This window comes from Methylobacterium endophyticum (genome assembly GCF_050591105.1).
GTDB lineage: Bacteria > Pseudomonadota > Alphaproteobacteria > Rhizobiales > Beijerinckiaceae > Methylobacterium.
This window is the reverse complement of the sequence record NZ_JBNHES010000011.1, coordinates 113497-162146: the sequence shown is the minus strand read 5'-3', so window position 1 is coordinate 162146 and position 48650 is coordinate 113497. Positions and strand designations below refer to the sequence as shown.

At 72.1% G+C, this 48650-nt stretch carries 38 protein-coding genes, 1 tRNA gene and 1 rRNA gene (1 of these 40 running past the window's edge); 15 read left to right on the top strand and 25 right to left on the bottom strand.

Annotation, left to right across the window (positions count from 1 at the left end; genetic code table 11):
* From rrf to cobF, 3 genes are all read left to right on the top strand, one after another.
* Positions 1 to 92: ribosomal RNA gene (gene rrf, locus ACP56T_RS13955) — 5S ribosomal RNA — on the top strand; the annotation flags it as partial.
* A gap of 145 nt (positions 93 to 237) precedes the next feature.
* A tRNA-Met gene (locus ACP56T_RS13950) sits at positions 238 to 314 on the top strand.
* 97 nt (positions 315 to 411) lie between these two features.
* Positions 412 to 1179 (top strand): precorrin-6A synthase (deacetylating), encoded by a 768-nt coding sequence (gene cobF / locus ACP56T_RS13945; protein WP_430912728.1) that lies wholly within the window; start codon positions 412 to 414, stop codon positions 1177 to 1179.
* 118 nt (positions 1180 to 1297) lie between these two features.
* Here cobF and ACP56T_RS13940 read toward each other — a convergent pair whose 3' ends face one another.
* Positions 1298 to 3388 (bottom strand): autotransporter domain-containing protein, encoded by a 2091-nt coding sequence (locus ACP56T_RS13940; RefSeq protein ID WP_430912727.1) that lies wholly within the window; start codon positions 3386 to 3388, stop codon positions 1298 to 1300.
* Between the two features lie 717 nt (positions 3389 to 4105).
* Between ACP56T_RS13940 and ACP56T_RS13935 the strand changes: the two genes are divergently transcribed.
* The 3 genes from ACP56T_RS13935 to ACP56T_RS13925 are packed head-to-tail and all read left to right on the top strand — an operon-like array spanning position 4106 to position 7933.
* Positions 4106 to 4615, top strand: coding sequence for a (2Fe-2S)-binding protein (locus tag ACP56T_RS13935; protein ID WP_430912726.1), 510 nt, complete (start codon positions 4106 to 4108; stop codon positions 4613 to 4615).
* Positions 4612 to 5673 carry an FAD binding domain-containing protein gene (locus tag ACP56T_RS13930; RefSeq protein ID WP_430912725.1) on the top strand — a complete coding sequence of 354 codons (1062 nt, stop codon included), beginning with the start codon at positions 4612 to 4614 and terminating at the stop codon, positions 5671 to 5673. The genes ACP56T_RS13935 and ACP56T_RS13930 overlap by 4 nt, the downstream gene beginning before the upstream one ends.
* The gene (locus ACP56T_RS13925; protein ID WP_430912724.1) at positions 5666 to 7933 is read left to right on the top strand and encodes a xanthine dehydrogenase family protein molybdopterin-binding subunit; all 2268 of its coding nucleotides are present in this window, start codon (positions 5666 to 5668) and stop codon (positions 7931 to 7933) included. The genes ACP56T_RS13930 and ACP56T_RS13925 overlap by 8 nt, the downstream gene beginning before the upstream one ends.
* 93 nt (positions 7934 to 8026) lie before the next feature.
* Here ACP56T_RS13925 and otnI read toward each other — a convergent pair whose 3' ends face one another.
* Positions 8027 to 8806 carry a 2-oxo-tetronate isomerase gene (gene otnI, locus ACP56T_RS13920; protein ID WP_430912723.1) on the bottom strand — a complete coding sequence of 260 codons (780 nt, stop codon included), beginning with the start codon at positions 8804 to 8806 and terminating at the stop codon, positions 8027 to 8029.
* Between the two features lie 185 nt (positions 8807 to 8991).
* Complete coding sequence (locus ACP56T_RS13915; protein ID WP_430912722.1) at positions 8992 to 9366, bottom strand: DUF6481 family protein; 375 nt, start codon at positions 9364 to 9366, stop codon at positions 8992 to 8994.
* Between the two features lie 726 nt (positions 9367 to 10092).
* Here ACP56T_RS13915 and ACP56T_RS13910 point away from each other — a divergent pair.
* Positions 10093 to 12015, top strand: coding sequence for an autotransporter assembly complex protein TamA (locus ACP56T_RS13910; protein ID WP_430912732.1), 1923 nt, complete (start codon positions 10093 to 10095; stop codon positions 12013 to 12015).
* A complete protein-coding gene (locus ACP56T_RS13905; RefSeq protein WP_430912721.1) occupies positions 12015 to 16478 on the top strand; it encodes a translocation/assembly module TamB domain-containing protein in 4464 nt (1487 codons plus the stop codon). Before ACP56T_RS13910 ends, ACP56T_RS13905 begins: the two co-directional genes overlap by 1 nt.
* A 105-nt stretch (positions 16479 to 16583) precedes the next feature.
* Here ACP56T_RS13905 and ACP56T_RS13900 read toward each other — a convergent pair whose 3' ends face one another.
* Together ACP56T_RS13900 and ACP56T_RS13895 are read right to left on the bottom strand one after the other, a co-directional pair.
* Positions 16584 to 16997, bottom strand: a complete 414-nt coding sequence (locus tag ACP56T_RS13900) for an EF-hand domain-containing protein (RefSeq protein WP_430912720.1) — start codon at positions 16995 to 16997, stop codon at positions 16584 to 16586.
* Positions 16998 to 17193: 196 nt separating this feature from the next.
* On the bottom strand, positions 17194 to 17445 hold the full coding sequence (locus tag ACP56T_RS13895; RefSeq protein ID WP_430912719.1) for a hypothetical protein: 252 nt from the start codon (positions 17443 to 17445) through the stop codon (positions 17194 to 17196).
* Between the two features lie 211 nt (positions 17446 to 17656).
* Between ACP56T_RS13895 and ACP56T_RS13890 the strand changes: the two genes are divergently transcribed.
* The 3 genes from ACP56T_RS13890 (at position 17657) to ACP56T_RS13880 (ending at position 19041) form a co-directional block, all read left to right on the top strand.
* Entirely contained in the window at positions 17657 to 18172 is a 516-nt protein-coding gene (locus tag ACP56T_RS13890; protein ID WP_430912718.1) for a peptide deformylase, read from the top strand.
* 34 nt (positions 18173 to 18206) lie between these two features.
* Positions 18207 to 18635: a hypothetical protein gene (locus tag ACP56T_RS13885; RefSeq protein ID WP_430912717.1), complete on the top strand. Its 429-nt coding sequence runs from the start codon at positions 18207 to 18209 to the stop codon at positions 18633 to 18635.
* 124 nt (positions 18636 to 18759) lie between these two features.
* On the top strand, positions 18760 to 19041 hold the full coding sequence (locus ACP56T_RS13880) for a hypothetical protein (RefSeq protein WP_430912716.1): 282 nt from the start codon (positions 18760 to 18762) through the stop codon (positions 19039 to 19041).
* A 25-nt stretch (positions 19042 to 19066) separates the two neighbouring features.
* Here ACP56T_RS13880 and ACP56T_RS13875 read toward each other — a convergent pair whose 3' ends face one another.
* The 13 genes from ACP56T_RS13875 to ACP56T_RS13815 all read right to left on the bottom strand — a co-directional run bounded on the left by ACP56T_RS13875 (position 19067) and on the right by ACP56T_RS13815 (position 35684).
* Positions 19067 to 19546: a DsrE family protein gene (locus ACP56T_RS13875; protein ID WP_430912715.1), complete on the bottom strand. Its 480-nt coding sequence runs from the start codon at positions 19544 to 19546 to the stop codon at positions 19067 to 19069.
* Between the two features lie 53 nt (positions 19547 to 19599).
* Positions 19600 to 20664, bottom strand: a complete 1065-nt coding sequence (locus ACP56T_RS13870; RefSeq protein ID WP_430912714.1) for a glycosyltransferase family 2 protein — start codon at positions 20662 to 20664, stop codon at positions 19600 to 19602.
* Positions 20661 to 22169 carry an O-antigen ligase family protein gene (locus tag ACP56T_RS13865; protein ID WP_430912713.1) on the bottom strand — a complete coding sequence of 503 codons (1509 nt, stop codon included), beginning with the start codon at positions 22167 to 22169 and terminating at the stop codon, positions 20661 to 20663. The genes ACP56T_RS13870 and ACP56T_RS13865 overlap by 4 nt, the downstream gene beginning before the upstream one ends.
* Positions 22166 to 24280, bottom strand: coding sequence for an alpha-L-arabinofuranosidase (locus ACP56T_RS13860; protein ID WP_430912712.1), 2115 nt, complete (start codon positions 24278 to 24280; stop codon positions 22166 to 22168). The genes ACP56T_RS13865 and ACP56T_RS13860 overlap by 4 nt, the downstream gene beginning before the upstream one ends.
* On the bottom strand, positions 24277 to 25728 hold the full coding sequence (locus ACP56T_RS13855; protein WP_430912711.1) for a lipopolysaccharide biosynthesis protein: 1452 nt from the start codon (positions 25726 to 25728) through the stop codon (positions 24277 to 24279). The genes ACP56T_RS13860 and ACP56T_RS13855 overlap by 4 nt, the downstream gene beginning before the upstream one ends.
* Entirely contained in the window at positions 25725 to 27935 is a 2211-nt protein-coding gene (locus ACP56T_RS13850; protein WP_430912710.1) for a GumC family protein, read from the bottom strand. Before ACP56T_RS13850 ends, ACP56T_RS13855 begins: the two co-directional genes overlap by 4 nt.
* Positions 27932 to 28927 carry a GDP-mannose 4,6-dehydratase gene (locus ACP56T_RS13845; RefSeq protein ID WP_430912709.1) on the bottom strand — a complete coding sequence of 332 codons (996 nt, stop codon included), beginning with the start codon at positions 28925 to 28927 and terminating at the stop codon, positions 27932 to 27934. The genes ACP56T_RS13850 and ACP56T_RS13845 overlap by 4 nt, the downstream gene beginning before the upstream one ends.
* Positions 28927 to 29664 carry a nucleotidyltransferase family protein gene (locus tag ACP56T_RS13840; protein ID WP_430912708.1) on the bottom strand — a complete coding sequence of 246 codons (738 nt, stop codon included), beginning with the start codon at positions 29662 to 29664 and terminating at the stop codon, positions 28927 to 28929. Before ACP56T_RS13840 ends, ACP56T_RS13845 begins: the two co-directional genes overlap by 1 nt.
* Before the next feature lie 225 nt (positions 29665 to 29889).
* The gene (locus ACP56T_RS13835; protein WP_430912707.1) at positions 29890 to 30909 is read right to left on the bottom strand and encodes a UDP-glucuronic acid decarboxylase family protein; all 1020 of its coding nucleotides are present in this window, start codon (positions 30907 to 30909) and stop codon (positions 29890 to 29892) included.
* Between the two features lie 131 nt (positions 30910 to 31040).
* Positions 31041 to 31850: a sugar transferase gene (locus ACP56T_RS13830; protein ID WP_430912706.1), complete on the bottom strand. Its 810-nt coding sequence runs from the start codon at positions 31848 to 31850 to the stop codon at positions 31041 to 31043.
* Positions 31851 to 32272: 422 nt separating this feature from the next.
* Positions 32273 to 33433: a DegT/DnrJ/EryC1/StrS family aminotransferase gene (locus ACP56T_RS13825; protein ID WP_430912705.1), complete on the bottom strand. Its 1161-nt coding sequence runs from the start codon at positions 33431 to 33433 to the stop codon at positions 32273 to 32275.
* A complete protein-coding gene (locus ACP56T_RS13820; RefSeq protein WP_430912704.1) occupies positions 33430 to 34617 on the bottom strand; it encodes a glycosyltransferase family 4 protein in 1188 nt (395 codons plus the stop codon). The genes ACP56T_RS13825 and ACP56T_RS13820 overlap by 4 nt, the downstream gene beginning before the upstream one ends.
* 32 nt (positions 34618 to 34649) lie before the next feature.
* Entirely contained in the window at positions 34650 to 35684 is a 1035-nt protein-coding gene (locus ACP56T_RS13815; protein WP_430912703.1) for a glycosyltransferase family 2 protein, read from the bottom strand.
* Positions 35685 to 36216: 532 nt separating this feature from the next.
* On the opposite strand from ACP56T_RS13815, the gene ACP56T_RS13810 reads away from it, so the two are divergent.
* Positions 36217 to 37632: a TolC family outer membrane protein gene (locus tag ACP56T_RS13810; protein ID WP_430912702.1), complete on the top strand. Its 1416-nt coding sequence runs from the start codon at positions 36217 to 36219 to the stop codon at positions 37630 to 37632.
* Positions 37633 to 37643: 11 nt separating this feature from the next.
* Here ACP56T_RS13810 and ACP56T_RS13805 read toward each other — a convergent pair whose 3' ends face one another.
* From ACP56T_RS13805 to ACP56T_RS13775, 7 genes are all read right to left on the bottom strand, one after another.
* Positions 37644 to 37808 carry a hypothetical protein gene (locus ACP56T_RS13805; RefSeq protein WP_430912701.1) on the bottom strand — a complete coding sequence of 55 codons (165 nt, stop codon included), beginning with the start codon at positions 37806 to 37808 and terminating at the stop codon, positions 37644 to 37646.
* Between the two features lie 283 nt (positions 37809 to 38091).
* A complete protein-coding gene (locus ACP56T_RS13800) occupies positions 38092 to 39750 on the bottom strand; it encodes an OFA family MFS transporter (RefSeq protein WP_430912700.1) in 1659 nt (552 codons plus the stop codon).
* 149 nt (positions 39751 to 39899) lie between these two features.
* Positions 39900 to 41315 (bottom strand): GTPase HflX, encoded by a 1416-nt coding sequence (gene hflX / locus ACP56T_RS13795; RefSeq protein WP_430912699.1) that lies wholly within the window; start codon positions 41313 to 41315, stop codon positions 39900 to 39902.
* Between the two features lie 101 nt (positions 41316 to 41416).
* The gene (gene hfq, locus ACP56T_RS13790; RefSeq protein ID WP_003600267.1) at positions 41417 to 41671 is read right to left on the bottom strand and encodes an RNA chaperone Hfq; all 255 of its coding nucleotides are present in this window, start codon (positions 41669 to 41671) and stop codon (positions 41417 to 41419) included.
* Between the two features lie 182 nt (positions 41672 to 41853).
* Complete coding sequence (ntrX, locus tag ACP56T_RS13785) at positions 41854 to 43224, bottom strand: nitrogen assimilation response regulator NtrX (protein ID WP_430912698.1); 1371 nt, start codon at positions 43222 to 43224, stop codon at positions 41854 to 41856.
* Positions 43221 to 45539: a sensor histidine kinase gene (locus tag ACP56T_RS13780; RefSeq protein WP_430912697.1), complete on the bottom strand. Its 2319-nt coding sequence runs from the start codon at positions 45537 to 45539 to the stop codon at positions 43221 to 43223. The genes ntrX and ACP56T_RS13780 overlap by 4 nt, the downstream gene beginning before the upstream one ends.
* A gap of 106 nt (positions 45540 to 45645) precedes the next feature.
* Positions 45646 to 45981, bottom strand: coding sequence for a hypothetical protein (locus ACP56T_RS13775; protein ID WP_430912696.1), 336 nt, complete (start codon positions 45979 to 45981; stop codon positions 45646 to 45648).
* Positions 45982 to 46016: 35 nt separating this feature from the next.
* Here ACP56T_RS13775 and ACP56T_RS13770 point away from each other — a divergent pair, with 35 nt between their 5' ends.
* The 3 genes from ACP56T_RS13770 to ACP56T_RS13760 form a co-directional block, all read left to right on the top strand.
* Complete coding sequence (locus ACP56T_RS13770; protein WP_430912695.1) at positions 46017 to 46931, top strand: DNA-3-methyladenine glycosylase family protein; 915 nt, start codon at positions 46017 to 46019, stop codon at positions 46929 to 46931.
* Between the two features lie 77 nt (positions 46932 to 47008).
* Positions 47009 to 48106 carry a bifunctional DNA-binding transcriptional regulator/O6-methylguanine-DNA methyltransferase Ada gene (gene ada / locus ACP56T_RS13765; RefSeq protein ID WP_430912694.1) on the top strand — a complete coding sequence of 366 codons (1098 nt, stop codon included), beginning with the start codon at positions 47009 to 47011 and terminating at the stop codon, positions 48104 to 48106.
* A protein-coding gene (locus ACP56T_RS13760; RefSeq protein ID WP_430912693.1) for a 2OG-Fe(II) oxygenase crosses the window boundary here: on the top strand, positions 48103 to 48650 show its 5' portion. It continues 163 nt past the right edge of the window; the window shows 548 of its 711 coding nt (coding positions 1-548); the start codon lies at positions 48103 to 48105; the stop codon falls past the right edge of the window. Before ada ends, ACP56T_RS13760 begins: the two co-directional genes overlap by 4 nt.

Below are 48650 nucleotides of genomic sequence, written 5' to 3'. Positions count from 1 at the left end.
AGAACCCGATCCCATCTCGAACTCGGCCGTTAAACACACCAGCGCCCATGGTACTGTGTCTCAAGACACGGGAGAGTCGGTCGCCGCCAGACCCGCACAACGCAAATCCAAAAACACACTCCCTCGCACACGACACCGATCGGACCGGATGCCAAAGCCGGACGCCCGCACTGGACAAGACACCGTCCAAGCGCAGCATGTCCCACAAAGGCAACAAAACCCGGACCAAACCCTTGCCGCGGGGTGGAGCAGCCCGGTAGCTCGTCAGGCTCATAACCTGAAGGTCACAGGTTCAAATCCTGTCCCCGCAACCAAAATCAAGCCCGCGAAACAAAGGATAACTCCCGCGTTCCGCGGGCTTCGTCATGTCCGGGCCAGATCTTACTCTCCCAGCTTTGTGAGAGCAGTCTCATGCGACATGTCTCCGTCATCGGGATCGGTACGGGGAACCCGGACCACCTTACCCTCGAAGCGATCAAGGCGCTCCAGACGGTGGAGGTCGTGTTCGTGGCCGACAAGGGCGCGGAGAAGGGCGGCTTGGTCCGGGCACGGCGCGAGGTTTGCGAACGGGCCTTCGGAGAGCGGCCTTATCGGTTCGTCGAACTTCCCGATCCGCCCCGAGAGCGCAACCCCGCCGATTATGCCGCGACGGTCGATGCCTGGCATGCGGCGCGGGCCGAACTCTACGAATCCGCGATCGCGCGCGAGATCGGGGAGGGGGGGCGAGGCGCCTTCCTGGCCTGGGGCGATCCCTCCCTCTACGACAGCACCCTGCGCATCCTCGACCGGATCGTCGCCCGCGGCCGCGTCGCGTTCCGGTACGAGGTGATACCCGGCATCAGCAGCGTGCAGGTGCTCGCCGCCCGTCACCGGACGGCGTTGAACCGGATCGGCGGCCCCGTCCTTCTGACCACCGGGCGGGCGCTCGCGGACGGCCTGCCCCCGGATGCCGACAGCACGGTGGTGATGCTCGACGGCGCGCCGCGCTTCGATCATCTCGACCCCGAGCTGACGATCTTCTGGGGGGCGTATCTCGGAAGCCAGGACGAGATCACACTGTCGGGACGCCTCGGGAGCGTCGGCCCGGAGATCCTGCGGGTGAGGGCGGAAGCCCGTGCCCGCCATGGCTGGATCATGGACGTCTACCTGCTGCGCCGGCCGGACGGCACGCCAGACTAAATCCGGAGCAGATATTCGCCGCATACGTGCCCCTCATAGAGAAGGGCGCCCAACGAAAAACCGCGCCGCAGGCTTGGCCTGGGCGCGGTTTCTTCGTTCCGACTGACTGGTGTCGGGATCAGTACTTGGCGATGACGGGCGCGACGGGCGCCGGAGCGTCGATATTGAAGCGGTAATTGACCCCGACGCGCACGATGTCGCCGCTGTGCCTCGACGCCTGAGCCACGGTGGTGCTCGGGGCGTTGAAAGCGAGCGTCAGCGGATAGTTCAGGCGCTTGTTCTCGAGTTCGTAGTGCATGTACTCGGCCTTGGCCGACCAGTTCCGGGTGATCTGGTACTCGAAGCCGCCGCCGATGGTCCAGCCGAAGGCATCGGTGCTGACGGCGGCCGAGTTGAAGTTGTTGGCGAACACCGCGAACAGGGGCTGGCCGCCGGTGTTGTCCTTCAGGCGCTCCGTCACGTCGGCGAAGGCCGCGCCGCCCTTCACGTAGAACAGGCTGCGCTCGTAGGCGTAACCGGCGCGCGCAGTCGCCATGCTGAGCATGTCGACCTGGGTCTCGCAGTTGTAGAAGTAGAGATCGCCGAGACGCGGATTGCAGCCGCGGGCACCCTTGGCGTTCACGAAGCCGATGTCGCCGGCGACGCCCACGACATAGTTGCCGAACTGGTAGTCGGCGCCGAGCTGGCCGCCGGCATAGATGCCGGCCGAATGCGGGTCGGTCCGGCCCACGGTGGGCGCCAGGAGCTGGAGGCCGCCGAAATTGCCGCTGAGAGCCGTCAGCTGGCGCGTATGGCCCCAGGTCGCGCCGACCGAGCCGCCGATGCTGAAGCCGGACCAGGTCACGGGGCCTTCGATGGCGGGCACCAGGGAGGAGGGGGCCGCGCCCTTGCTGATGAGCGGCGTGGCGGCCGCGACGGTCTCGGGGTTGAACTGGTAGCGCAGGCCGCCGCTGATGCCGTAGCCCTCGACATGGTCGCCGACGCGGTAGTCGCCGCGCACGTAGCCGAGCCAGCCGGTGTTCAGGATCTGGCCGGCGACGCCGACCGCGAACTGGCCGTAGGTGCCGATGCGGTTGCCGCGCAGGGCGGTCTTGGTGTCGAAGTTCTGGCTGAGGAAGTTGCCCGTCACGGGGTCGCCGCTCGCGGTGAAGAACCCGCCGAGATCGGACGAGACCAGCGAGCGCACCTTGCCGCCGAACTCGTGGAAGACGTTCGCCGTCACGAAGGGCTGGAGGACGTAGTCGCCCACGGCGATGTTCTTGCCGGCGCGGACGCCGATGCGGCCGAGAATGCTCTCGAAATTGCTGATCTTCACGGTGCTCGGCACGCCGAACAGCGGGTTGTTCAACTGGAAGACCGTACCCGACAGACGGAGCGGATCGACCTTGGCGGACGAGTAGACGCCGCCCACGGAGGGCTCGATGAAGTAGTTGTCGGCGAGCGGGAACTGGTTGCCGATGTTGCCGGTGAAGCTCAGGCTCTGCGCGTCGAGGCGCTGCCGGAAGATGGCGTTGGTCGGGTCGTTGATCTGGCCCTCGATGAAGTCCCAGCGGACCTGACCGTCGGCATAGGCGCCGCCCTTGGTAACGGCCGCGTAGACGCCCACGAAGGGGATCTGGAACTCGCCGCCGAAGGTGCCGCCGCCGCGCGAGCGCAGGGTGCTCTCGGTGTAGCCGGCGGTGATGCCCATGTGGACATTGGCGCCGTTGACGTTCAGGCGCGAGATGTCCGCGCCGATCTGCATGCCGCCGTAATCCTGCGTCGTCTGCGTGCGGCAGGTGCCGTTGCCGGGCAGGATGACGCCGTTCGGATTACCGAAGGCGTAGCCGCCGGTCGTGTTGGTGTCCACGGTGCCGCCGATGCCGCGCACCCAGACGCCGCCGCCCTGCTGGCCGGGGAAGGGGTTCGACGGCGCGCCGATGAAGCCGCTCGTCTGGGTCAGGAAGGCGGTGTTCGTGGTGTTCAGCACCGAGGTCAGCGCCTGCACCGCCGCGACCGATCCGGAGGCGGCGGCGCTGAAGTCGCCGATGATGCCGCCGCCATTGGCCTGGTTCGCCTGAGTGGGCGTGCACTGCGCCTGCGCGGCGGACGCCATCAGCGGAAGGGCGACGGCGGTGCCGGCCAGCAGGAACGCCTTGCGGGCCGAGCCGCGCAGGGTCCCGCGAGAGCCTGCCCCGTCCCGGCGTGCAGCGTGTTTCAGTGCCGTCATCGGTCTTGCCCGTCGCTGTGGTCGGCGTATCCCGGCAAAGGCTGCGGGTAACGCGGCAGAATCAATCTGCCCCAATTCTGGCCCGTTTCCGGCAGACTCGATAGCGCGCGAATGCTGCACTTCGCCGATCACGGGAGCGTGTGGCCGCCCGGCCACAACCGGATGGGCAGTAACGTTTGATTAACGTGGGTATTCCTGCACTGCGTCTTGGTCGACGAAAACACTACAGAATGTGGCCGCCGGAAGGCTGCCGGCGCGGCTGGAACCGAGGCTGCCGGATCGGGGTGGAAAGCCCCCTCCTCCAGGGTGAAAGGCCAGATAGGTTCCATAATATATCTTATGCGAATGATGTCTCGGGGCTTGTGAGGGGGGCTCGCGCGAGGTGTGCGCGGGCTGAGGTCTGCGCGGGCTTCGGCCCGGCTCTCGTGTCTCGATCCGCCGTGAGACGGATTGGCCGTGTTTTCGGCCGGGAAGCCCGCTCGGAACCGGGATGCCGTTCGCGTTGGCCCGTACCGTCCGGCGCGCCTGCATGGCGGACGCTCGTGCCGGCGCGGCGAACGGGCAGGGTCCTTCGGACGCCCCTGCCCCGGCCCGTCCGCTGGTCGATGGGGGACCGGATCGCGCACGCGGCGACGTCGCGCACCCGCCGCAGGTCTGGTCGCGCGGGAGCAGCGGTCTATCTGGAACGGCTCCAGATACGCCATTCCCGGAGCCGGCATGACCTTTCCCGTCACGCTCACCGTCAACGGCGAGCCTCGTCGCCTCGATCTCGAGGACGCCCGCGTCACCCTCCTCGACGCCCTGCGCGAACGCATGGGGCTCACCGGCACGAAGAAGGGCTGTGACCGGGGCCAGTGCGGCGCCTGCACGGTGCTGGTCGACGGGCGGCGGATCAATTCCTGCCTCACGCTCGCCGTCAGCCTCGACGGGGCCAGCGTCACCACCATCGAGGGGCTGGCGAAGGGGGACGCCCTGCACCCGGTCCAGGCCGCCTTCATCGCCCATGACGGCTTCCAGTGCGGGTTCTGCACCCCCGGCCAGATCATGAGCGCCGTGGCCTTCCTCGACGAGGTGAAGGGCTGCGGCACCCTCGATCCCGACCGGGTGCGGGAGGGCATGAGCGGTAATCTCTGCCGCTGCGGCGCCTATCAGGGCATTCTCGACGCGGTGATCGCGGCGCATGAAGCGGCCCATGAAGGCGTTCTCCAGAGGGAGGACGCCGCGTGAACCGCTTCGCCTATACCCGCCCCGCGACGCTCGCCGAGGCGCTGGCGGCCGGCGCCGAGCCCGGCGCCGCCTATCTCGCCGCCGGCACCAACCTGCTCGACCTGATGAAGGGCGGCCTCGCCACCCCCGAGCGCGTGATCGACATCACCCGCCTGCCGGGCCTCGACCGGATCGAGCATCTGCCCGATGGTTCGACCCGCATCGGCGCGCTGGTGCGCAACGCCGACCTCGCCCGCGACGCCCGGTTCGCGAAAACCTATCCGGCGGTTGCCGAGGCGCTGCTCTCGGGGGCCTCGGCGCAGCTGCGCAACGCGGCGACCACGGGTGGCAACGTCCTCCAGCGGACCCGCTGCCCGTATTTCTACGACGCGGCCGCCGCCTGCAACCGGCGCGATCCCGGTGCCGGTTGCGACGCCGTCGGCGGGGCGACGCGGCTGCACGCCGTGCTCGGCTGGAGCGAGGGCTGCATCGCCACCCACCCCTCCGATTTCTGCGTGCCGCTGGCCGCCCTCGACGCGATGGTCGAGATCGAGGGGGCGGCCGGGCGCCGCGAGGTGGCGCTGGCTGCCTTCCACCGCCTGCCGGGCGAGACCCCCGAGCACGAGAGCGAGCTCGCTCCGGGCGAGCTGATCGCGGCCGTCCGCCTGCCCCCGGAGGCCGCCGGGTTCGCCGCGCATGCGCGCTACCTGAAGGTGCGCGACCGCACCTCCTACGCCTTCGCCACCGTCTCGGCGGCCGTGGGGCTCAGCCTCGACGGCGGCTTGATCGGGCAGGGGCGCATCGCGCTCGGCGGCGTCGCGGCGAAACCCTGGCGGGCGTCGGAGGCCGAGGCGCTGCTCGCCGGGCAGGCGCCGGACCCGGAGCTGTTCCGCCGCGCGGCAGAGGCCGCGCTCGCGGGGGCCGAGCCCTCGGGGGAGGCGAACGCCTTCAAGATCGATCTGGCGCGGCGGGTCGTCGGGCGCGCCCTGGCGCTGGCGCTCGCCGGCACCCCGGAGCGTCCGACCGCCCTCCCCGCCTCTGTCTTCTCACTCTCTCACGGAGCCGCAGCCCATGTCTGAGCCCGCGCGCAGCCGCCAAGGATCGAGCCGCCACGGATCGAGCCACGAAGGAGCGAGCATCGGCCGCCCCCTCACCCGCCGGGAGGGCCTCCTGAAGGTCACGGGCGGCGCCCGTTACGCCGCCGACAACCGCCCCGAGGGCCTGCTCCACGCGGTGCTCGCCGTCAGCACGATCGCGCGCGGGCGGGTGACGCATCTCGACGTCGCCGCCGCCAAGGCCCATCCGGGCGTGGTCGAGGTGATGACGCCGGACAACGCCCCGAAGCTCGCCCAGGACCCCGACAAGAAGGACAACCCCTTCGCCTTCAGGATGGAGCTGCTCCAGGACGACCGCGTCCGCTACGCCAATCAGGCGGTGGCCGTGGTGATCGCGCAGACCCTGGAGGCCGCGACAGAGGGCGCCCGCCTGCTGGCGCCGCGCTACGAGGCGGAGGCCGCGCAGGTCGATCTCGGCGGCCAGGAGCCCTTCGTGCCCAAGTCGATCGGGATCGGCGAGCCGCCGGATGCCGGGCGCGGGGACGTGGAGGCGGGGCTCGCCTCGGCGGCGAAGCGGATCGAGGCGACCTACGCCACGCCGGCGCAGTACCACAACGCCATGGAGCCCCACGCCATCGTCGCCCGCTGGGACGGCGAGCGCCTGATCCTCGACATGCCGAGCCAGGGCATGGCCGCCGCGCAGGGGCGCCTCGCCGGTCTGTTCGGGATCAAGCCCGCCGACATCCTCATCCGCACGCCCTTCCTCGGGGGCGGCTTCGGCTCGAAGGGTGTGGTCTCCGGGCCGCAGGTGCTCGGCATCATGGCCGCGCGGCTCGTCGGGCGGCCGGTGAAGCTGGTGCTGCGCCGCGAGCAGATGTTCGGCCCGGTGGGCCATCGCGGCCCCACCCGCCAGACGCTCCGCCTCGGCACCGGCGAGGACAGCCGGCTGACCGCCATCGATCACCGCACGGTGACGGCGTCGAGCCGCTTCGACGATTTCTTCGAGCCGGCCAGCGGCGTCTCGCACACCCTCTATGCCAGTCCCGCCATCGCGACGAGCCATCGGGGCGAGCGCCTCGACACCGGCACGCCGCTGTTCATGCGCGCGCCCGGCGAGGCATCGGGCAGTCTCGCCATCGAGAGCGCCATGGACGAGATGGCGCTGGCCTGCGGGGTCGATCCCCTCGCCTTCCGCCTCGCCAACTACGCCGCCGCCGAGCCGATCTCGGACAAGCCCTTCTCCTCGAAGGCCCTGCGCGAATGCTACGCGAAGGGGGCCGAGCGTTTCGGCTGGGAGAAGCGTCCCCAGGAGCCCCGGCGGATGCGCGACGAGGACGGGCTGCTCGTCGGCTGGGGCCTCGGCACCGCGACCTTCCCGGCCCTGATGTTCCAGGGCGAGGCGCGCGCCGAGATCCGGGCCGATGGCGGCGCGAGCATGGAGATCGGGGCGCAGGACATGGGCCAGGGCGCCTGGACGGCCCTGGCGCAGATCGCCGCCGACGGGCTCGGGGTCGATGTCGAGGCGCTCGATTTCCGCATGGGTGAGTCGACCTTGCCCAATGCCGGCATCGCCGGGGGCTCCGCCCATACGGCCACCGCCGGCAGCGCCGTCCACAAGGCCGCGGAGGCGGTCATCAGGGAGTTGGCGGCCCTGGCGCTCTCCGACGAGCGCTCGCCGCTCTTCGGGGCCGGCAATGCCGGCGTCGTCGCCCGTGGCGGCCGCCTGCTGCGCCGCGACGACGAGAGCCGGGGCGAATCCTTCGCCGACATCCTCGCCCGCGCCGGGCGCGCCTCCGTCGAGGGACGCGGCAAGGCCGGCCCGGACCCGGCCGCGCAGAAGGCCTATGCCATGCACGCCCACGGCGCCGTCTTCGCCGAGGTGAAGGTCGATCCCGATCTCGGCCAGATCCGGGTGACGCGGCTCGTCGGCGCCTTCGCCGCCGGCCGGGTCATCAACCCGCGCCTCGTCGAGAGCCAGTATTACGGCGGCATGGTCTGGGGCGTGTCCTTCGCGCTCCACGAGCACGCCCTCATGGACCCGCGCTCCGGCCGCTTCCTCAACAACAGCCTCGCCGAGTACCATGTGCCCGTGAACGCCGACATTCCGCGCATGGAGGCGATCCTCGTCGAGGAGCACGATCCGCATGTGAACGCGCTCGGGGTGAAGGGCGTCGGCGAGATCGGCATCACCGGGACCGCCGCGGCTGTCGCCAACGCGGTCTGGCACGCCACCGGCGTGCGCGTGCGGGAGATGCCGATCACCCTCGACCGTCTCCTGGCCTGAGGCCCCCCCGGCGGCCGGGTCCCTCTTCGGGCGGCGCAGGGTCGGGCCGCCGGTCGTCCTTTGCCGTGTCGGCCGATCGCGGGCCGCCCGTCCTCAGGCGGCCCGGTAGGGCGCGAACCAGCCGAGACCCTCGCGGGTCCCGGCTTTCGGGATGTACTCGCACCCGACGAATCCGCCGTAGCCGAGGGCGTCGAGGGTCCGGAAGAGATGGGCCTCGTCGAGCTCGCCGCTGCCGGGCTCTCCCCGGTCCGGCACCGCCGCGACCTGGACATGCCCGACGAGCGGCAGCATCCGGCGCAAGCGGACGGTGACGTCCCCGTGCAGGATCTGCATGTGGAAGATGTCGAACTGGAGCGCGAGGTTGGAAAAGCCCTCCCCGCGCAGCTCCGCCACCAGATCCGCGGCGGCGTCGCCGTCGTTCAGGACATAGCCCGGCATGCTGCGCCGGTTGATCGGCTCGATCATGAGGGCAATGCCGTGCTCGGCGAGGCGCGGGCAGGCATGGCGCAGGAACGCGCGATAGGCGGCCTTCGCATCAGCGCCGTCGGCGATGCCGGCCATGACGTGGATGCGGCGCGCGCCGGTGGCGAGCGCGTAGGCGAGGGCCGTCTCGATGCTCCGCTCGGCCTCCTCGCGCCGGCCCGGCAGGGCGGCGAGCCCCCTGTCCCCGGCGGCGAAGTCGCCCGGCGGCGCGTTGAACAGGGCGAGGTCGAGCCCTGCCCGCTCCAGCGCCCGCGCGACGGCCTCCGGCGGGTGATCGTAGGGAAACAGCATCTCGACGGCGCGGAAGCCCGCCTCCGCCGCCGCCGCGAAACGGTCGAGGAAAGGCAGCTCGGTGAAGAGCAGCGTCAGGTTCGCGGCGAAGCGCGGCATGCGGTCGGTCCTCGGTCGCTCGTCTGGTGGACGCTCGGTCTTGTTTCATCGGATGTCCGGGCGGAGGGCCGGAGTCAGCGTCTCCTGAACATGCTCTGGAAACGCGAAAGGCCGCCCGGCAAGCGGACGGCCCTTCGTATCGTCTTTTGAGAGGAAAGCCGCTCTCAGGAGCGGCGTCCGAAAATCTAGCGCTTGGCCTTGGCCTTGCGGGCGGCGTAGCGGGCGTCGCGGGCCGCCTTCTTGGCGACCAGCTCGGCGTTCTTCCGCTCGAGGGCGGCGGCGGCCTCCGCTTCCTCGCGGGCGATCTGCGCGGCGAGCTCGGCCTCCTCGCGGGCGCGCTTCTCCTCCGCCGCGGCCTTCTCGGCGGCGATGCGGGCGGCCTCACGCTCGCGGATGCGCTCCTCGCGGGCGCGGGAGACCTCCAGGCGAGCCTTCGCCTTGGCGATCATCTCCGGGTCGTCGGCCGGCGGGCGAGCCTTGAACTTGGCCAGCAGGGCCGCCTTGGCGTTGGCGGAGTTCTGGCGGCGGTCGTCGAAATTCCTGTAGTCGAATGCGCTCATCTGGCCTTTCTCATGCCGTAGCTGTCGTTCGCTGTGGGGTCGGGCCGCGTCGTCGCCGATGCGGTCGCGGGGCTGATCGTCCGGCCGCCGGAGCGGACGGGCTGCTCGCTGGAGCGAGGGATCGAAGAGCCTAAAACCGTCACTGCCTCGGGGCGAGAACGCACCCGAAGGGACTGGCTCCACGATAGGCCTTGGACTGGCTAAGGAACGGTAATCGTCTCCCAACCTCGTCGCGGGGAGCAAGCGGGCCCCGCTCGTCAGCCGCATCGCGCCGGAAGCGGAAGCGGACATCCTCTCCGACGCGCCTGGCCGGGCGGAACGCGACGGCGAGGACATGGAGACGCGCGGCCCGAGACGGACCGAAGCGATGACGCTCACCTAATCCTTCCGCACTGCGAAGACAAGGTCCGCGTGTCCGTGCGGACCACTGATTCGACGTGCAGATCGTCCGTCGTCGCAAAGGTGCAACGCCCGCCGGATTTGCCCTGCCCGGTCCCGGAGGCTAGGCTTGGCCGGTCAGCCGTGCCGGGGCTAGGGCGTGCGGGAGCCCGCGCCGCCGAGCCCCTCGGCCCGAAGCGGCGTCTCGACGGGGGATCGATCATGACGCGCGCGCATCGGCTCTTTTCACCATCTTGTCCTATTCCCCTTCGTCTCGACTGAGACGGAGAGCGTTCACGCGTGGCGTTTTCGATGACGAAAGGCGCGCGGGCCGGGGGCGCCGCGCTGATGGCGGTCCTGACGGCTTCGATGCCGGGGCCGGCGGCGGCGTTCGACCTGTTCGGGCTGTTCGGCGGCGAGGAGGCTCCCCTGGAGCCGAGCGCGACCGCCCTGCCCTATGCCGTCAAGATCCAGGGCACGGACGACGACGGCCTGTTGAGGATCCTTGAGGACAGCTCGACCCTGTACCGCCTGCGCCGCGAGCCCCCGCCCGACGGCGACGGGCTGGTGCGCCGGGCGGAGGCCGACATTCGCCGGCTTCCCGACGCGCTGTCCGGCTACGGCTACTATGCCGGCCGCGTGACGGTGCGCATCGACGAGGCCACGGTCTCGGGCGAGCCTTCCGTCGCGGGGGCGGTGCGTGCGGCCGAGCGCGAGCGCGGCCGGGCTCTGGTGCCGGTCAGGATCGCGGTGGATCCCGGCCCGCTCTACACCCTGCGCCGGATCGGCGTCCGCGATGCCCGTGGCCGTCCGTTCGACGAGGAGGTGCTGCCGCCTCGCCTCACCCGCGTGGACGACGACCTGCCCGCGCGCTCGGCCACCGTGCTCGCCCGCGAGGCCGCCATCGTCGACGCCCTGCGCGCGCACGGGCACCCCTTCGCCAAGGTGATCTCGCGCGATCCCGTGGTGGACGACGCCGCCCACGTCATGGACGTGACCTTCACCGTCGAGCCGGGGCCGCTGGCCGGGATCGGCGAGGTGAGCGTCCGGGGCACGGAGGCGCTCGACCCGGCGGTGGTGCGCTCGTTCATCTACGCTGAGCCGGGCGACCCATATTCGCCCAAGGCGATCACCGACATGCGCCGGGCGGTGGCGAAGGTGGAGGGGCTGGGCTCGATCCGCATCCGCGAGGGCGAGGCGCTCGATGCGAACGGCAACCTGCCGATCTTCGTCGAGGTGACGGAGCGCGAGCGCAACCTGATCGGCGTCTCCGCCCGCTACTCCACCGTCGACGGGCCGGGTGTCCGCGCCTACTACGCCAACCGCAACCTCTTCGGCGGGGCTGAGACGCTCCGCGTCGACGCCGACCTCTCCTATCTCGGCAACGACCTCTACGCGCAGCAGCGCAAGCTCGCCGGGATCAAGTCGGACGGGTTCGGGGGCCGGCTCTCGGCGACCTTCGTGAAGCCGGCCTTGTGGGGCACCCGCAACGATCTCGTCGCCAACGTCTTCGCCGGGCGCGAGGCGCAGCAATCCTACGTGGTCGATTCCGCCGGCGGCACGGTCGGCATCCGCCATCGTTTCTCGGATACGTTCTTCGCACAGGTCGGGGTCGAGGGGCAGGCGGGCCGCTCGCAGGACGCGCTGGGCAAGGTCGATTACCGGCTCGTCGGCCTGCCGGTGTCGCTGTCCTACGATTCCACCGACAGCCTGCTCGACCCGACGCAGGGCGTGCGGCTGACCGCCTCGGCCACGCCCTATGCCGGCTTCCTCGGCTCGGATCCGTCGATCTTCGTCGCCAAGGCCACGGGCTCGACCTATTACGCGCTCGACGACGAGGCCCGCTACGTGCTCGCCGGCCGCCTCGGCTTCGGCTCGATCTCGGGGGCGAGCCTGGAGGACATCCCGGCCAATATCCGCTTCTTCGCGGGTGGCGGCGGCTCGGTGCGCGGCTTCCCCTATCGCACCCTCGGGCCGCGCGGCCCCTTCAACCTGCCGGTCGGCGGCCGCTCCCTGCTCGAAGCCTCGCTGGAGGCGCGCGTGAAGATCACGGACACCATCGGCCTGGTGCCGTTCTTCGACGCGGGCACGGCCTTCGCCGGCTCGCTGCCGGACGCCGACGAGCGTATCCGCAAGGCGGTGGGCCTGGGGCTTCGCTACTACACCGCCATCGGCCCGATCCGCGTCGATGTCGCCTTCCCGCTCGACCACATCAAGGGCAACCACGAGCGTCCGGTGGCCCTCTACATCAGCCTGGGACAGGCCTTCTGATGTCTTTTGGGACCTGGTTCAGCCGCGTTCTCCCCCTCCCCCCTCTGCGGGGGAGGGTGCCCGCGAGAGCGGGTGGGAGAGGGGACCGCGACCTTTCCGGAAAGCGCGCTCCCCTCTCCCGACCCCTGCTGACGCAGGGGCCACCCTCTCCCGCAAGGGGGAGAGGGCTCGCCGCGGTGCTCGGCCTCTGCGCGCTCGTCGGCACCGGTCTGGCCGGCGCCACCCTCACCCGCGCCGCCGACGAGGGCGAGAAGACGGTGCTCGGCGGCCTCCTCTCCAAGGCGCTCTCGACGCCGAGCTCGCGCGTCGCCATCGGCGCGGTGGACGGGGCCCTCTCCTCCGACGCCACCATCCGCGACGTGGCGATCAGCGACCGCGACGGCGTCTGGCTGAAGCTCGACAGGGCCCGCATCGTCTGGCGCCGTCTGGCGCTGCTGTCGGGCCGGCTCGAGGTCGACAGCCTGGAGGTCGGGCGCATCGAGGTGCTGCGCCGTCCGCTTCCCTCCCAGGCTCCCCCTGCCGCCGAACCCGACGGCACGCTGCTGCCGGACCTGCCGGTGAAGGTCGAGATCAAGGGCTTCTCCCTCGGCGAGCTCTCCCTCGGGGAGACCGTCGCCGGGCAGCCGGCGCGGCTCTCGGCGAAGGGGCGGGCGAAGCTCGGCGCTCCCTCCGAGGGGCTCGATCTCGACGCCGCCGTCACCCGCCTCGACGCGAAGGGGGCCTTCGCCGCCCGCCTGCTCTTCGTGCCGAAGGGCGAGCGGCTGGAACTGAAGGTGACGCTCGCCGAGCCCGCCGGCGGCCTCCTCTCGAAGGGGCTGAACTTTCCCGGCACGCCGCCGATCGCTCTCGACCTCGACGGCACCGGCACCCTCGACGCCTGGAACGCCCGGCTCGACCTCGATGCCGGCGAGAGCATCGGCGCCAAGGGCGGTGCCCGGATCTCACGCGTCGGCGCGGAAAGGCGCCTGACCCTCGACCTCGCCGCGCGCGTCGAGGGGCTGCTGCCCGGCCCGGCGGCGGCGGTCTTCTCCGGCACGACGAAGCTCGACGGGGCGCTCGGATTCGCGGATGCCGGCGGCTTTCGCATCGACAGGCTGGAACTCGCCTCCCGCACCGCCCGGCTCGACATCCGGGGCGCGGTGAACGCGGCGCGGCTCGCCGACCTGACCGTCACCGCGCGCTCGCTGCCCTCGGACGGTGGCGTCACGCGGGCCGGGGAGGCGGAACTCGCCAGCCTCGCCTTCGACGGCAGCCTGAAGGGGGCGCTGTCCCGCCCCCGCGTCGAGGGCGCCCTGAAGGCGGCCGGTCTCAGGACCCGCGACAGCGCCCTCGACCGGATCGAGGCGAGCCTGGCCGCCGAGCCGGCCGATGCCGACCGCTTCCTGCTGCGCGCCGACGCGCGCATGGACGGGCTTCGGCTCGCCGACAAGGCGCTGGCCGCCGCCATCGGCGAGACCGCCGCTCTGCGCTTCCGCGCGACCCTCGGCGCCGACGCGGTGCTCGACGTCGAGACCTTCCGGCTCGATGCGCCCACCGCGCAGGCCGCCTACAAGGGCAGGGTCGGCCAGAACCTGCTCAGTGGCCGGCTGGAGGCGAGCGCCGGCGACCTCGCCGCCTTCTCCGGGCTCGCCGGGCGCAGGCTCGCGGGCGGCGTCACCGCCACCGCCGACCTCTCCGGCGATCCGGCCCGGCGCGCCGTGACGGCGGCGGTCGATGCCCGCGCCAGCGGCCTCTCCCTCGGGGAGCCGATCGCGAACCGGCTGCTCGGGCCCTCCCCGCGCTTCGTCGGGCGGCTCTCCCAGGTCTATGACGGCTATGCCTTCGACGGCGCCCGTCTCGACGGCGAGCGCCTGAGCGCGCGGCTCGACGGGCAGGCCACGGCCCGGCTCGCCGATGCCCGCTTCGCCCTCGACCTGTCCGATCTCGCCGCCCTCGATTCCCGCCTCGCGGGCCGGGCCGGGCTCGACGGACGGCTCACCGGAACGCTGGTCCGTCCCGACGTGACCCTTCGCCTGTCCGCCCCCGAGGCGAAGGCCCTGGGCCGGCCGGTGCGGGGCCTCGCCCTCGATCTCGCCGCCCGCGACCTCACGGGCGCCCTCGACGGCAGCGCGCGTCTTGCCGGCGAGATCGGCGGAAAGACGCTCGCCGGCGATGTCCGGCTGTCGCGGCCCGGCGGGCGCGACTGGTCGCTCGAGCGAATCGCCGCCTCCCTCGGCTCGGCCCGCCTCGACGGCAAGGCCGCGGTCGCGGAGGCAACCCATCTGGCGGAGGGCTCGCTCGCCGTCTCGGCGGCGGATCTCGACGACCTCTCGGCCCTCGCCCTGACGCCGCTTGCCGGCAGCCTCGACGCGACCGTGACGCTCTCTCCCGAGGGCGGCCGCCAGAATGCCCGGCTCCGCGCGCGGGCCGCCTCCGTCCGTGCGGGGGGCATCGGCCTCGCCCGGCTCGACGCGGACCTGGCCGCCCGCGACCTTCTCGGCCTGCCGCTCCTCGACGGGCATCTCGACGCCGACCGGCTCGTGGCGGCCGGCGAGAGCCTCGACAGCATCCGGCTCGCGGCCACGGGGAGCGCAGAGGCGAGCGACGTGACCCTGAAGGCGAAGGCGCGCGGCTTCGATCTCGACGGCGCCGCCCGGCTCGTTCCCGCCTCCCCGGCCCGGATCGAGCTGTCGCGCTTCACCGCCGCGCGGGGGGGAGACCGCCTCTCGCTCGCCGGGCCGGCGACGGTCGCGCTGTCGGAAGGCGGCGTCTCCATCGACGGCCTGACCATCGCCGCCGGGGGCGGCCGGGTCAGCCTCGCCGGGCGGGCCGGTTCCTCCCTCGACCTGACCGTCGCGATCAAGGCCCTGCCGCTTTCCATCGCCCGCCTCGCCTCCCCCACGCTGGCGCTCTCCGGCACCCTCGACGGCGAGGCGACCCTGAAAGGTCCGGCCGCCCGGCCGCAGGGCCGCTACGCCCTGAGCGTGGCCCGGCTGGTGACGCCCGAGACCCGCAAGGCCGGCCTGCCGCCCATCGACGCCAGGGCGAGCGGCGCCCTCGACGACGGCCGCGTCGGCATCGAGGGTCGCGTCACCGCCGGGCGCGGGGTCGATGTGGCGATCGGCGGCTCGGCGCCGCTCGATGCCGGCGGCGCCCTCGCGCTGAAGGCGCGCGGCACCCTCGACGCGGCCATCGCCAACACGCTGCTGTCCGTCGGCGGGCAGCGCGTCACCGGCCGCGTCGCCTTCGACGGCGGCGTCTCCGGCACGCCCCTGGCCCCGCGCGCGGAGGGAAGCGCCACCCTGTCGGGCGGCAGCTTCAGCGATCCGCTCCAGGGCATCCGGCTCACCGGGATCGAGGGCCGCGTCACCGGGCGTGGCGACACCCTGGTGCTGGAGCGCCTCACCGCCGCCACCCGCAACGGCGGGACCCTGCGGGGCGAGGGCCGCGTCGCGCTCGATCCGGCGGCCGGCTTCCCCGGCACTCTGCGCCTCTCCGGCAACCGGGCCGAGCTGGTGGCGAGCCCCCTGATGACGGCGGTGGCGAGCCTCGACCTCGCGCTTTCCGGGCCGCTTGCGCGCACGCCCCGCGTGACTGGCCGGGTCGAGGTGGTCTCCCTCGACGTCTCGGTGCCGGACCGCCTGCCCGCGACGGTGCAGCCGCTGCCCGGCATCCGCCGGGTCAACACGCCCCCCGAGATCCGCGCGCGGCTCGCGGCCAGGCAGGATCGGCAGGCGCGAGGGGCGGGCAAGCGCCGGAGCAAGGCCGCCACCCCCTTCGATGCGACCCTCGATCTCGCCGTCGACGCCCCCAACCGCATCTTCGTGCGCGGGCGCGGCATCGATGCCGAACTCGGCGGCAGCCTGCGGCTGACGGGCTCGTCGCGCGATCCGAAGGCGGTGGGCGCCTTCGACCTGCGGCGGGGCCGCATCAGCGTCGTCGGCCAGAGGCTCGATTTCACGCGCGGGCGTCTCACCTTCGGCGGCGAGCTGACCACGCCGGATCTCGATTTCGAGGCCACCACCAAGGCCGCCGACGTCACAGCGCGCGTCGTCGTCACCGGGCCGGCGAGCCAGCCGGTCTTCGCGCTCAGCTCCGAGCCGAACCTGCCGCAGGACGAGGTGCTGTCGCGGCTCCTGTTCAAGAAGGCGTCGGGGAGCCTGTCGCCGTTCCAGGCGCTCCAGCTCGCGCAAGGGGTGGCGCAGTTCTCCGGTGTCGGCGGCGGGCCGGACGCCTTCGAGCAGGCGCGCAAGGGGCTCGGCCTCGACAGTCTCGACGTGTCCACCGGGACGAGCGGCGGACCGGCGCTGGGCGCCTCGCGCTATATCAGCGACCGCCTCAGCGTCGGGGTGAAGGCCGGCGCCAAGCCGGCGGACACCGCTGCCACCGTCGATTACGACCTGGGCCGGCGGGTGAAGATCCAGGGCGAGGCCGGAAGCGACGGCCGCACCGCCGTCGGCGTCGGCGCCGAATGGGAGTATTGAGGGCGCGCACCTCGCGAAAGGCCCTCCTCCGACGCGAGAAAGGCCGCCCCCGCCTCGGCGGGAACGGCCTTCGCGAACGGTCGCCGCCTGAGGCGGCGGGCCGCCTTACTTGATGAGGGCGATCAGCGCCTTGCCGGCCTTGCTGCCCAGCTCCTTGGCGTCGAGGGTGCCGTCGCCGTCCGGATCGGCAGCCTTGAAGCGCTCGGCCACGGCGGCGAGGTATTCCTTCTTGTCGACCGTGCCGTCCTTGTCCGGGTCGGCGGCGGCGACGCCGGCCTTGCTGAGGCGGCCCTTGAGCTCCTTGGCGTCGAGGGTGCCGTCGGCGTCCTTCTCGAGGCGCGCGAAGGTGGCGGAGGCGATGGCCTCGACTTCCTTCATGTCGACGGTGCCGTCGTTGTCGGTGTCGATCATCTTGACGGCAGCCGCGCCGGACGACTTGGCGTAGGCCACGGGGGCGGCGGTCAGCGTCGCGACACCGAGGACGAGGGCGGCGAAGCCACTGGAAACACGAAGGGTCATTGCCAGATTCTCCCGAAAAACTTGCGTGCCTCCCATACTGCCGCTGCCGGGTTTGCACAAGGGCCGATATGTCACCCGCTTCCCGGCACGACGGTTCGAGCCGGCTGCGCGCGTCGCATCATCACGAGAATGTGATGATGCGACGCGAAAAGGGGCCGGCGAACCGGCCCCTCCGCGTCCCGAAACGGGGAATCGATCAGTAGTCGCGGTTGCGGCGATACATCCGCCCGCGATCGTCGTCGTAGCGCTCGGTACGGTAGAGCGGCCGGTCGTAGTCGCGGTCGCGGCGCATCTGTTCGCGGCGGAAATCGCGCTCGCGCTGGCCCCTGGAGCGCAGGTCGACGGTGGGGCCGTCCGGGCCGATACCGATGGTCTGTGCCGAGGCCGGAAGCGGAGCGACGCTGGCGATGGAGGCGACAAAAATGGCGCCTGCGAGGATGGTCTTCATGACTGTCTCCTGTGTCAGCTTGAGAGGCCAACCGATGCGATCCACGATCGTTCCGCGATTTTTTCGGACTTTCCGGGTGCCCCGTTCGTATTCGCATCGCCGGAGAGGCTGACGGATCGGCGATCCGGAAGACGACATCGGGGCTTGTGCCCTCGTGGGATTCGGGGGAGACGTCCTCGATGCCTCTTCGGGCCGCATGAACGATCGACGCATGGCGATACGGGCGCTGATAGACTATCCGAGCGACATCCTGAGCCGGCCCTGCATGCCCGTATCCGTCTTCGACGGGGCGCTTTCCGAGCTCGCCCGCGACCTCGCGGATACCCTCGACGCGGCGCAGGCGGCGGGTCTCGCGGGGCCGCATATCGGCGCCCTGGTGCGGATCGTCGTCCTGCGCCCGGAGCCGGGGCAGCCCGCGAGCGTCTACGTGAACCCAGAGATCGCCTGGGCGTCGCCGGAGCGGGTCTCCGGCATCGAGGGCAGCGTCTCGATGCCGGGCATCCGCGAGACGGTGGAGCGCGCCGCCGCCGTGCGCGTCCGCTTCGCCACCCTCGACGGCGCATCGCGAGAGGAGGAGGCGGAGGGGTTCCGCGCCGCCTGCCTCCAGCACGAGATCGACCAGCTCGACGGGCTGTTCTGGATCGAGCGTCTCTCGCGCCTGCGCCGCGACAGGGCGCGGCGGCGTCACGCCAAGGCGGTCAAGACCGGGACGCCGCCGGCGCGGTGACGCCGCGACGGTGCCCGTGCTAGGAGCCCCTCCCATGCGCGGAGCCCTCCCCCCGGTCCTCGTCTGGCTCCTGTGCGGCGCCGCCGTCGCGCAGACGGTGCCTCCGCGCCGGCCCGCCGCCCTGGCGCCGAAGGCCGCGCCCGCTCCCCTCGCGGTCCCCGTGATCGGCTGCCCCTCGCTGGCGAACCTGCGCCGGCTCCTGCGCGACGCCAAGGACGATCAGGCCGCCGCCCTCGCCGTCCTCGCGAACGAGCATGCCGACCATCTCGGCTGCGGCCTCGTCCCGCGCGAGCGCGTCGCGACGCTTGCCGACCACGTCGCTCTCGGTGGGCACAGCTACGACTGCCTGGGCCTGCGCGACACCGCCGTCTGCCACTGGACGCTGGCCGGCGCGGTGGCGCCTCCCGATCCTGCGCCGGCATCGCGTCCCGCCGCCCCCGCGCCGGACAAGACGCGGCGCTGAGCGGGCGGATGATCCGGCCGTCACGGACGTGCCTTCAGCGTGGGTTCAGGGCTCCGGTCCGAACCTGACCTCTCGATGCCGTTCCGGCCTGCGCCGGACGCATTCGGTTCGACAGGAGACGAGCATGCTCAAGCGCCTCATCCTCGCATCGGTCCTCGCCGGGGCCGCCCTCGCCGGCGGCCCGCAAGCCGCGACGGCTGCCGGTCTCGGGCCCTCGCCCGCGATCGCCGGTTCCTCCGCCGGGGCCGACGTCACCACCGTCCAGTATTATGGCTACGGCTACGGTCCGCGCCCCTACTGGCGCCGGCCCTATTACCGGCCGTACGGCTATTATCGCCCCCGGCCGGTCTATCGCCCCTACGGCTACTACTATCCGCCGCGGCCGTACTACCGTCCGTTCTACTGAGGCGGCAGCGCCTCCGGGGAGCCGGTCAGGGCCTGAGATAGGACCAGCCGGCTTCCTGCAACTCGCTCAGATGGACGACGCCCGCGGGCACGTCCCGCGCCTGCGCGATCTGCGGGATCTCGGAGGCCGTCTTCCCCTCGCTCGCGGCGACGGCGCGCCGGGCGTTCTGGCAGGCCGAGAAGGTCACGAACGGGAAGCGCGCCTGGAGCGCCGCGATCCGCTCCCGCACGGGCGAGACGTCGGCCCGCATCATCGCGTAGCCGGGGCCGAAGGCGGTGAGGTCGACGGCGACGCTCTCCCCCGTGCCCGCGTAGTGCTCGGCGATGTTCGTGACGTTGGTGAGCGCGAGGTTCATCAGCGCCGGATCGTTGACGCTGATCTGAAGGGCGACGCGGTGGGCCGGCCGCGCCGTCTCGGCCGCCTTCGCGCCGGATGCGAGCCCGAGCGCGGCGAGGAGAAGCCCGGAGCGGCCGAACAGGCGGCGGTCGACGAGACGGTCGGTCATGCCGGATATCAGCACTGCGCCGGCGGGCCCGGTCAAGATGGGGCCGCGCGCCTTCAGACCCGGTCGTCGGCGCCCGCCACCGGCAGCGCCCCCGCATCGGCGGGGCGCCGGCGCAGGCCGTGCAGGCGGCGCTTGGGGAAGAAGCGCCCGGCCATCAGCGCGGCGACGGCGCCGTCGCCGACCCGGCGCGTCGCCTGCACCGCGCGGCGGCGCGCGAGGGTCTGCGGCAGATGCGTGAGCGTCCAGACCAGGGCCCGGCCCTTTGGACGGCGCGGGCCGCGCAGCAGCGCGTCGGCGATGCCGTAGGCGAGGGCCGGCGGCCCGTAGAGGGTCAGCCGTAGGGGCCCCCAGTTGGTCAGAACGGAGCGCAGCCGGTTCTTGCCCGAATGGAACAGGATGGCGTCGGCGGCCTTCCCGATCTCGCGCCCGACCCGGTGCAGGACGCTCGCTTGCGGGATCACCCGCACCCGCCAGCCGGCGAGGGTGAGGCGCCAGCCGAGATCGGAATCCTCGTAGCCGTAGAAGAACGCCTCGTCGAAGCCGCCGATCGCAGCGAGCGCGTCGCGCCGGACCAGCAGGGCCGAGCAATTGGCCCAGAGCACGTCCCGCGCCCGCGCCGCCGCCGCGACCGGCTCGCCTTCCAGGCTGTCCCAGGCGAGGCCGATGGGGCCGATCTCGCCGCCGAAGCAGTTCAGCAGGTCGGGGCGGTGGGCGTAGACCACCTTTCCGCCGACTGCGCCGAGTCCGGCATCGGCGGCGAGCGCCGCGCCGCAGGCGGACAGCCAGCCGGGCTCCAGGGACACGTCGCTGTCGACGAAGGCGATGGCGGCGGTGTCCGCCTCCCGCCAGCCGAGGTTGCGCGCGGCGGCCGGTCCGTTCGGGTCCTTGCGGCGATAGGCGAGCGCGATTCCCTTCTCCGCCAGGGACGGGGCCAGCCCCTCGACCACGGCCTGCGTGTCGTCGGTGGAACTGTTGTCGACCACCGTCACCGCTCTGGGCGGGGGAACCTGCGCCGCGATGGCCGCGAGGGTCGCCGGCAGGTCGCGGGCGCGGTTGTAGGTCGGGATCACCACCGTGACGTCCGCCGCCGTCGCCGCTCCGGTCATGGGATCGGTCATGGCCGGGCCTCGCGCTGAGCGGCGATGCTCTGGCAGAGGGCGACGAGCAGGGCGAGCGTCGAGAGCAGCGGGTCCCACATCATCGAATAGTCGAGCTGCTGCTGCGCCGCCTCCGCCAGCAGCCCGCAGAGCACCCCCGTCGCGAACAGGCCCTCGACCGCCGGCGCCCGCCGCGAGGCCCGCCAGGACAGGAGGACGGCCCGGCCGAGGAAGAGCAGGAAGGCGCAGAGCCCGAGAAAGCCCTGCTCGGACGCGATCAGCAGGTAGACGTTGTGGACCGGGGCGACGCTGCGCAGATGCACCTTGTCGCGGGCCTGGTCGGTGGAGAGCGCGTCGAGGGTCATCAGCACGTAGCGGTCGGCGGCGAAGTGCCGGATCTCTGCGGCGAAGTTGTTGGGGCCGACCCCGAGGACGGGGCTCTTCTCCCACATCCGGATCGCGGCCTCGTTGTAGCCGGCGCGGAAATCGACGGAGGCGCCGAGGTCGCCCACCAGCCGCTTCTCGATGACGCCGAGCAGCGGGATCGTCGCCAGCACGAGCAGGGTCGCCGCCGCGACGGTGAGCGCCACCGCCCGCAAGGGGGGCATCAGCCGGCGCTGGGTGAGGATCCCGACGATGGCGACGACCGCGAGCGACACGAGCACGATCGGCGCCCGCGACTGGCTGAGCACGATGGTCAGCGCGCCCGCGCCCGCGAGCAGGGCGCAGAGATATCCGAGCCGGGTCCGCCACAGGCCGAGGCCGAGGGCGGCGAAGGGCGGCACGATGAGCAGCAGATAGGGCGCCAGGAAGTTCGGATGGCCGAGGGTGCCGGCGGCGCGGCGGGCGAGCTCGCTCGGCTCGCTGGTTTGGAAGATCTGCGTGAGGCCGTTCTGGCCCGAGGCGAAGGCAACCTGGAGCACCGAGATCGGCGCCTGCATCAGGATCACCCCGCCGAGCGCCGCCACCGCCACCAGCGAGGTCCGGCGGTCGAGATTGTGCCGGAGATAGACGAGCAGCACCGCGATCTTGCCGTAGCGGTAGACCTCGGTGAGGCTCCCGATCGGCTCCTCGCTGCCGATGAGGGAGGAGAGGATCGCCGCGGCGATCAGCGGCAACAGCCAGACGGCCGTGCTCGGCCCCGTTCGCGAAGGAGCGAGGGGGCGCCCCGTCGCCCGCGCCACGGCGCGCTCCAGCGGCCACAGGATCAGCAGCCCGAGCAAGAACACGTCGGACGGGCACCAGTACAGGCCGCGCCCGCCGAGGTCGCCGTGCAGCCAGTCGAAGGAATAGAACTGCCGGTTGTAGGTCAGCGCCACGACGAAGCAGAACAGCAGCGCGTGCTTCAGATGTCCGGCCAGCGCCAGCGCCGCCAGCCCCGCCGCCGCCACGAGCCCCGCGAGCAGCACCTTCGGGCTCACCTCGCCGACGGCCACCGCCAGCGGCACGGCGGCGGCGCCGAGCGCGGCGATGCCGAGGGCCGGCAGCAGCCGGGCCGGGGTCTGCCGTGCGACGAGCGCGCTCACGGCGCCGCCTCCAGGCGCAGGGCCGCAACGGAGGCCGGCGGCAGCACCAGCCGCAGACGCGTGCCGGGCGCGAGCGTCTCGGTCTTCAGGGTGATCTCGTCCGTCCCGCGCGGGCGGGGCACCCCGAAATGCGCCGGCTCGGCGAAGCTCAGGCCCGGCACCTCGATCATGACGGTGCCGCGCGTGGCGTCCGGCGCGGGGCCGGACAGGATCTCCGCCTCCCCGCCCCGCGCCCGGTCGAGGGTCAGGTCGATCTCGGCGGGGGCATCGAGGCTCGCGTTCGACAGGACGACGGCGAGGGAGCCGTCCGCGCGCAGCGCCGCCACCGCCTCGACGGTGGGCGCCCCCTCGACGCGGTCGATGAAGCCCACCGGGCCGCCGGAGAAGGTCGGCCCCTCGACGCGGGTGCCGACGAGCCGGCCGGACAGGGTCCTGGCGTAGAGGCGCAGCGCCTCCAGCGCCGGGGTCGCCGCGTAGCCGCTGCCGGGCTTGCGGCCGATCCAGCCGGCGTTGAGCAGGTCGCTGAGCTTGAAGAACTCGGCCTCCGCCACGCGCGGGGCGCGCAGGAAGGCGTTCAGGGTGCGCGCCGCGAAGACCCCGGAGCCCAGGGTCTTCACATGGTCGAAGAACGGGTTCTTCGGATCGACGGCGAAGAGCGGCCCCCATTCGGTGACGGCGAGGACGAGCTTCCGCCCGCCCTCGGCCTTCTCGAGCTGGCGCGTGGTGGTGGCGAGATTGGCGGCGATGTTGGCGGGGGCGGCGAGCATCGCCCGGTAGACCGAGGCCGGCGATCCGGCTTCCGCGCCGGGCAGCAGCGGCGCGTAGGCGTCGTGGATGGCGAGCCCGTCGATCTCGGCGGCGAGCTCCCGGAGCACGATGTCGTTCCAGCCCGGATGGGCGTTGAAGCGGTAGCGGCCGTAATTCTCGAGCCCGATGGCGTAGAAGCGCGCCTGCGGGTCGACCTTGCGCACCGCCGCCATGGTGGCCCGCGCCCGTGCGACATAGGTCTTCGGATCGGTCTGCCGGTGGGAGATATCGTTCTGCATGTAGAGCTCGTTGCCGAGCTCCCAGGTGACGCGCGGACCGCCTTCGCCGACGGCCTTTCGGACATACTCGGCCCAGCCCGCCGCGAGCTCGGGCGTGCCGTCGCCGAGGTTGAGCGTCAGCAGCAGGTCGGCGCCGATGCGGCGGGCGGCCTCGACGATCTCGTCGGTGCCGAGCACGTTCGGGGACTGCTCCGGCTCGCCGGGCGCGTGCGGCGCCTTCGGCCGCGCGGCGCGCGGGCCGATGCCGTTGCGCCAGTCATAGGCGTCCGACCAGCCCCCGCCGGGGAAGCGCAGGACGCTCACCCCCGCCGCCTTGGCGAGGTCGAGCATCTGCGTGTCGAGGGAGTCGGTGGCCGGGTTCCACAACCCTTGCGCGTTGCGGATCCACTCGACATTGGTGCCGAACAGCGCGCGGCGGACGGGTCCGAGATCCTCGTCCGGCTTTAGCGAGACGGTGGCGCGGAACTGCGTGCCGGGGGCGGCCGCCGCCGCAGCCTCGGGCGCGGCGAGGATGGCGATGTCGTCGGCATAGGCCGTGCCCGAGCGCCCTTCCGCTGTGACGAACAGGATCGCGCTTTGCGCGGATTCCGGCACCGGCTCGTCGAGGGGCAGGGTCTGGAGGGCGAGCGGCGGCGGCTCGGCGCCGCGCAGCGTCAGCGGCGCGCCGATCAGCGCGCCCTTGCCGTCGATGAGGGCGAAGCCGAGGATCGCGGTGGCGCCGCCCTCCCCCGCGAGCTTCGCCCGGATCGAGATCCTGCGCCCGCGCCACTGCGCGGCGGAGACGAGCTGGCCGAGGCCGAGGGGCTTGTCGCCGCCGGTGTTCGAGGCGTTCGGGGACAGGGCCAGCGCATGGCCAGTGGCGCCCGGCACCGGCACGAGGACGATCCTGCCCTTGCCCGCGGCGGCCTCCTCCAGCGACCAGCCGGGGGGCGGCGAGCCGGGCTCCTCGAAGCCGGGATTGGCGAGGCTCTCGGCGGGGACGGGCTGGGCCGTCACCAGCACGGCGAGACCCAGCGCCGCGAGGGCGCCGGCGCCGACGAGCGCGAGGAGGCGCCGCTTCCTCATATCCGCAGGTCGCGCCCCGAGAGGACGCCGATGCCGAGCACCCGCCGCGCCGTCAGCACGAGGCCGAGGCCGGTGAGCGCCAGGGTCGCGAGCGTCGCCATGGCCGCGCCGTCCATGCCGAAGCGCGGCACCAGCAGCAGATTGAGCAGCACATTGGCGAGGATGCCGGCGCCCGTCACCACGGCGATGCGGCGCTCGTTGCCCGAGGCGATCAGCGCGGTCGAGGCCGCCCCGCCGAAGGCGAGCGCCGCGTGCCCGGCCACCAGCAGGCGCAGAGCGGTCGCGCCGGACTCGAAACCGGGGCCGAACAGCGAGAGCAGCGGCCCCGCGCCGAGGAAGAGCGGGACGCCGCCGATCGCCGCGAGCGCCAGGGCCGTGCGCGTGCACTGGGCGGCGGTTCGCGCGGCCGCCCCCCGGTCGCCCTGCGCCAGGCTCTCGGCGATCATCGGCATGGCGCGCACCGTCGCGGCGGCGGTGCCGAGGGAGATCAGGGCGCCGAAGCGGGCGGCGACGCTGTAGACGCCCGCTTCCCCTGGATCGACGAAGGCCGAGACGATCATCACGTCGAGGCGCTCGTTCAGCGCCGCCCCGCCGACCAGCAGCAGCAGCAGCGCGCCCGGCGCCAGCCAGTCGCGCAACGGGTGCCGGCCCCGCGCCGGCAGATCGAGGGGCGCCAGGGCTCTCCGCAGCGCCCGCCCGGTGGGCCAGAGCGCCAGGGCGCTGCCGAGCGCCAGCACGAGGAGGGCCATGGCGGCATCGAGCAGGCGCAAGGCCGGAAGCGCCAGGAGCGCGCAGGCGCCCGCCACCAGAAGCGGCCGCAGGATCAGGATCGGGAACTCCGCCGCGAGCGGCCGGTGCAGGGCCTGAAGCAGCGCGGTGGCGGTCTGCGCCAGCGAGAGCAGCAGGACGAGCGGGCTCGCGGCGGCGAGCGCCAGCGCGAGCTCCGGCTGCTCGGCGCGCGCCAGAAGCGCGGACGCCAGCAGGATCGCGCCGCCGGCCAGCCCTCCGGCGAGGGTGGCGACGGCGGCGGCGTCGAGATAGCCCTTCGCCAGGTCGCGCTCGCCGAGGCTGAGATAGCGCGGCAGGAAGCGGGAGGCCGTCAGCGGCATGCCGCAGGCGGCGAAGATCGCCACGAGATTGGCCGCGTTGAAGGCGGTGGCGAAGGTGCCGTAGGCGGAGACGCCGAGCAGCCGCGCGAGCGCCAGATGCATCCCGAGCCCGAGCCCGCAGCCGGCGAGCTTGAGGGCGAACAGCATCGCCCCCGTGGAGGCGACGCCCGATCCCGCGATTCCGCGCAGCCGCCCCCGCCAGGGCGTGACGGCGAGCCGGCCGCTCGCCGTGCCGCTCTCGGTGAGCCCCCCTTGCGGAAGGCGCCCACCCGCCGCGAGGGCCGCATCCGCCGCGAAGGACGGGCCTGCGGCGGTTTGGGGCCGCGCGGCGGCGTTCACCGCCCCGGCTCCAGCCAGCGCGGCACGATCCTGCGGGTGCGGTTGAGGACGAGGCCGACGAGCTCGGCGCCGTGGCGGTGCAGGGCGTCGAGGGCCTCGCGGTGGATCGCGGCACGGTGCCGCCCGGCCGCCGCGACGAGCAGGGCCGCATCGGCCTGTCCCCCCGCGAAGGGCGCTTCCGCGTCCCCCGACAGGGGCGGCAGGTCCACCACCACGAGCGGTGCCTCGGCGCGCAGCCGCGCCCCCGGCCCGACGCCCTCGCGCAGGAAGGCGGCGGCGGAGGCCGCGTCCGCCCAGGCTCCGCAGACGAGATACTCGCCCACCGCCGCCAGGGTCAGCCCGGCCGGCAGCCCCTCCGGCGTCGGCAGGGGCATGGCGGGCAGGCCGCTGCCGCGCACGCGGTCCAGGAAGGCGGGATCGGCGGAGCCTGAAACCAGCAGCACCTTCTGGCGCCGCCGCGCGGCGATGCCGAGCGCCAGCGCCAGGGCGAGCGTCGAGGCGCCCTCCCCCGGCTCGGCGCCGGCCACCGCCAGCACGCCCCGGCGGTCGGCCTTCAGCCGCTCGTCCACCGTGACCACGAGCCGGTCGAGGGCGAGCCGGGCCTCGCGGCCCCGCCGCCCGTCGCCGCGCACCCATTCGCGCAGGAGCAAGCGCCGCTCGGGGATCTCGCCGGCGAGGGGCAGGCCGAGATCGGCGGCGGCCGTCTCGCCGCGATGAAGGCGCGTGTCGAAGACCTCGCGGCCGAGCGCCCAGCCGGCGGCGAGCACGGCGGAGCAGAAGGCGATGATGCCGAGCAGCGGCATCTTGCGCAGGCCGATGGGCACGCCCTCGACGGCGGCCGGCTGGACCACCACGACGTTGGAGAGGCGGGCGTTGCGTAGCGCGCTGATGTCGCGCGCTTCCCCCAAGCGCTTCTCGGTGTCCCGGTAGCGGGACTCGGCGAGGTCGCGGCGGCGCTCCAGGGTCTTCCAGCCGTTGGAGGAGGCCTGGAGCTCGCGCAGCGCGCCGCCGAGCTTCTCGACGCGCTCGCGGGCGACGGTCTCGCCGCGCACGAAATCCTGCACCTCCGCCTCGAGCTGCTGGCGCAGCACCACCATCAGGGCGGCGAGCCGGGCCTCGACCTCCTTCACCTCGGGCGCGCCGGCCGAGTTGTTCACGAGCAGCCGCTCGCGCTCGCCGAGCAGCGTCACGATGGAGGCGGCCATGCCGAGAGCGGGCGAGTTCGCCGGGAAGCTGCCGAGCCCGATGGGCTCGCGCTGGATCGGGGCGCCCTTCTCGGCGGCGGCGTCCAGGCCCTTCCCGAGGCGCTCCAGCCGGCGGCGGGCGAGGTTCAGTTCGAGGGCGGCGCGCTCCTGCGCGCGCTGCGCCTCCACGAGATCGGCCTCCAGGAGCGGGGCGCGCGCGGCGGCGTTGCGGATGTCGTGCTCGCGCTCGAACGCCGCCATGTCCGCCTCCACCGCCTCGACGGCGGCCTTGGCGGTGTCGCGCTTGGTGTCGAGGAACTCGATCTCCTCGCCGCCCTGGAACACCGCCGAGCGGAAATTCGTGTAGATCTTCAGGAAACGGTCGAGCAGCACCACGGCCTGGGCCTGATCGGGCCAGCGCAGGCTCACCGAGATGACGTCGGAATTGACGGCGTTGTCGAGGATGAGCGCGCCGGCGAAGCCCTGGCTGATGGCGGCTTCCGGCGAGACCGGCGTCTTCAGGCCGACGGCGATCAGCACCCCGTCGAGCACGTCCTTCACGGACTTGTAGATGCCCGAGGCGGTGCGCTTGAGACGGCCGAACAGGCTCTTCGGCTCGGGCCGGACCTCCGGGGCGGTGAGGTCGAGCTCCTGGATCAGGCGCTGCACCAGCACCTCGTTGCGCAGCAGGTCCATCTCGGACTGCACGGCGCCGCGGGTCTGGGCGAGATAGGTGACGTTGCGGTCCGAGCCCAGCACCGGCGAGGGCGTCTGGTCGACGCCGACGCGCACGTAGAGCTTGGCGTTCGCCTGGAAGATCTCGCCGCGCACCAGGATCAGGTACCCTAAGCCCAGCACGATCCCGATGGCGACGATGGCCGCCATCTGCGGCAGCCACTTGAACACCACGAAGAGCAGGCTGTGCCAGGGATCGCCGGCCGCCCGGTCGGCCGGGCGGCCCTCCGGCGGCGTGGCGCTTCCTTGCGGCAGCGCCAGCCACGCCTCCGGGCTGAGCTTGTTCATCGGGTCTCGCCGAGGCGGGCCACGTAGTCGCGATACCAGCCGACGGTCTCCGAGAGGGCCGCCTGGGTGGTGTAGTGCGGTTGCCAGCCGAGCACGCGGCGCACCTTCTCGGCGGAGAGGTGCTGCGCGTCGATCTCGGACTTCGCCTCGCCGAGGATGATCGGCTCGAGATCCTCGCGGCCGCAGGCGCGCAGGATCTCCTTGGTGAAGGCGATGACGCTGAGCGGCGTCTCGTTGGAGAGGTTGAACGCCTCCCCCGCGATGCCGGGGCGGCCCATCGCCTCGCCGATGGCGAGGTAGCCCGAGACCACGTCGCGGACATAGATGTAGTCGCGCACCATGGTGCCGTCCGAGCGCAGCACCGGACGTTCCCCGCGCAGCGCCCAGCGCACGGTGCCGGGCACGATGCGGTTGAAGTTGAGATCGCCGCCGCCGTAGAAATTGCCCGCCCGCGTCACGCAGACCGGCAGGTCGTAGGTCTCGAAATAGCAGCGGGCGAGGAGGTCCGTGCAGCTCTTCGAGACGTCGTAGGGCGCGCGCCCGATGAGCGGCATGTCCTCGGTATAGGGCAGCACGTCCGAATGGCCGTAGCTCTTGTCCGAGGAGGCGACCAGCACCCGCTCGACCTTGCCGTAGAGCCGGCAGGCTTCGAGCAGGTTCCAGGTGCCGCGGATATTGGCCTCGAAGGTGCCGACCGGATCGCGCAGCGCCACGCCGACGATGGGCTGGGCCGCGAGGTGGATGACCGTGTCCACCTCGTATTCGTTGACGGCGCGCCGCAGCGTGTCGAGGTCCTCGAGCTTGCCGTGGACGACGAAGTTCGGCGCCGCCTCGTCCCGCCCGAGGGAGTTGCCGTAGGCGTTGTGGTCGCGCACGTAGCCGACCACGGTGGCGCCGGCCTCGCGCAGGGTCTGCACGGTCCAGGAGCCGAGGAAGCCGGACGAGCCCGTGACGAGGACGCGCTTGCCGGACCAGAAAGCGTTGTCGCCCATCAGGCGGGCTCCGCCACGGCGAGCTTCGCGGCGGGGGCGGCGGGGCCCTCGATCCAGTCGAACTCGCGGGCCTCGAACATCGCCTCCAGTTCCTGCTGGTCCTTGAAGGTGTCCATCGACTTGAAGAACCCGTCATGGTCGTAGGAGTAGAGCGTCTTGTGCGCGAGCAGGTTCGGGAAGACGTCGCGCTCCAGGCTGTGGCCTTCCCAGAGGTCGAACACGCCCTTGTTCATCACGCAGAATCCGGCGTTGATGCGGTGCTCGGGCAGCACCGGCTTCTCGCGGAAGGCGCGCACCCGGCCCTCGCGGTCGCTCTCGATGGTGCCGTATTGCGAGCGCAGCGGCACGTTGGTGATGCTGACGAGCCCGTCATGGCCGCGATGGAAGTCGCACAGCTTGGCGAGGTTCACGTCGCAGAGCCCGTCCGAATAGGTGACGAAGAACTCGTCGCCGAGCCGGTCCTTGCACAGGCGCACGCGGTCGCCGGTATCCGACTCGTCGCCGGTGTCGACGAGCTCGACGTTCCAGCCCATGTTGCGGCCGGCGAAGTAGTCGAGGATGATCTCCTTGCGGTAGCCGAGCGACAGCACGAAGTCCGTTACGCCCTGGTTGGCGAAGATCTGCATCACCCTCATGATGATCGGCTTGCCGCCGATGGGCATCATCGGCTTGGGCAGATAGTCGGTATAGGGATAGGCGCGGGTGCCGCGGCCGCCTGCGAGAATGAGCACTTTCACGGGTCATGCCCCCTTGATGTTCGATTGAACGGTGTGCCGGACGGCCCGCTCGCGGAGCCTTGCCGGCTGGATGACCCCTCCCCGCCCGCAGGACGGCCACCGATCGCGGCCCTCTCGCGGGAACGTCGCTCGGCCAAGATCGCCTGGCCAAGGTCATTTGGCCAAGGTCTCGCGGCCAAGATCACCTGAGCAAGCTTTCTCGGCCCAAGATCACTCGGCCCAAGATCACTCGGCCGCGGCGCGCTCGTCCGCCGGCCTGTTGTGGGCGGCTCCCGCGCCGATCTCGGCGGAGAACCAGTCGATCGTGTCCCGCAGGCCCGCCTCCAGCACGGTGTCGGGGGTCCAGCCGAGCAGCTCCGTGGCCCGCCCGATATCTGGGCAGCGCCGGCGCGGATCGTCCACCGGCAGCGGCCTCAGCACCACCGGGGACGCCGAGCCGGTGAGCGCCTTCACCAGCTCCGCGAGGCCGACCATGCTCATCTCGCCGGGGCAGCCGAGATTGACCGGCCCGGCATCGTCGTCCTCCAGCTTCATCAGCCGCGCCAGTCCGTCCACGAGGTCGGCGACGTAGCAGAAGGAGCGTGTCTGCGAGCCGCTGCCGTAGACGGTCATCGGCTCGCCGGAGAGGGCCTGGCAGATCATGTTGGACACGACGCGCCCGTCATCGGCCCTCATGCGCGGACCGTAGGTGTTGAAGATACGTGCCACACGCACAGATACCCGTCCAGACCGTGCGAAGTCGAAGCAGAGCGTCTCGGCGGCCCGTTTTCCCTCGTCGTAGCAAGCCCTTGGCCCGGTCGGGTTGACGTGGCCCCAGTAGTCTTCGCGCTGCGGATGCACCTCTGGATCCCCATAGATCTCCGAGGTCGAGGCCTGGAGGAAGCGGGCGCGGGCGCGCTCGGCGAGCCGCAGCAGGTGCAGCGTGCCGGTGACGCAGGTCAGCAGCGTGTGCTCGGGGTTCGTCTGGTAATGCGGCGGCGAGGCCGGGCATGCGAGGTTGAACACCCGCCGGATCTGGCCGGCGTGCCGCGTCAGCGCGGTCGGCAGCGGGTCGACGATGTCGGCCTCGATGAAGGAGAAGCGCGGATCGCGCGCCAGCGTGCGCATGTTCTCCGGGCGCCCGGTGCAGAAGCTGTCGAGCCCGATGACCCTGTGCCCCTCGGCCAGCAGCAGATCGCAGAGATGCGAGCCGAGAAACCCGGCGGAGCCGGCCACCAGAACGATGTCGGGGGAAACGCCATTCATCACGCAAACCTCTTCGCGGCACGGGGCCCCCTCCTCGGGGCCGGCGCCGGAGCGCGCGATCCCGTCCCATCCCCGGCCGGCGCCGTTATCCGCGCCTTGCCCGATCGTCCGCCGGCCCGTCGCGGGCCGTTTCAGCCCGCCATGCGGGCCGCGACCACGCCTTCCGGCAGGAACCAGCCGAGCGGGAACGGCAGGCGTCCGCGCCCGCCGCGCATCAGGAAGCGCCAGGCGGTGTAGGCGATGAGGGCGAGGTCGAAGCGCAGGCCGCGCACGCCGATGTAGAGGATGTCGTTGGCGACCCTCAGGCGGGCATGCTCGACGGAATCCACGATGCCGCAATAGCCGACCACCTGGGCGAGGCCGGTCATGCCCGGCCGCACCGCGTGGCGGCGGTGATAGGTCGGCACCACGGTCTCGTAGGGCACGCCGAGCACATGCAGCCCTACCGGATGCGCGCGCGGCCCGACGAGGGACATGTCCCCCGCGAGCACGTTGAGGAGCTGCGGCAGCTCGTCGATGCAGTAGCGGCGCAGCACGTCGCCGATGGGGGTCATCCGGGCGTGATGGTCGCGCGGGTCGCCGATGGCGGCGGCGTCGCGCGGCGCGCCGGTCATCGTGCGGAACTTGAAGATCGAGAAGACATGCCCGTCGCGGCCGTGGCGGGGCTGCCGGAAGAACACCGGGCCGGGGCTCGTCGCCTTCACCGCGAGCGCCGCGACGATCAGCAGCGGCGACAGCAGCAGGAGGATCGACAGCGCGCCGACGACGTCGAGCGCACGCTTGGCCGCCGCCTCGAGGGCGCGCCCGCGCGCATCGCGGGAGCGGCGGGCCCAGCCCGGAACCGAGGTGCCGGTTGCGGTGAGCGCGGCGAGTACGGTTTCGCGCGGCAGCGCGTGTGCGGATGCGAAGCGAAGGGCCGGCCCGACGGTGACTTCAGCCATCTAAGCGTCCTCTCGGGAAGCCGAGCGCCTCCAGCCGCCCTGGCGCCGTTGCCATGGTTAAAAAATCGTTATCAAAGCCCTTCATTGCTGGCAAGGGACCTAATTCAGTCCTGATGGGAAGCTGGGGAGAAGCTGCCTCGAAGGACATTGCTGTCGCTAAGTAGTCGTCCTCGAGGGGGCGCCGGCGGACGCGTGGAGGCGCCGATTTCATCTTCCCGCAGCGTATCGATGAAACAACGCGCAGCACCTGCATCGATGGGATGCACGTAAAGCGGGGTTTCGATCGTATGGCCGGCGGGTGAAAGCCGAACCCGTGCCGCGACCTCGCCGGGAGCGGGTGTCGCCTGTGCGCCGCAGCACGAATCGTGCGCGGATCGCCGTCCACGCCTTGCCGATCCCATCCTCGTGGGGGGGGCGGCGCCTCACTGGAGGGCGCGTGCGAGGGCCTCCACCACCCTATCGACATCGCCGGCCGTCATGGTCGCGCGCAGGGGCAGCATCAGGCCGGCGCCGGCGAGATGCTCGGAGACCGGCAGCGGCCGTCCGGCGCCGTAGGGCGCGAGATGCCCGATCGCGCCGGGTGTCGGAAAGAACGGCCGGCACCCGATTCTCTCCTCCCCGAGGCGCGCCACGATCTCGTCGCGCGGCGGCGCGTCCGGCGGCAGCAGCACGGGAAACATCCAGTGGTCGCGCAGCGTCCCCGCGCGGCCTCCCTGGGGGCGGATTCCGGCGGGCAGGCGCTCGCGGTAGCGCGCGTCGAGCGCCGTGCAGGCGGCGAGGATGGAATCCGCCCGTTCCGCCTGCCCGCAGAGGATGGCGCAGGCGAGGTTGGTGAGCCGGTAGTTGTAGCCGAGCCGGCGGTAATGCGTGCCGCCGCCCAGGCTCCCTGCCATGCCGAGGCCGTGGGCGCGCAATTCCGTCGCGATCTCCGCGAGATCGGGGTCGTCGACGAGGAGCGCGCCGCCCTCCCCGCAGGTCAGCGTCTTGTTGTGGAAGAAGGAGTGCATCGTCAGCGTCGCGGCCTCTGCGACGGGCCGGCCGCCGTAGAGGGCGAGCGGCGCGTGGGCCGCGTCGGCGACGAGGGCGATGCCCGCCGGCCGGGCGAGCGCGGCCAGCCCATCCATGTCGCAGGGCAGGCCGAAGAGATGGACCGGCATGATCGCGCGGGTGCGCGGGGTGATCGCCGCCGCGACGGCCTCCGGGGACAGGCACCAGGTCTCGGGATCGACATCGGCGAAGACCGGCGTGGCGCCCGCGTGCAGCACGGCGTTGGCGCTGGCGACGTAGGTCATGCCCGGCACGACCACCTCGTCCCCCGCTCCGATCCCCAGGGCCGCCAGGGCGACATGCAGCGCCGCCGTGCCCGAGGAGAGCGTGATCGCCCGCCGCGTGCCGTTGCGCGCGGCCCAGAGCGTCTCGAAGCGGTCGCGGAACGGGCCGGACGGGCCGAACTCGCCGTCGGCGAGCGCCTGGGCGGCATAGGCGCGCTCGCGCCCGGAGAGGTCGGGCACCGAGAGCGGGACGCCGGCATCTGCATCCGGCGTCGGCGCGGGGCGGGGCGCGATGCCTGCGGTGGGGGTCATCGCGCGGGAATCCCCCTCCCGGAGGCCAGGGCGCCGACCGCCGCGGCCGCCGGAGCCGGGCCGGCGATCAGCCCCTCGTAGGCGCCGGCGAGCGCGTCCCAGCCGAAGCTCCGGGCCTGCGCGCGGCAGGCGGCGCGCGTCTGCGGGTGCCCGGCGAGCTCGGCCGCCCGCACCACGGCATCGGCGAGGCCGGCGACGTTGACCGCCGCGCCCCGGACCGATCCGGGATCGAACAGGAAGCCCGTCCGGCCCTCGCTCACGATGTCGGGGATGCCGCCGTGGCGGGCCCCGACCACGGGCGTGCCGGCGGCGAGCGCCTCGATCAGCACGTTGCCGAGGGCCTCCCAGATCGCCGGGTTCACGCAGACCGTCGCCCCCGCGTAGAGGGCCGGCAGATCCTCGACCCGGCCGACGCCGAGGATTTCGACGCGCCCGCGCAGGCTCTCCGGCAGGGCCTCGGCGATCCCCGCGCGGACGGCGTCGCCCGCCTTGCCCGAATAGATCAGGCGGGCGCCGGGCAGGCGTTCGGCGATGGCCGGGAAAGCGCGGGCCAGCAGCAGCGCGCCCTTGCGGGGCTCGTCGGCATCGCCGGTGAACAGGATGCGCGGCTCGGCCGGCGCGGGGACGTCGATCTCGAAGGGGGCGGTCTCCGTCGGCGAGGGCAGGAGATGGCCCGCGACCCCGTAATCGCGCGCGAGCGCCTCCTTGGCGAAATGCGAGAGCACCGCCACGGCGTCCGACCGGCGCACCGCCTGCCGGAACAGCAGCCCGTCGAGAGGGATGCGCCGGAAATAGCGCCGCACCGGGATGCCGGTGCACTGGAAGACGAGGCGGAAGCGGGCCCCCGCGCGCCGCGCCGCCAGGGCGCCGGCGGCATCGTGGTAGTTCAGGCAGTGGACCGCCTCGAACCCTTCCGTGGCCAGGAGCCGGGCGAGGTCGAGCCCGAACAGGTGGAAGCCGTTGAACCAGCGGCCGGCGATCGGCGAAGGCGGGTTGCGGCGGGGCAGGATCAGCCGCTCGACCGCGCCCTCGCGCTCGCTGCGCGCCCGCGTGCCGGGGGCGCTGGTGACGACCGTGACCCGGTGCCCGCGCGCGGCGAGGCGGTGCGACAGGTCGTGGAGCAGCCGCTCGGACCCGCGCCGGACCTCCGGCCATGCCGTGGGATGGGTGACGGCGATCCGCAAAGGGGGCCTCTGGCGCTCCGGTTGCCGGGGGATCAGAGCACCAGCGCCCGGAAGCGCAGGCTGCCGTAGAGGAGCGAGAGGCTCATCACCAGCATGCGCGGCAGATGCGCGAGCACCCGTCCCGCATGGGCCGCGAGCACCCTCGGATCGAGGGATCCCGTGCGCTGGATGCCGCGCGCCAGCAGCGCCAGCGGCAACAGCGCCAGCAGCCACGGCTTCCACGCCACGGCGGCCAGCGCGAGGAGCGCGGCGGCGTAGATCGCCATCATCGGCGGGTAGAAGAACAGCTTCGCCGTCAGCAGCGCGTCGCGCAGCTCGGGATGGCGCTGCACCAGGGCGGGCAGCAGGAACAGGCGCGTCGGCTCCAGCACCCATTGCAGCAGCGGCTGGTTCTCGATCTCGTGGCGCATCACCGCCTCGGGCACGAAGCGGCGGGCATGGCCGGCCTTGATCACCCGCCAGGCGAGGTCGGTGTCGGCGCATTCCGTCGCCCGGTCGAGGGGATCCTTGAAGGACAGGCTCTCGTCGAATCCGCCGAAGGCGCGGAAGATGCCCGTGCGCATGAGCATGTTGGCGGTGGGGAAGGTCGGGTGCTCGCTCGCCGTCACGAAGGTGAGCTTCGAGCTCAGCGTGGCGCTCTGCTCGGGCTTGGGCAGCACCGGGCCGGTGGCGAAGGCCACCGCAGGGTCCTCGAAGGCCGACAGGCCCCGCTCCAGCCATTGCGGCTCGGGCCGGCAGTCGCTGTCGGTGAAGGCGATGACGGGCCCGCGCGCGGCGGCGACGCCCCGGTTGCGGGCCGGCGCCGGCCCGCGGTCCCGCTCCATCCGCAGGCAGCGGATGTCCAGTCCCCGGCTCCGCGCCTCCGCGCAGACGGCGGCGATGTCGTCGCGCGAGACGTTGTCCACCACCACGACCTCGAACCGGGCGAGGCCGAGGCTCTGCGCCGCCAGTGCCTCCAGGCATTCGGCGAGGAGCGCCTTGCGGTCCTTCACCGAGATGACGACGCTGACCTCGGGGCCGCCGGCCGGCAAGGAGGCTTGATCCTCGGGGGCTTGGTCCTCGGTCATCGCGGCGCTCCTGACGATCGCGTCGGCCTCAACAAGACGTTCCATCGGCCGGGATCATCCGGCCGCCGCTCGTCCGTCCCACCGGTCTCGCCACCGGCCATACGGGACGGTCTCAGAGGCGTCCGTGCAATAATGCACATAGTCCGGCGAGGCGGACGCATTCCGAATGCAGTGTTGGCCGGCGCCGGCCTCGGTGGCGCGCCGGGCGTGACTTGATGCGCGTGCCGCTCCGCCGAGACGGAGGCACCCCGTCGCCTTGAGGCCTCGACCGTCTGTTTGGAAGATCAAGCATCGATTGCCTCGCTACGCCATTCGATACTCGGTGGCAATTGGTGTTTGCGACGCAAAATACGCTCCCGGTCTGCGGGACCTCCGCGCGCGACGGAGCGGCGCGCTCGGGGCCTTCGACTTATCAACAACTCGTCTCGGCGCCCCCCCCCCCCCCCGCGCGGAGGCGGCGCGAAGGGGCTGTGGAGGCGCCGTACCGGATCGGGCCGGCCCCGCGCGGGCCGCCGTTAGCGGCGCATTAAGCATGCCGCTTTACTTTTCGCTCATGTCATCGACGCGCCATCCCTCTCCTCTGCGACGGCTCGCCACGGGCGTTTGCGTCCTCGCGGGCTGTCTCGCGCAGTCTTCCGGGGTCGGCGCCGAGACGCTGGAGACGGCGCTGGCGCGGGCCTATTCGAGCAACCCGCAGCTCAACGCCAACCGCGCCGGCGTGCGCGCCACCGACGAGAACGTGCCGGCAGCCCTCGCCGGCTATCGGCCGACGGTCAATGTCAGCGCCGATATCGGCGTCTCGACATTCGAGGGCACGCTGAGCCGGCAATTCTACAAGGAGACCACGCTTCCGGGCGGGGCGGGGATCACGATCAACCAGACGCTGTTCAACGGATTTCAGACGGACAACAACACGCGGCGCGCGGAATCGACGGTGTTCAGCCAGCGGGAGACGCTGCGGGGCACGGAGATGACGGTGCTCTACAGCGCCGTGCAGGCCTATATGAGCGTGCTGTCGGACACGGCCACGCTGGAGCTGCGCCGCAACAACGTCGAGGTGCTGGAGGAACAGCTCCGCCAGACCCGCGAGCGCTTCAAGATCGGCGAGGTGACGCGCACCGACGTGGCGCAGTCCGAGGCGCGGCTCGCCGGCGCGCGGGCGGATGTGGGCGCGGCGGAGGCGCAGCTGCGCTCCAGCATCGGCCTGTACCGCCAGTTCATCGGCGTGGAGCCGCGCCAGCTCGCCCCCGGCCGCCCCCTCGACCGTTTCGTGCCGGTGAGCCTCGACGCCTCCGTCGATATCGGCCTCAAGGAGCATCCGGCGATCATCTCCGCCCTGCACAACGTCGATTCGACGGAGGCGCAGGTGAAGGTGCTGGAGGGCGCGCTGATGCCGAACGTGAGCCTCCAGGGCTCCGTCCAGCAGCGCTACGACCAATCCTTCGCGAATTCGAACGGCTACACCGCGCAGATCGTCGGCCGCCTGACGGTTCCGATCTACGAGGGCGGGCAGACCTACGCGCAGATCCGTCAGGCGAAGGAGCTGGCCGGCCAGGCCCGCATCCAGGTCGAGCAGAGCCGCGACCAGGTGCGCTCAGGGATCGTGGCCGCCTGGGGCCAGCTCGAATCGGCCAAGGCGCGGGTGATCGCCTCGCAGGCGCAGGTGCAGGCCAACGAGGTGGCCCTGAACGGCGTGCGCGAGGAGGCCTATGTCGGCCAGCGCACGACCCTCGACGTCCTGAACGCGCAGCAGGAGCTTCTCAACGCCCGCGTGGCGCTGATCACGGCCCAGCGCGACCGGGTGATCTATTCCTACGGCGTCGTCCAGGCGGTCGGCCGGCTGACGGCGCGCTACACGGAGCTGCGCGTCGCGGCCTACAGCCCGAAGACGCATTACGATCAGGTCAAGGACCTCTGGTACGGCCTGCGGACGGCCGACGGCCGATAGAGGTCCGTGCCTTAGCGGTCGGAGGGCGTGGGCTTGGCGGCGCCGGCGCGCATGTCGCTCACCATGTGACGGATCCCCTGCTCGAAGGCGGCGAGCGAGAAGACCGTGACCGCGACCACGACGAGGGCGGAGACCAGCGTGCGGGCGGTGGCGATGTCGAGAGCGACGTGTTCCATGACGGCGTGTCCCAGGGTGTAGCCGGGCCCGGAAATCCCTCGGGTCCCGCGTGACCCCGCCAATCTGGCCCCGGCCGCCGCATCGCACCACTACCGGAATGCGCCATGCAGCCATGCAGGACGGAACGCGCGCCATGTGCGTCCGCGCACAGTGTTCGGCAGCGGTTCGGGCTCGCGATCCCAAGAAGACCGCCCTCGGCGGCTTCCGCGCCCGGATGTCGTTAAGGAAAGCTTGCCGCCGAATACTGGGTCCGGCGCCGGGAGCACGACGCCGGACCGTCCGTCATCCGAACAGGATCAGCGCCTTGGAGAGCGTGATCCAGATGCCCCAGGCGATCGGGATGCCGACCACCGCCCAGGCCGCGGCGGCGGCCGGCGTCAGGCCGCCGCGTCCGATGCCGAAGGAGCCGGAGGGGCCGGCGGCCGTCCCCGCGCCCTTCGCCTGGAGCGCCGCGACGTCGGCGTCCGTCATGAACCAGCGGTCCTTGAGGGGGCGGATCAGGAGGTTGGCGACGAAGCCGAGCGCCAGCATCCCGGCGAGGATGTACAGGGTGCCGTCGTAGAGCTTGGCCCCGCCGATGCCGGCATCGACCTGCGCCTGGCGGATGTAGTTGACCACCACCGGCCCGACGATGCCCGCCGTCGACCAGGCGGTGAGCAGCCGGCCGTGGATGGCGCCGACGAACTGCGTCCCGAAGATGTCGGCGAGATAGGCCGGCACCGTGGCGAAGCCGCCCCCGTACATCGACAGGATGACGCACATCGCGAGCACGAACAGCGCCTGCGCGCCGTGATTGGCGGCCCAGGGCGCGCCGGCATAGAGCGCGATGCCCAGCGCGAAGAAGATCGCGTAGGTGAGCTTCCTCCCGAGCTTGTCCGACATCGAGGCCCAGAAGAAGCGCCCGCCGATGTTGAACAGCGACAGGAGCCCGACGAAGCCGGCGGCGATGGCCGCGACCCTCGCCTTCTGCCCAGCGTCGAGGGCGGAGAAGGCGAGGCCGGGCTCTCCGATCAGCTTGCCGCCGAAGATCTCCTGGAGCATCGGCGAGGCGATGCCGATGACGCCGATGCCGGCCGAGACGTTGAGGCACAGCACCGCCCAGATCAGCCAGAACTGGACCGTCTTGTGGGCGTCGTCGAGATGCACGTTGCGGCTGGTGATCATGCCGGCCTTGGCGACGGGGGCGCTCCAGCCCTCCGGCTTCCAGCCGTTCGGCGGCACCCGGTAGCCGAGGGCCCCGGCGGTCATGAACACGGCATAGACCGCCGCCATGACGAGGAAGGTCTGCCAGACGCCGACGGAATCGGCGGTCTTGAACCGGTCCATCAGCAGCGCGGCGAGCGGGGAGCCGATGAGCGCGCCGCCGCCGAAGCCCATGATCGCCATGCCGGTGGCCATGCCGCGCCGGTCGGGGAACCACTTGATCAGGGTGGAGACCGGCGAGATGTAGCCGAGCCCGAGGCCGATGCCGCCGATGACGCCGGAGCCGAGCCACATCATCCAGAGCTGGTGGGTGACGATGCCGACCGCCGAGATCGCCATGCCGCCGCACCAGCAGAGCGCCGCCGCGAGCCCCGCCTTGCGCGGACCCGCCCGCTCCAGCCAGCCGCCGAACACCGCCGCGGAGGCGCCGAGGAAGACGAAGAACAGCGTGTACATCCAGCCGAGATCCGCCACGCGCCAGTCGCAGGTGGTGGTGAACAGGGCCGTGACCAGCGTCATGTCCGGGCAGGTCTTCGACTGGGTGATGCCGATGGCGCGCGAGAGCGGCAGCCAGAACACCGAGAAGCCGTAGGCCATGCCGATGCACAGATGGATCGCGAGCGCCGCCGGCGGCACCAGCCAGCGGTTGAAGCCGGGTTTGGCGACGATGCGCTCGCGCGACAGGAAGGACGGTTCCGCGGCGCCCGCGGCGGGCGCTTCGGTGATGCTGGCGCTCATGCTCCCTCCCTGGCCGCCGGCCTGTCAGCGGCCGTTCGGTTAGGCGCCCAGCCTAGCGGGGGAAAGCGGCGGGTCCAGCCCGCCGACGCTCAAGGCGACGGATTAATTCGTTTTGTCACACGTAGCGGCCGGCGATCCTCACGCGAAGATCACCCCCGCCCGATCCGCCGCGCGCCCGCGAAGCGGTTGAGGAAGCGCGGCTCCTTCTCCGGCGCGATGCGGATGGCGAGATGCAGGGTGCCGTTCTCCTCCATCCTTCGGTCGAGCACCTCGGCATTCTCGTAGAGCCAGTGCAGGGCGGCGCCGTCCTCGGGGGGCAGGATCACTGCGAAGGTCGAGCGCGCCCGCGCGATCCTCGCCTCGATCCGGGCGGTGAGCGCCGGCAGCCCCTCCCCCGTCAGCGCCGAGACCAGCACCGGGGCGCTGCCGTCCCGGTCGGAGCGCGCGCCTCCGCCCTGCCCGCTGAGGTTGAACAGCCGGGTGCGCTCGGCCTCGTCGAGGAGGTCGGCCTTGTTCCAGACCTCGATGACGCGCTCGGCGCTGTCCTCGATGCCGAGCTCGCGCAGCACCTCGCCGACATCCTCGGCCTGGGCCTCGGTGTCGCCGTGGGAGACATCGCGCACATGCAGCAGGATGTCGGCCTCGATCACGTCTTCCAGCGTCGCCCGGAAGGCCGCGATCAGCGAGGTCGGCAGGTCCGAGATGAAGCCCACCGTGTCGGAGAGGATCACCGTCTCGCCATGCGGCAGCTTGGTGGCGCGGGCCGTCGGGTCGAGGGTGGCGAAGAGCATGTCCTGCGCGAGCACCTTCGCCTGCGTCAGGACGTTGAAGAGCGTCGACTTGCCGGCATTGGTGTAGCCGACGAGCGCCACGATCGGATACGGCACCCGCGCTCGGCTCTGCCGGTGCAGGCCGCGCGTGCGGGAGACCGAATCGAGATCGCGCTCGATGCGGGTCATGCGCTCCTGGATCATCCGGCGGTCCGCCTCGATCTGGGTCTCGCCGGGGCCGCCGAGGAAGCCGAAGCCGCCGCGCTGGCGTTCCAAGTGGGTCCAGGACCGCACCAGCCGGCTCCGTTGATACGCGAGATGCGCGTGCTCGACCTGGAGCGTGCCCTCGCGGGTGGAGGCGCGGCGCCCGAAGATCTCCAGGATCAGCCCGGTGCGGTCGATGACCTTGGCGCCCCAGGCCTTCTCGAGGTTGCGCTGCTGCACCGGCGAGAGCGCGCAGTCCATCACCACGAGGCCGATCTCCTCGGCCGCGATCAGCCCGGCGATCTCATCGACCCGGCCCTTGCCGAGGTAGGTCGAGGGCCGGATCTTCGGCAGGGAGAGCGCCATCGCCTGCGTCACGTCGAGATCGATGGCGGCGGCCAGGCCCACGGCCTCGTCGAGCCGCGCGTCGACGGAGCGCGACGGCACTGGCCTGCCCTGCCCCGCGAGTCCCGTCGCGGGGCGTGCCGGATAGGGGCCGACGACGAGGGTCCGGGTGGAGGCGGCGATCTCGCCCTCGGGCGCGGCCTGCGCCTGGAGCCGGGCCTCGCCGGGGGTGAGGGGTTCGGTCATTCAGCCTTCGCGATGGACGCATGTCCCGGCCGGAATCGGGCGACGGCGCCTCCCCCGCGAGGGAGCGCCGTTCGCGGGCGGCCGGGCGTTCTTTTTCCGTCTCACGCCTTCTCGGGCGCGGTCTCGTCGGGCTCGAAGAGCTGGACGGGGTGGCCGGGCATGATGGTCGAGATCGCGTGCTTGTAGACGAGCTGCGAGTGGCCGTCCCGGCGCAGAAGGACGCAGAAATTGTCGAACCAGGTCACGACGCCCTGGAGCTTGACGCCGTTGACGAGGAAGATCGTGAGCGGGATCTTGTTCTTGCGGACGTGGTTGAGAAACGTGTCCTGAAGGTTCTGTGCGCGTTCGCCCGCCATTTCTTGTTGTCCTTCGTGGTCCTGTCCCGGCACCCGTGGATGCGACCGGAAGCGGTCGCCGGGCCCGGACTTCTCCTCTTGAGCCGATCTTACGCGCCCCGGTCGGCCGCATCGGCTTTTGCATTACGCAGGCGATCGCGCCGCGATGCAAGGGGCGGCATGCGACGGGGCGGCCCCTTCCGTCACGGCCCGATGCCGAGCGACTTCAGTTTCCTGTGCAGGGCAGAGCGCTCCATGCCGATGAACTCGGCGGTTCGCGAGATGTTGCCCGAGAACCGCGCGATCTGCGCCACGAGATATTCCCGCTCGAAGATCTCGCGGGCCTCGCGCAGCGCCAGGCTCATCAGCTTCTCGCCGCCCGCCCCGTTCGGGGTGGTCGGCACCAGCGTGCCGATCTCGGTGGGCAGCATCTCGGAGGTGACCTCGAGGTCCGGGTCGGCCGAGGTGAGGATCATCAGCCGCTCCACGTTGTTGCGGAGCTGGCGGATGTTGCCCGGCCAGTCGTGCGACTGGAGCACCGCCATGGCGTCCTCGGCGATGCGTCGGCGCGGCAGGCCGGTGGAGGCCGAGATCTGGTCCATGAAGAAGGAGATCAGCTCCGGCACGTCCTCGCGGCGCTCGGCGAGCGCCGGCACCCGGATCGGCACCACCGAGAGGCGGTGGAACAGGTCCTCGCGGAAGCGCCCCGCCGCGATCTCCTCGGCGAGGTCCCGCGAGGAGGAGGAGATGATGCGCACGTCCACATGCACGCGGGTGGTGCCGCCGACGCGCTGGAAGTTCTGGTCCACGAGGACGCGCAGGATGCGGTTCTGGGTCTCGCGGGGCATGTCCGCGACCTCGTCGATGTAGAGCGAGCCGCCATGGGCCTCCTCCAGCGCGCCGACGCGCCGGACCCGGCCCTCGCCGGCCTCCACGCCGAACAGCTCGGCCTCCATGTTGTCGGGGGTGATCGTCGCCGCGTTGATGACCACGAACGGCCCGTTCGCCCGGCTCGACGTGGCGTGCAGCGTGCGCGCGGAGAGTTCCTTGCCGGAGCCCGGCGCGCCCGAGATCATCACGCGGGCATTGGTCGGCGCCACCCGCTCCACCGTCTGGCGGAGCTGGTTGACGGCGACCGACCCGCCGACGAGCCGGCTCGCCTGGCCGGAGCGGGTCTTGAGGTCCTTGACCTCGCGCTTGAGCCGGGAGGCTTCCAGCGCCCGCTCGGCCACGAGGATCAGGCGGTCGGCCTTGAACGGCTTCTCGATGAAGTCGTAGGCGCCCGACTTGATCGCCGAGACGGCGGTCTCGATGTTGCCGTGGCCGGAGATCATCACCACCGGCAGGTCGGGATGGCCGGCCTTGATGAGGTCGAGCACCTGGAGCCCGTCGAGGCGGGAGCCCTGGAGCCAGATGTCGAGGAAGACGAGGTGCGGGCGGCGCGATTCGATCGCGGCGAGCGCGTCGTCCGACGAGCCGGCGGTGCGGGTGCGGTGGCCCTCGTCGTCGAGGATGCCCGCCACGAGGTCGCGGATGTCGGCCTCGTCGTCGACGATCAGGATATCGGCGCTCATCGCATCATCTCCGGCAGCATCTCCTCGTCGGGCGCCTCTTGGGGAGCGCCCTTCCCGTCCGTCGTCGGCGCGGGCTTGGCCTCGCCTGTGCCCTGCGCCGCCTTGACGGCGGCCTCGTCGTGGCCGAGCTCGCGCGGCACGCGCAGGCGCACGCGCCCGCCCCGCCCAGCAGGGTTGTCGTTCAACTCGAGCCCCCCGCCATGCTCCTCGAGCACCTTGCTGACGATGGCGAGGCCGAGCCCCGTGCCGCCCTCGCGGGTCGTCATGTAGGGCTCCAGCAGGCGCTGGCGCCCCTCTGCGGGAAATCCCTTGCCGTTGTCGGTGACATCGATCACCGCGAAGCCGTCGTCGATGGAGAGCGCGAGGTCGACGCGGCCCTTGCCGCCGTCCTTCGTGAGCTCCTCCTCGGGCACGGCGGCCACCGCCTCGACGGCGTTCTTGAGGATGTTGGTCAGCGCCTGCGACAGCAGCCGGATGTCGAAGGCGGCGGTGACGCGCTCGTTGCCGCCGACGCCGTGGGCCGAGAAGCCGAAATCGAGATCCGGATGCGCGACCCGCATCATGAACAGGTTCTGCTTGGCGATCTCGGTGAGGTCCTGCTCGGCGATCGCGGGTTTCGGCATGCGCGCGAAGGACGAGAACTCGTCCACCATGCGCTTGATCTCGTCGACCTGGCGGACGATCGTCGCCGTGCACTGGTCGAACACCTCCTTGTCGGTGGTGATGACCTTGCCGTACTTGCGCCGGATGCGCTCGGCCGAGAGCTGGATCGGGGTCAGCGGGTTCTTGATCTCGTGGGCGATGCGGCGCGCCACGTCCGCCCAGGCCGAGGTGCGCTGCGCCGAGACGAGATCGGTGATGTCGTCGAGCGTCACCACGAAGCCGCGCGCTTGCCCTTGAGCCTGCTCCGTCGTGATCCGCACCGTGACGGTGCGCTCGCGCCCGTCGCGGGTGAGCTGGATCTGCTGCTGGAGCGCGCGCTGGCGCCCCTCGCCTTCCGGCAGCAGGGGCGCGAGCTCGGGCACGGCCTCGGTGAGGGGGCGGCCGATCAGCTCCTCTGCGCTCAGTCCCAGCATGCGCATCGCGCCGGGATTGGCGATCGTCACCTGCCCCGCCGCGTCGACGCCGATGACGCCGGGCGAGACGCCCGAGAGCACGGCCTCCGTGAAGCGGCGGCGGCGGTCGATGAGGTCGCTCGCGGCGGTGAGCCCGTCATGCTGGCGGCGCAGCTCCTGGGTCATCTTGTTGAAGCTGGCGCCGAGATGCGCGAGGTCGCCGTCGCTCTTCCGGGCCGGCACCTGCGCGTAGAAATTGCCCGAGGCGACCTGGTCGGCGGCGTTGATGAGGCGGCGGATCGGGGCAACGAAGCGGTTGGCGAAGTTCAGCCCGAACCACACCGCCGAGAGCAGCGCGATCAGCGCGATCAGCACGAAGACCGAGGCGAAGGCGACCTGGATGTTCCGGCGCAGCGCGTCGTAGGCGAGGTACTCGGCGGCGGCCGCGCGCGAGACGCCGGGGAAGTCGATGGCGAGCTGGCTGACCTCGCGCTGCACCAGCAGCACGGCGTTGTCGTAGGCCGGCATGCGCAGCATCGCCGCGAAGACCCGGCCCTCCGTCGGCAGCAGGCAGACTGGATCGGGGGAGTTGCCGGCCTCCTCGAAGGCGGCCGCCGAGGGCACGCGGGTCTCCTTGAGGATGTCGATCTTGGCGCGCGCCACCACCATGTCCGGCCCGCGCATGAGCTGGGCGACGGGCAGCCCCAGATTGGTGGCGCGGGTGGTCAGGAAGCTCTCGAACCACTCCCGGTTGGCGTCGAAGTTCGGCCGCGCGCGGGTGAGGTCGTCGCCCAGGATGCGGATCTCGCGGGCGAGGCTCTGGCACTGGTTCTCCAGATAGGCGTCGGCCACCTCGACGGATTTGAGGGTCACGTCGCGGACCCGGTCGGTGAAGCCGAGCGACAGGCCGCGATCGAGCGTGACAGAGGCGACCACCGCGAGCAGGATCGTCGGCAGGATCGCGATCAGGCTGAACAGGCCGACGATGCGGGTATGCAGCCGCGCCACCGCCGCGTTCGCCCGGCGCGCGTGCAGGAAGACCCGCGCCTCCCAGGCGATGACGACCACGAGCCCGACCACCAGCACGACGTTGATGCCGAGCAGCGTCAGCCCGATCGTCGGGGTGGGCGTGACCTTGATGACGCCGGCGAGCACCAGGAAGGTGCCGATGGCGCAGACGAGCGCGGTGCCGACCACCACCGCGCCGATCCCGCCCGGCCCGCGCGGGCCGGGTTTCAGCGCGGTCTCGCCGTCGCCCACGGGCTCCTCGGCCGCCGGCGCGAGGATATCCCCGGTCCGGGATTCCCCGGTCCGCTGGTCGTCCGGCCGCTGTGCTCGTCGCAGAAAGCGCATGCGTGATGCAGGGTCACAACAGTGTGGCGAAATTAATACGAATCCTGCCGCATTCGCCCTTCTGTTTCCGGCTCGCGAGGGGTGTCAGAAGGGCGATCCTCCTTCGCGATCGCCCTTGCGGCGGCCGGACTGCGCCCCCGGTCATGGTCATGGTCTTGCCGCCCATGCGCATGGCGATGCGGCCCTGGAAGCGCGCGCCCGCCGGCACGAATCGCGCGCTCGCCACGCACGGGCTGCGACCCTCGCAGACGATGTCGAAGGTCGTCGCCTCCCCTCCCCGCACGGGCAGAGCGTGACGGCCTTCCTCGCGGAGGCGGCGCCTCGACTCGGGGCGGCCGGCGTGATCCAAGCCGCCTCAGAGCCCGGACCGGAGCCGCCGATCCCGTGAGCGACGCGTTCGCCATCGCCGTCAGGACGCCCTACGACTGGCCGGCGATCCATGCCTTCCTCGCGGGCCGCGCCATTCCCGGCATCGAGGCGGCGCCGGAGGGGCGCTATCTGCGCAGCGTCGTCCTCGACGACCGCCCCGGACGGCTCGCGGTGGAGCCCGATGCGGGCGCGGCCTGCACGGCGCTCACCGTCACCCTGTCCCTTGCCGGAAGCACGGCCGAGGCGGCGGCGCGGCTGCGTCGCCTCTTCGATGCGGAGGCCGACCCGGTGGTGATCGGGGCGCATCTGTCCCGCGACGCGCTGCTGGCGGAACTGGTCGCGGCGCGCCCTGGCCTGCGGGTGCCGGGCGCCTGGGACGGGTTCGAGATGGCGGTGCGCGCCATCCTCGGCCAACAGGTCTCGGTGAGCGCGGCGACCCGCCTCGCCGGGCGTCTGGTCGCCGCCTTCGGCACGCAGCTGCCCCCGCATCTCGCCGGACCGGACGGCATCACCCATCTCTTCCCGGCGCCCGAGCGGCTGGCCGAGGCCGACATCGCCTCGGCGCTCGGCATGCCCGGCGCCCGCGCCGGGGCGATCCGCAGCCTGGCCCAGGCGCTCTGCGACACGCCGGACCTGCTCGATCCCGGCCGGGGGCTCGCCGAGGCGGTGGCGCGGCTCAAGGCGCTGAAGGGCATCGGCGAATGGACGGCGCAGTACATCGCCATGCGGGCGCTGCGCGAGGCGGACGCCATGCCGGCGGGCGATATCGGCCTGCTGCGCGCCCTCGACCGGGGCGACGGTCGGCCGACGCCGGGCGGGCTTCTCGCGCGCTCGGCGGCCTGGAGCCCCTGGCGCGCCTATGCGGCGCTGCATCTCTGGGCGCATGACTCGGACCGGCAGGCGGCGATTGCCGGGCAAGGTGCGGGATGAAGCGGGCGGGCGGACCGGACAAGGTGCGGACGACGCCGGCCTCCGGGCCGGGCAACCGCAGGACAGGGAGTTCCGCCATGCACCCGGACAGCGCCGCCACGACCCTCGCGCCCGCGCCGGAGTCCGCCTTCGCCACGGAGGCCGCGCGCCGCGCCGCCCTCGCCGCCCGCGACCGCCGCGCCGACGGCCTCTTCGTCTACGCGGTGCGGACCACCGGCGTGTATTGCCGGCCGAGCTGCGCCGCGCGTCCGGCCCGGCCGGAGAATGTCGGCTTCCACCCCACCTGCGAGGCGGCCGAGGCTGCGGGGTTCCGGCCGTGCCTGCGCTGCCGCCCGAACGAGCCCTCGCGGGAGGAGCGGCAGGCGCAGGCCCTCGCCCGCGCCTGCCGCCTGATCGAGGAGGCCGAGACCCCGCCTCCGCTGGCCGATCTCGCCCGCGCGGCCGGGATGAGCGCCTTCCATTTCCACCGCGTGTTCAAGGCGGCCACCGGGGTGACGCCGAGGGCCTATGCCGCCGCCCGCCGGTCGGAGCGCGTCGCCGAGGGGCTGCGGGAGGGGGCCAGCGTCACCCGCGCCGTGTTCGAGGCCGGGTTCAACGCGTCGAGCCGGTTCTACGAGGAGGCGGGCGCGCGCCTCGGCATGAGCCCGCGCGCCTACAAGGCGGGCGGCACCGGCGCCGCGATCCGCTTTGCGGTGGCGCAGTGCAGCCTCGGCGCGATTCTCGTCGCCGCCACCGACAAGGGCGTCTGCGCGATCCTGCTCGGGGACGATCCGGCCGCGCTGGTGCGCGATCTCGAGGACCGCTTCCCCAAGGCCGAGCTGATCGGGGGCGACGCGGCGTTCGAGAGGCTCGTCGCGCGGGTGGTCGGATTCGTCGAGGCTCCGGCGCGCGGGCTCGACCTGCCCCTCGACATCGGCGGCACCGCTTTCCAGCAGCGGGTCTGGGCGGCGCTGCGGAAGATTCCGGCCGGCCGCACGGCGAGCTATGCCGAGATCGCCCGCGCCATCGGCGAGCCCGCCGCCGTCCGGGCGGTGGCGCGCGCCTGCGGCGCCAACGCCATCGCCGTGGCGATTCCCTGCCACCGCGTGGTGCGGGCGGACGGTGCGCTGTCCGGCTACCGCTGGGGCGTCGAGCGCAAGCGCGATCTCCTGGCCCGCGAGGGGGTGACGCGGTGAGCGATCCCGCAGCCGTCGTCGCCGGGCTCGACTGGGCGCGCATCGAGGCGGATCTCGACGCCTTCGGCTGCGCCGCCACCGGACCGCTCCTCGACGAGGCGCAATGCGCGGCGCTGCGCGCCCTCTACGCGGAGGACGCGCGCTTCCGCAGCCGCGTCGTCATGGCCCGGCACGGGTTCGGACGGGGCGAATACCGCTACTTCTCCTATCCCCTGCCCGATCCCGTCGCCGGCTTGCGGCCGGCCCTCTACGAGCGCCTCGTGCCGCTGGCGAACCGTTGGAACGCGGCACTCGCCAGCGAGATCCGCTATCCGGCCGACCACGCCGCCTTCCTGCGCCGCTGTCACGACGCCGGCCAGACCCGGCCGACGCCGCTGCTGCTGAAATACGGCCCCGGCGACTACAACTGCCTGCACCAGGACCTCTACGGCGAGCACGTCTTCCCGTTGCAGGTGGCGATCCTGCTCTCGCGGCCCGGCCGCGACTTCTCCGGGGGCGCCTTCGTGCTGACCGAGCAGCGCCCGCGCATGCAGTCGCGCGCCGA

What these genes read in the sequence shown, in the direction of transcription:
- hfq (WP_003600267.1), bottom strand. Translation starts at nt 41,671, where the DNA reads ATGGCGGGCGAACGCGCACAGAACCTTCAGGACACGTTTCTCAACCAC.
- ntrX (WP_430912698.1), bottom strand. Translation starts at nt 43,224, where the DNA reads ATGAGCGCCGATATCCTGATCGTCGACGACGAGGCCGACATCCGCGAC.
- ACP56T_RS13845 (WP_430912709.1), bottom strand. Translation starts at nt 28,927, where the DNA reads ATGGGCGACAACGCTTTCTGGTCCGGCAAGCGCGTCCTCGTCACGGGC.
- ACP56T_RS13910 (WP_430912732.1), top strand. Translation starts at nt 10,093, where the DNA reads ATGGCGGTCCTGACGGCTTCGATGCCGGGGCCGGCGGCGGCGTTCGAC.
- ACP56T_RS13935 (WP_430912726.1), top strand. Translation starts at nt 4,106, where the DNA reads ATGACCTTTCCCGTCACGCTCACCGTCAACGGCGAGCCTCGTCGCCTC.
- ACP56T_RS13810 (WP_430912702.1), top strand. Translation starts at nt 36,217, where the DNA reads ATGCCGCTTTACTTTTCGCTCATGTCATCGACGCGCCATCCCTCTCCT.
- ACP56T_RS13830 (WP_430912706.1), bottom strand. Translation starts at nt 31,850, where the DNA reads ATGGCTGAAGTCACCGTCGGGCCGGCCCTTCGCTTCGCATCCGCACAC.
- ACP56T_RS13870 (WP_430912714.1), bottom strand. Translation starts at nt 20,664, where the DNA reads ATGACCGATCCCATGACCGGAGCGGCGACGGCGGCGGACGTCACGGTG.
- ACP56T_RS13835 (WP_430912707.1), bottom strand. Translation starts at nt 30,909, where the DNA reads ATGAATGGCGTTTCCCCCGACATCGTTCTGGTGGCCGGCTCCGCCGGG.
- ACP56T_RS13905 (WP_430912721.1), top strand. Translation starts at nt 12,015, where the DNA reads ATGTCTTTTGGGACCTGGTTCAGCCGCGTTCTCCCCCTCCCCCCTCTG.
- ACP56T_RS13900 (WP_430912720.1), bottom strand. Translation starts at nt 16,997, where the DNA reads ATGACCCTTCGTGTTTCCAGTGGCTTCGCCGCCCTCGTCCTCGGTGTC.
- ACP56T_RS13860 (WP_430912712.1), bottom strand. Translation starts at nt 24,280, where the DNA reads ATGAGGAAGCGGCGCCTCCTCGCGCTCGTCGGCGCCGGCGCCCTCGCG.
- ACP56T_RS13805 (WP_430912701.1), bottom strand. Translation starts at nt 37,808, where the DNA reads ATGGAACACGTCGCTCTCGACATCGCCACCGCCCGCACGCTGGTCTCC.
- ACP56T_RS13800 (WP_430912700.1), bottom strand. Translation starts at nt 39,750, where the DNA reads ATGAGCGCCAGCATCACCGAAGCGCCCGCCGCGGGCGCCGCGGAACCG.
- ACP56T_RS13940 (WP_430912727.1), bottom strand. Translation starts at nt 3,388, where the DNA reads ATGACGGCACTGAAACACGCTGCACGCCGGGACGGGGCAGGCTCTCGC.
- ACP56T_RS13925 (WP_430912724.1), top strand. Translation starts at nt 5,666, where the DNA reads ATGTCTGAGCCCGCGCGCAGCCGCCAAGGATCGAGCCGCCACGGATCG.
- hflX (WP_430912699.1), bottom strand. Translation starts at nt 41,315, where the DNA reads ATGACCGAACCCCTCACCCCCGGCGAGGCCCGGCTCCAGGCGCAGGCC.
- ACP56T_RS13915 (WP_430912722.1), bottom strand. Translation starts at nt 9,366, where the DNA reads ATGAGCGCATTCGACTACAGGAATTTCGACGACCGCCGCCAGAACTCC.
- ACP56T_RS13895 (WP_430912719.1), bottom strand. Translation starts at nt 17,445, where the DNA reads ATGAAGACCATCCTCGCAGGCGCCATTTTTGTCGCCTCCATCGCCAGC.
- otnI (WP_430912723.1), bottom strand. Translation starts at nt 8,806, where the DNA reads ATGCCGCGCTTCGCCGCGAACCTGACGCTGCTCTTCACCGAGCTGCCT.
- ada (WP_430912694.1), top strand. Translation starts at nt 47,009, where the DNA reads ATGCACCCGGACAGCGCCGCCACGACCCTCGCGCCCGCGCCGGAGTCC.
- ACP56T_RS13880 (WP_430912716.1), top strand. Translation starts at nt 18,760, where the DNA reads ATGCTCAAGCGCCTCATCCTCGCATCGGTCCTCGCCGGGGCCGCCCTC.
- ACP56T_RS13875 (WP_430912715.1), bottom strand. Translation starts at nt 19,546, where the DNA reads ATGACCGACCGTCTCGTCGACCGCCGCCTGTTCGGCCGCTCCGGGCTT.
- ACP56T_RS13885 (WP_430912717.1), top strand. Translation starts at nt 18,207, where the DNA reads ATGCGCGGAGCCCTCCCCCCGGTCCTCGTCTGGCTCCTGTGCGGCGCC.
- cobF (WP_430912728.1), top strand. Translation starts at nt 412, where the DNA reads ATGCGACATGTCTCCGTCATCGGGATCGGTACGGGGAACCCGGACCAC.
- ACP56T_RS13815 (WP_430912703.1), bottom strand. Translation starts at nt 35,684, where the DNA reads ATGACCGAGGACCAAGCCCCCGAGGATCAAGCCTCCTTGCCGGCCGGC.
- ACP56T_RS13850 (WP_430912710.1), bottom strand. Translation starts at nt 27,935, where the DNA reads ATGAACAAGCTCAGCCCGGAGGCGTGGCTGGCGCTGCCGCAAGGAAGC.
- ACP56T_RS13890 (WP_430912718.1), top strand. Translation starts at nt 17,657, where the DNA reads ATGGCGATACGGGCGCTGATAGACTATCCGAGCGACATCCTGAGCCGG.
- ACP56T_RS13825 (WP_430912705.1), bottom strand. Translation starts at nt 33,433, where the DNA reads ATGACCCCCACCGCAGGCATCGCGCCCCGCCCCGCGCCGACGCCGGAT.